38 protein-coding genes and 1 other RNA gene (1 of these 39 only partly in view) are annotated in these 51,364 nt (G+C 70.1%); 25 read left to right on the top strand and 14 right to left on the bottom strand.

Going from position 1 to position 51,364, the window contains the following annotated elements; genetic code table 11:
- Window positions 1–79 precede the first annotated feature (79 nt).
- On the bottom strand, window positions 80–1,336 hold the full coding sequence (locus tag NBY69_RS06570; RefSeq protein ID WP_250298838.1) for a hypothetical protein: 1,257 nt from the start codon (window positions 1,334–1,336) through the stop codon (window positions 80–82).
- 142 nt (window positions 1,337–1,478) lie between these two features.
- On the opposite strand from NBY69_RS06570, the gene mtnA reads away from it, so the two are divergent.
- The 7 genes from mtnA to NBY69_RS06535 all read left to right on the top strand — a co-directional run bounded on the left by mtnA (window position 1,479) and on the right by NBY69_RS06535 (window position 10,038).
- On the top strand, window positions 1,479–2,588 hold the full coding sequence (gene mtnA / locus NBY69_RS06565; RefSeq protein ID WP_250298837.1) for an S-methyl-5-thioribose-1-phosphate isomerase: 1,110 nt from the start codon (window positions 1,479–1,481) through the stop codon (window positions 2,586–2,588).
- 15 nt (window positions 2,589–2,603) lie between these two features.
- The gene (gene mtrA, locus NBY69_RS06560) at window positions 2,604–3,281 is read left to right on the top strand and encodes a two-component system response regulator MtrA (protein ID WP_005486885.1); all 678 of its coding nucleotides are present in this window, start codon (window positions 2,604–2,606) and stop codon (window positions 3,279–3,281) included.
- 1 nt (window position 3,282) lies between these two features.
- Complete coding sequence (gene mtrB, locus NBY69_RS06555; RefSeq protein WP_284347872.1) at window positions 3,283–5,310, top strand: MtrAB system histidine kinase MtrB; 2,028 nt, start codon at window positions 3,283–3,285, stop codon at window positions 5,308–5,310.
- 37 nt (window positions 5,311–5,347) lie between these two features.
- A complete protein-coding gene (locus NBY69_RS06550) occupies window positions 5,348–7,177 on the top strand; it encodes an LpqB family beta-propeller domain-containing protein (RefSeq protein WP_250298872.1) in 1,830 nt (609 codons plus the stop codon).
- A gap of 194 nt (window positions 7,178–7,371) precedes the next feature.
- Window positions 7,372–8,160, top strand: a complete 789-nt coding sequence (locus NBY69_RS06545; RefSeq protein ID WP_250298830.1) for a ComF family protein — start codon at window positions 7,372–7,374, stop codon at window positions 8,158–8,160.
- A gap of 272 nt (window positions 8,161–8,432) precedes the next feature.
- On the top strand, window positions 8,433–9,122 hold the full coding sequence (gene hpf / locus NBY69_RS06540; RefSeq protein WP_250298828.1) for a ribosome hibernation-promoting factor, HPF/YfiA family: 690 nt from the start codon (window positions 8,433–8,435) through the stop codon (window positions 9,120–9,122).
- A gap of 184 nt (window positions 9,123–9,306) precedes the next feature.
- Window positions 9,307–10,038 (top strand): response regulator transcription factor, encoded by a 732-nt coding sequence (locus tag NBY69_RS06535; RefSeq protein WP_250298822.1) that lies wholly within the window; start codon window positions 9,307–9,309, stop codon window positions 10,036–10,038.
- A gap of 108 nt (window positions 10,039–10,146) precedes the next feature.
- Here NBY69_RS06535 and NBY69_RS06530 read toward each other — a convergent pair whose 3' ends face one another.
- Window positions 10,147–11,328 carry a winged helix-turn-helix domain-containing protein gene (locus NBY69_RS06530; protein WP_250298820.1) on the bottom strand — a complete coding sequence of 394 codons (1,182 nt, stop codon included), beginning with the start codon at window positions 11,326–11,328 and terminating at the stop codon, window positions 10,147–10,149.
- A 274-nt stretch (window positions 11,329–11,602) separates the two neighbouring features.
- The gene (locus tag NBY69_RS06525) at window positions 11,603–12,178 is read right to left on the bottom strand and encodes a GNAT family N-acetyltransferase (protein WP_250298818.1); all 576 of its coding nucleotides are present in this window, start codon (window positions 12,176–12,178) and stop codon (window positions 11,603–11,605) included.
- A gap of 281 nt (window positions 12,179–12,459) precedes the next feature.
- Between NBY69_RS06525 and secA the strand changes: the two genes are divergently transcribed.
- Complete coding sequence (gene secA, locus NBY69_RS06520; RefSeq protein ID WP_250298815.1) at window positions 12,460–15,276, top strand: preprotein translocase subunit SecA; 2,817 nt, start codon at window positions 12,460–12,462, stop codon at window positions 15,274–15,276.
- A 98-nt stretch (window positions 15,277–15,374) separates the two neighbouring features.
- On the opposite strand, the gene NBY69_RS06515 is transcribed toward secA, so the two are convergent.
- Window positions 15,375–15,773 carry an Rv3235 family protein gene (locus NBY69_RS06515; protein ID WP_250298808.1) on the bottom strand — a complete coding sequence of 133 codons (399 nt, stop codon included), beginning with the start codon at window positions 15,771–15,773 and terminating at the stop codon, window positions 15,375–15,377.
- A gap of 337 nt (window positions 15,774–16,110) precedes the next feature.
- Here NBY69_RS06515 and NBY69_RS06510 point away from each other — a divergent pair, with 337 nt between their 5' ends.
- The 3 genes from NBY69_RS06510 to NBY69_RS06500 all read left to right on the top strand — a co-directional run bounded on the left by NBY69_RS06510 (window position 16,111) and on the right by NBY69_RS06500 (window position 22,739).
- Window positions 16,111–16,617, top strand: a complete 507-nt coding sequence (locus tag NBY69_RS06510) for a DUF6912 family protein (protein ID WP_250298807.1) — start codon at window positions 16,111–16,113, stop codon at window positions 16,615–16,617.
- A 70-nt stretch (window positions 16,618–16,687) separates the two neighbouring features.
- Complete coding sequence (locus tag NBY69_RS06505) at window positions 16,688–17,377, top strand: HAD family hydrolase (RefSeq protein WP_250298805.1); 690 nt, start codon at window positions 16,688–16,690, stop codon at window positions 17,375–17,377.
- A 412-nt stretch (window positions 17,378–17,789) separates the two neighbouring features.
- Entirely contained in the window at window positions 17,790–22,739 is a 4,950-nt protein-coding gene (locus NBY69_RS06500; RefSeq protein ID WP_250298803.1) for an NAD-glutamate dehydrogenase, read from the top strand.
- A 172-nt stretch (window positions 22,740–22,911) separates the two neighbouring features.
- On the opposite strand, the gene NBY69_RS06495 is transcribed toward NBY69_RS06500, so the two are convergent.
- The gene (locus NBY69_RS06495) at window positions 22,912–23,691 is read right to left on the bottom strand and encodes an ABC transporter ATP-binding protein (protein WP_250298870.1); all 780 of its coding nucleotides are present in this window, start codon (window positions 23,689–23,691) and stop codon (window positions 22,912–22,914) included.
- A gap of 79 nt (window positions 23,692–23,770) precedes the next feature.
- Window positions 23,771–24,631, bottom strand: coding sequence for an ABC transporter permease (locus NBY69_RS06490; RefSeq protein WP_250298868.1), 861 nt, complete (start codon window positions 24,629–24,631; stop codon window positions 23,771–23,773).
- Window positions 24,632–24,861: 230 nt separating this feature from the next.
- Between NBY69_RS06490 and NBY69_RS06485 the strand changes: the two genes are divergently transcribed.
- Entirely contained in the window at window positions 24,862–25,470 is a 609-nt protein-coding gene (locus NBY69_RS06485) for a TetR/AcrR family transcriptional regulator (protein WP_250298802.1), read from the top strand.
- Between the two features lie 205 nt (window positions 25,471–25,675).
- Window positions 25,676–27,667 carry a glycosyltransferase gene (locus NBY69_RS06480; protein ID WP_250298800.1) on the top strand — a complete coding sequence of 664 codons (1,992 nt, stop codon included), beginning with the start codon at window positions 25,676–25,678 and terminating at the stop codon, window positions 27,665–27,667.
- Window positions 27,668–27,851: 184 nt separating this feature from the next.
- Here NBY69_RS06480 and NBY69_RS06475 read toward each other — a convergent pair whose 3' ends face one another.
- The 5 genes from NBY69_RS06475 to NBY69_RS06455 form a co-directional block, all read right to left on the bottom strand.
- Window positions 27,852–28,649 (bottom strand): class I SAM-dependent methyltransferase, encoded by a 798-nt coding sequence (locus NBY69_RS06475; RefSeq protein ID WP_250298798.1) that lies wholly within the window; start codon window positions 28,647–28,649, stop codon window positions 27,852–27,854.
- A 345-nt stretch (window positions 28,650–28,994) separates the two neighbouring features.
- A complete protein-coding gene (locus tag NBY69_RS06470) occupies window positions 28,995–29,921 on the bottom strand; it encodes a carbohydrate ABC transporter permease (protein WP_250298797.1) in 927 nt (308 codons plus the stop codon).
- Entirely contained in the window at window positions 29,918–31,267 is a 1,350-nt protein-coding gene (locus NBY69_RS06465) for a carbohydrate ABC transporter permease (protein WP_250298795.1), read from the bottom strand. Before NBY69_RS06465 ends, NBY69_RS06470 begins: the two co-directional genes overlap by 4 nt.
- A 7-nt stretch (window positions 31,268–31,274) precedes the next feature.
- Entirely contained in the window at window positions 31,275–32,651 is a 1,377-nt protein-coding gene (locus NBY69_RS06460) for an ABC transporter substrate-binding protein (RefSeq protein ID WP_250298793.1), read from the bottom strand.
- Window positions 32,652–32,806: 155 nt separating this feature from the next.
- A complete protein-coding gene (locus NBY69_RS06455) occupies window positions 32,807–36,154 on the bottom strand; it encodes an FtsK/SpoIIIE domain-containing protein (protein WP_250298791.1) in 3,348 nt (1,115 codons plus the stop codon).
- Between the two features lie 469 nt (window positions 36,155–36,623).
- On the opposite strand from NBY69_RS06455, the gene NBY69_RS06450 reads away from it, so the two are divergent.
- The 4 genes from NBY69_RS06450 (at window position 36,624) to NBY69_RS06435 (ending at window position 42,191) form a co-directional block, all read left to right on the top strand.
- Window positions 36,624–38,267: a serine/threonine-protein kinase gene (locus NBY69_RS06450; RefSeq protein ID WP_250298785.1), complete on the top strand. Its 1,644-nt coding sequence runs from the start codon at window positions 36,624–36,626 to the stop codon at window positions 38,265–38,267.
- Between the two features lie 212 nt (window positions 38,268–38,479).
- Window positions 38,480–39,766 carry a serine/threonine-protein kinase gene (locus NBY69_RS06445; RefSeq protein WP_250298780.1) on the top strand — a complete coding sequence of 429 codons (1,287 nt, stop codon included), beginning with the start codon at window positions 38,480–38,482 and terminating at the stop codon, window positions 39,764–39,766.
- Between the two features lie 95 nt (window positions 39,767–39,861).
- Window positions 39,862–40,968 carry a peptide chain release factor 2 gene (gene prfB / locus NBY69_RS06440; protein ID WP_250298779.1) on the top strand — a complete coding sequence of 369 codons (1,107 nt, stop codon included), beginning with the start codon at window positions 39,862–39,864 and terminating at the stop codon, window positions 40,966–40,968.
- Window positions 40,969–41,291: 323 nt separating this feature from the next.
- On the top strand, window positions 41,292–42,191 hold the full coding sequence (locus NBY69_RS06435; protein WP_250298773.1) for a hypothetical protein: 900 nt from the start codon (window positions 41,292–41,294) through the stop codon (window positions 42,189–42,191).
- A 122-nt stretch (window positions 42,192–42,313) separates the two neighbouring features.
- Here NBY69_RS06435 and NBY69_RS06430 read toward each other — a convergent pair whose 3' ends face one another.
- On the bottom strand, window positions 42,314–42,508 hold the full coding sequence (locus tag NBY69_RS06430; RefSeq protein ID WP_250298771.1) for a hypothetical protein: 195 nt from the start codon (window positions 42,506–42,508) through the stop codon (window positions 42,314–42,316).
- Between the two features lie 249 nt (window positions 42,509–42,757).
- Here NBY69_RS06430 and ftsE point away from each other — a divergent pair, with 249 nt between their 5' ends.
- From ftsE to NBY69_RS06395, 7 genes are all read left to right on the top strand, one after another.
- Complete coding sequence (ftsE, locus tag NBY69_RS06425) at window positions 42,758–43,447, top strand: cell division ATP-binding protein FtsE (protein WP_250298770.1); 690 nt, start codon at window positions 42,758–42,760, stop codon at window positions 43,445–43,447.
- Window positions 43,448–43,456: 9 nt separating this feature from the next.
- Window positions 43,457–44,377 (top strand): permease-like cell division protein FtsX, encoded by a 921-nt coding sequence (gene ftsX, locus NBY69_RS06420; protein ID WP_250298769.1) that lies wholly within the window; start codon window positions 43,457–43,459, stop codon window positions 44,375–44,377.
- Window positions 44,378–44,445: 68 nt separating this feature from the next.
- Entirely contained in the window at window positions 44,446–45,615 is a 1,170-nt protein-coding gene (locus NBY69_RS06415) for a S41 family peptidase (protein ID WP_250298768.1), read from the top strand.
- Between the two features lie 18 nt (window positions 45,616–45,633).
- Window positions 45,634–46,113 (top strand): SsrA-binding protein SmpB, encoded by a 480-nt coding sequence (gene smpB / locus NBY69_RS06410; protein ID WP_250298767.1) that lies wholly within the window; start codon window positions 45,634–45,636, stop codon window positions 46,111–46,113.
- Between the two features lie 91 nt (window positions 46,114–46,204).
- Window positions 46,205–46,592, top strand: a transfer-messenger RNA (tmRNA) gene (gene ssrA, locus NBY69_RS06405).
- 162 nt (window positions 46,593–46,754) lie between these two features.
- Complete coding sequence (locus tag NBY69_RS06400) at window positions 46,755–47,408, top strand: hypothetical protein (RefSeq protein WP_250298766.1); 654 nt, start codon at window positions 46,755–46,757, stop codon at window positions 47,406–47,408.
- Window positions 47,408–48,481, top strand: a complete 1,074-nt coding sequence (locus NBY69_RS06395; protein ID WP_374211217.1) for a hypothetical protein — start codon at window positions 47,408–47,410, stop codon at window positions 48,479–48,481. The genes NBY69_RS06400 and NBY69_RS06395 overlap by 1 nt, the downstream gene beginning before the upstream one ends.
- Before the next feature lie 30 nt (window positions 48,482–48,511).
- On the opposite strand, the gene NBY69_RS06390 is transcribed toward NBY69_RS06395, so the two are convergent.
- Window positions 48,512–48,943, bottom strand: a complete 432-nt coding sequence (locus tag NBY69_RS06390) for a hypothetical protein (protein ID WP_250298765.1) — start codon at window positions 48,941–48,943, stop codon at window positions 48,512–48,514.
- 113 nt (window positions 48,944–49,056) lie between these two features.
- Window positions 49,057–50,358: an MFS transporter gene (locus NBY69_RS06385; protein ID WP_374211220.1), complete on the bottom strand. Its 1,302-nt coding sequence runs from the start codon at window positions 50,356–50,358 to the stop codon at window positions 49,057–49,059.
- A 287-nt stretch (window positions 50,359–50,645) separates the two neighbouring features.
- Here NBY69_RS06385 and NBY69_RS06380 point away from each other — a divergent pair, with 287 nt between their 5' ends.
- Window positions 50,646–51,364, top strand: partial view of a LysR family transcriptional regulator gene (locus NBY69_RS06380; RefSeq protein WP_374211216.1) — the 5' portion only. 370 nt of this gene lie beyond the right edge of the window; the window shows 719 of its 1,089 coding nt (coding positions 1–719); it begins with the start codon at window positions 50,646–50,648; its stop codon lies off the right edge, out of view.

The following is a 51,364-nucleotide window of genomic DNA, read 5'->3' as shown; positions in this document are numbered from 1 at the left end:
ACCAAAACCGTAGGGACTTCTCCCTGTTGTCCATCGGCGCCGGGGCGAACCTTGTTGTGCCCCGGCGCCGACAGGCCGATCAGTTCTGCGAAGTGTCGTAACCGGGTACACCCGCGGATCGCGCGAGGTCGATGTCGAGGGCTTCGCGGCGGATGCGCTGGTCGATGTAGAGAAGCACCGTCACGCCGGCCGAGAACGGGTAGGCGACTGCTGCGGTGATCACCCCTCCGATGCCACTGACGATCAGATAGGGCCAGCCGAACGCGGGCGAATTGCCCGAGACGAGTTCGGTGACGCTGCTGCCGTCCGCGGCCATGGCGATGGCGTTGAACGGCAGGCTGATGATGCCGGAGAGGACGGAGGTCAGTACAAGAGTGAGCAGCATGATGCCGAAGATCCGCCACCACACGCCCTTCACCAGCTTGACCGAGCGGCGGAGGGCGTCCGCGATGCTCTGTCGTTCCAGCATCAGCGCGGGTCCGGCCAGGCCGACCCAGACCCAGAGCCAGGCCATCACAGCGATCACGGCGAATGCCCCGAGGACGGTGAGCGCGGCGCCTCCCGTGCCCCCGATCAGCAGGCCGGGAAGGATGCCGACCGTCGCGACGACCGCGTAGAGGACAGGCAGCAGCAGGCTCAGTCCGACCAGACGGGGAAGCTGCGGCCTGGCCTCCCGCCAGGCCTCGGACAGCGCCACCGGGCGGCCCAGGACGGAGCGGCTGACGACGATGGCGAGTACGGCCGTGGTGAAGATCGTGCCGATCAGCGAGATCGCGTACACGGGGCCCAGGTCGAGCAGGGTCGTCCGGAGGGCGTCGATGTTCTGGCGCAGCTGCTCGGTGGGACTGGCTCCGGCGTCGATCTGGACGGGGTCGGGGAGCAGGTAGTGCTGGACGAGGATCGAACAGCCCTGGACGACCGCCGCTACGGGAACGGTCAGGCCGAACACGGCGCGCCAGTGGGCGCGCAGGGTCGACACGGCGCCGTCGAGGATCTCTCCGACGCCCAGCGGTCTGAGCGGAATGACGCCGGGCCTGGGTGCGTCGGGCTGACGTCCCCAGCCACCCTGCGGCGGACCACCCCAACTGCCGCTCTGCGGGCGGCCCCAGTTGCCGCTCTGTGATGCTCGTGCGCCCCGGCGCGGGGTCTGCTGAGGGGGGACGGACGCAGTGTCCGGCGGGCTCGGCGTGGTCCACCGGCCGGGCGGTGGCTGGTTGCTGGACCACTTCGGAGCGGTATCGCCCTGGTCGGACGGTTCGGTCGGGCGCGGAACGCCCGGATCCTGACCGTCGGAGGGGGCGGACCCGGGCGAGGCCCGACCCGGAGAGTCGTTCATGGTCGCTCCTTACACATGTCTGCCCACGAGTCGGGGCAGCAGGTTTGGCCGTCTTGGTGTCGTGCGCTGTTCGGCGACGGAGAGGGCCGCACATCCCCATCGCCGCTTCAATTGTCGGTGCCTCACGGGGCAGACTGTGCGGATGGCTGATCAGGACGCGCAAACCTCGTTGGATGCCGGACCTCCGATGATCCCTTCACTGCGTTGGGACGAGCCGCCGGAGGGGCCCGTCCTGGTACTTCTCGACCAGACCCGATTGCCGGGCGAGGAGGTCGAGCTGGTGTGCACGGACGTGCCCGCGCTGGTGCAGGCGATCCAGACGCTGGCGGTCCGGGGTGCACCGCTGTTGGGGGTTGGCGGCGGGTACGGGGTCGCGCTCGCTGCCGTACGCGGGTACGACGTCGACGAGGCCGCCGCGCTGCTGGAGGGTGCGCGGCCGACCGCGGTGAACCTCGGGTACGGGGTGCGCAGGGTGGCTCAGGTGTACCGGGCGGCCGTACGCAACGGCGCGGACGCCGAGGCCGGGGCGGCGGCGGCGCTCGCGGCGGCCAGGGACCTCCACCGGGAGGACGCCGGGGCCAGTGCGGAGATGGCGCTCCGGGGGCTGGAACTGCTCGATGAGCTGCTGCCCGGCGGTGGGCACCGGATTCTGACACACTGCAACACCGGGGCGCTGGTCTCGGCCGGCGAAGGTACGGCTTTCGCCGTGGCCCTGGCAGCACACCGTGCCGGCAGGTTGCGGCGGTTGTGGGTGGACGAGACGCGTCCCCTTCTGCAGGGGGCGCGGTTGACGGCGTACGAGGCGGCCCGCAACGGCATGGCGTACACACTGCTCACCGACAATGCGGCGGGGTCTCTTTTCGCGGCGGGTGAGGTGGACGCGGTGCTGATCGGTGCCGACCGGATCGCCGCCGACGGTTCGGTGGCGAACAAGGTGGGGAGCTACCCGCTGGCGGTGCTGGCCAAGTACCACCACGTGCCGTTCGTCGTGGTGGCTCCCACGACGACGATCGACCTGTCCACGCCGGACGGAGCGTCCATCGAGGTGGAGCAGCGGGCGGGCGGGGAGGTCATGGAATTCGGCGGGGTGCCGGTCGCGCCGCTGGGGACGCAGGCGTACAACCCTGCGTTTGATGTCACACCGCCCGAGCTCGTGACGGCCGTAGTCACGGAGGCAGGGGCGGTTTCGCCTGTCACCGCGGATGCACTCACCGCGTTGTGTGCCAGGTCACGCCAGGTAACGATTAGCTAATGGGATGATGTCAACATGAAGGGACGCGTCCTTGTCGTCGATGACGACACTGCACTTGCCGAGATGCTCGGCATTGTGCTGCGTGGTGAAGGTTTTGAGCCGTCATTTGTAGCGGACGGCGACAAGGCACTGGCTGCATTCCGTGAGGCCAAGCCGGACCTGGTACTGCTCGATCTCATGCTGCCCGGACGGGACGGCATCGAGGTCTGCAGGCTTATCAGGGCCGAGTCAGGTGTGCCGATCGTGATGCTCACGGCGAAGAGCGACACCGTCGATGTGGTGGTGGGGCTCGAATCCGGAGCCGACGACTACATTGTCAAGCCGTTCAAGCCCAAGGAACTGGTCGCCCGTATCCGGGCGAGACTGAGGAGGTCGGAGGAGCCCGCGCCGGAACAGCTGGCGATCGGTGATCTGGTCATCGATGTGGCCGGTCACTCCGTGAAGCGGGAGGGGCAGTCGATCGCCCTGACCCCGCTGGAGTTCGATCTGCTGGTCGCGCTGGCCCGTAAGCCCTGGCAGGTGTTCACCCGTGAGGTGCTGCTGGAGCAGGTGTGGGGGTACCGGCACGCGGCGGACACCAGGCTGGTCAATGTGCATGTCCAGCGGCTGCGGTCGAAGGTCGAGAAGGACCCCGAGCGCCCGGAGATCGTCGTGACCGTCCGTGGTGTCGGTTACAAGGCCGGGCCGAGCTGACATGACCCGAAGCAGTGCTGCTCCGACGCCCGGGGAGCCGGGAGCGCGCACGGAGCGGCCTGCCGGTCGGGAGGCGGACGCCTCTCCCCGGGACACCGTCCCCGCCGGTTCGTCCGGCGGGGGCCCCGGGGCGCGTTCGCGGGGGAGACTCGGCGAGCGTTTCGTACAGGGCGGCCGGCTGTTCCAGGACGGAGCGCCCGGCAGCCCCGTGCTGCGGATGGTGGCGCGTCTGGTGCGCCGTCCGCTGCTTCCCGCTGTGCGGCTGTGGCGGCGGAACATCCAGCTCAGGGTGGTGGCGGGCACGCTGCTGATGTCGCTCGCCGTGGTCCTGGTGCTGGGCGTCGTCGTCATCGGGCAGGTGCGCAACGGGCTGCTCGAAGCCAAGGAGAAGGCGGCCGTCAGCCAGGCCGCCGGTGGTTTCACCGTGGCGAAGGACAAGGCCAACGCGACCGCGGTGGTGGACAGCGAAACGGCCGACAGCGGGGCTTCCAGCAACTCCCGGCAGTGGCGTACCGACCTGGTCGCGCAGCTCGCGAGCGGCGGTCAGGGCGCGTACAACGTGATCACCCTGGCTCCCGCGTCCGAGGAAGCGGGGGCGGGCAACGGCGGGCAGCGTACGTCCGGGCAGGTGAGCCCCGACAGCGTGTCCGAGAAACTGCGCCAGGACGTCGACCAGGGGACGGCCCCGTACAAGACGTACACGGACGTCAAGTATGTCGACGGTCGTCCGCCGGAGCCGGGGCTGATCGTCGGGCAGCGGCTGGAGGACATCGACCACAAGCCGTACCAGCTCTACTACCTCTTCCCGCTCTCGCAGGAGGAGAAGACCCTCAGCCTCGTCAAGCGCACGCTGGCCACCGCGGGACTGTTCGTGGTCGTGCTGCTCGGCGCGATCGCCTGGTTCATGGTGCGGCAGGTGGTGACGCCCGTGCGGATGGCTGCCGGGATCGCCGAGCGGCTCTCCGCGGGCCGCCTGCAGGAGCGGATGAAGGTCACCGGCGAGGACGACATCGCGCGGCTGGGCGAGGCCTTCAACAAGATGGCGCAGAACCTTCAGCTGAAGATCCAGCAGTTGGAGGACCTCTCCCGGATGCAGCGGCGCTTCGTCTCCGATGTGTCGCACGAACTCCGGACGCCGCTGACGACGGTACGGATGGCCGCCGACGTCATCCATGACGCGCGCAGCGATTTCGACCCGGTGACCGCGCGCTCCGCGGAGCTGCTGGGAGACCAGCTGGACCGTTTCGAGTCGCTGCTGGCCGACCTGCTGGAGATCAGCCGTTTCGACGCGGGCGCCGCGGCGCTGGAGGCCGAACCCATCGATCTGCGCGAGACCGTGCGCCGGGTGATATCCGGTGCCGAGCCGCTCGCCGAGCGCAAGGGCAGCCGGATCCGGGTCGTCGGGGACGAGCAGCCCGTGGTCGCCGAGGTCGATGCCCGGCGGATCGAGCGGGTGATGCGCAACCTCGTCGTCAACGCGGTGGAGCACGGCGAGGGCAAGGACGTGGTGGTGCGGTTCGGTGTGGCCGGAGGCGCTGTCGCGGTGGTGGTGCGCGATTACGGGGTGGGGCTCAAGCCGGGCGAGGCGACCCGGGTGTTCAGCCGTTTCTGGCGGGCCGATCCGGCGCGCGCCCGCACCACCGGGGGTACCGGGCTCGGGCTCTCCATCGCGGTCGAGGACGCGCGGCTGCACGGGGGCTGGCTGCAGGCCTGGGGCGAGCCCGGTGGCGGTTCGCAGTTCCGGCTGACTCTGCCGCGTACGGCGGACGAGCCGTTGCGCGGCTCCCCGATACCGCTGGAGCCCGAGGACTCGCGGCGCGGACGTGCGGCGACGGAGGCCGAGGCCGCGGGGCGGCGGGTGGCCGTGCCGGTCCAGCCGGGTCCCGACCGGTCGACGCTGCCGCTGCCGGCTCGGGCGATACCGGCCGATCCGACGGCGCTGCCGGGCAGTGGCGCCCGGGTGGTGCCGCGGGTCGGTGACTCTGCAACGCACGTACCGGACCGGGAGGACACCGCCCGTGGGCGCTGATCGTGGGGGTGGGCGCCGCGGCGCCCGAGGACTGCGGATGTACGTCTGGCTGGGGTGCGGCGGGGTGCTGCTGGCCGGGTGCGCGTCCATGCCGAACAGCGGTGACATCGAAGCGGTCGATCCCTCGCAGCGCAACGATTCGCAGGTCAAGGTGTACGCGGTTCCTCCGAAGGAGGGGGCGGCGCCCGCCGAGATCGTCGACGGTTTCCTGGAGGCGATGACCAGTGACGATCTGCAGTTCGCCACGGCCAGGAAGTATCTGACGAAGGGCGCGTCCCGGAGCTGGGACCCGGGTGCGCGGACCACCGTGCTGGCCGACGGTCCCACCCGCCGGCTGAGTCCGGCGAACGACCGGGACGCGCCGGAGGGCTCTTCCACGTTCGAGCTGACCGGCACGGAAGTCGCTGTGGTCGACAAGCAGCACGCCTACCGGCCGGACAACGGGAAGTACCGGAACGCGATCCATCTGGTCCGGCAGAACGGCAAGGAGTGGCGCATCGACGATCTGCCCGCCGGTCTGCTGCTCAGCCTGTCCGACTTCCAGCGCAACTACCACTCGGTCAACAAGTACTACTTCGCCTCGGCGCCGACGTCCGGAACGCCCGGCCAGGACTGGCTGGTCGCCGACCCCGTCTATCTCCGCCAGGGGATCGACCCCGAGACGCGGATGGATCCGCTGACACAGACGGTCGCCTCGCTGCTCGACGGGCCGACCAACTGGCTTCGGCCGGTGGTGGGTTCACGCTTCCCGGCCGGTACGGCGCTGAAGAAGGGCGTCAAGACGCTGGCGCTCGACGACCGGAACGCGCTGACGGTGCCGCTCAACGACAAGGCGAAGAACGTCGGCCAGGGGCAGTGCCGGATGATGGCCGCCCAACTGCTCTTCACCCTGCGGGACACGACGTCCATGCGGGTCGATCAGGTGGAGCTGGAGCGGGCGGACGGCTCGCAGCTGTGCGTGCTCAGCGCGGATCACGCGGAGGAGTACGCGCCCGACCGCACCTCGGGGACCCCGGCCGGCGAGTACTTCGTCGATGCCAAGGGGCGGCTCGTGGAGATGCAGGTCACCGGGGGCGGCACGTCGGGGCGGACCGATCCCGAGCCGGTCCAGGGGCCGCTCGGGACGGGTGAGAAGCCGCTGAGCACCGTTGCGGTGGCGCGTGACGAGCACCGGGCGGCGGGGGTGTCCAAGGACGGAGGGACGCTGTACACGTCGTCCATCGTCTCGGGCCGCGAGGCGCCGGAACTGCTCTATTCCAGCCACGCCAAGCAGGAGAAGGACCGGCTGTCCGCGCCGAGTTGGGACGGGCGTGGAGATCTGTGGGTGGCTGATCGGGACCCGTCGCATCCGCGGTTGCTGCGGTTCGCCGGGGGATCGGGTGAGCCGCAGAACGTACCGCTCGTCGGGTTGGACGGTGCGCGCATCGAGGGCCTGCGGATGTCGTCGGACGGGGTCCGGATCGCGCTGCTGCTGTTCAAGGACGGACACACGACACTGAAGGTGGGCAGGGTGGTGCGGCACGGCACCGCCGACAATCCCACGGTCCCGGCCGTCGAGGCACTGCGCCCGGCGGCCCCGCAGATGGCCGATGTCACCGCGGTGTCCTGGGCGGGGCGCAGCCGCCTCGTGGTGGTCGGCAAGGAGGCCGGCGGGGTGCAGCAGGTGCGTTATATGCAGGCGGACGGTTCTGTTTCGAGCGTGAATCCGCTGCCGGGCGCGAATCGCATCACGGCTGTTGCCGCTTCGGACGACGACCGGCTGCCGCTGATGGCGCTCTCGGACGAGGACGGAATTGTGCGGATGCCGCCGCGCTCGAATTGGAAGACAGTGGTGACGGAAGGGAAGTCACCCGTCTATCCGGGGTAGTTGCCCTACCAGCGTAGTTGCCGGTGGGGTGTCGGGCACGTCGGTCGGATATCGGTCGGCACGTCGGCCGGCTCGTTGTCCGACATGTGTTGTCCGACGTGTTGTCCGGCGTGCTGTCCAGCTGGTGGTCCGGCCTCCGGGGTGGTTATCCACAGGGGTGGCCCGATGCCTTGTGCCTCGGCAGAGTAGTAGCCGTGCGGAACTGGTGGCGGGAAATCTCGGATCTGGTGCTGCCGGTCGCCTGCGGGGGCTGTGGCAGACCTCGGACGGCGCTCTGCGAGGAGTGCGCCGGGGCGCTGTCCGGCGGCCCGGCGCGCAGGGCGAGACCGGTCCCGGAGCCTGCGGGGCTGCCGGCGGTGTGGGGAGCGGCGGCGTACGAGGACGCGGTGCGCGCGGTGCTGCTCGCGCACAAGGAACGGGGCGCGCTGGGGCTGGCCGGGGCGCTCGGCCGGGCGCTCGCCGGGTCCGTACGGGCGGCCGTGGCCCGGAGCGCGGGTGCGGGGACGCTGCTGCTGGTGCCGGTGCCTTCGGCACGCGGCGCGGTCCGGGCCCGGGGCCATGACGCGGGCCGCAGGATCGCCTGGTCCGCATCGGCCGAGCTGCGCAGGACGGGGACTCCGGCGCGGGTCGTGGCGGCGCTCCGGCAGCGTCGGGGGGTGGCGGATCAGGCGGGGCTGGACGCCCGTCAGCGGCTGGCGAATCTGGCGGGTGCACTGGAAGTGCCTGCCGGGGGCGTACGGCTGCTGGAAGGGGGCAGGGTGGTGTTGGTGGACGATCTGATGACGACCGGGGCTTCGCTGGTGGAGGCGGCGCGGGCCGTGCGGGCGGTGGACGGCAGGGAATTCGGTGGCTGCCCGGAACCGGTCGCTGCGGCCGTTGTCGCGGTGCCACCACTCTCTTTCGAAATAAACCGGAACTGTCCGCGGACTTCCATCGTTGCAGGTAGTGAGGGAGAAAAACCACCGGAACGGGGGTACGCGTGAGTAGCGGGTGCCGATACCCGTCCCCGCGAGCTATGTTCGGTTGTGAGGAATGGCGAAAGCTGTGGCTCACTTGAATGCACGGACGTGCATACAGGCGCTTTCCGGGTTTCGCCGGTTCCGTGGAACTCGGAGATTGGTGGGGTGTGGGGATCTTCCGACGGGGGAGGAGGAGGTGAAAGTCACCAAGTCCGAGACTCCGGTGCTCGCCGGAGTCTGGTGCAAAAGGGAGCTGCTCCGCCAGTGAGCGGAGCGATCCGGGAACGGAGTTCTGCGTGGACATCGTCGTCAAGGGCCGCAAAACCGAGGTACCCGAGCGGTTCCGCAAGCACGTCGCCGAGAAGCTGAAGATTGAGAAGATCCAGAAGCTGGACGCCAAGGTGATCAGCCTTGACGTCGAGGTGTCCAAGGAGCCCAATCCGCGGCAGGCCGACCGTTCGGACCGAGTGGAAATCACGCTGCACTCCCGAGGCCCGGTGATCCGGGCGGAGGCAGCGGCAGGCGACCCGTACGCAGCGCTGGATCTGGCCACGGACAAGTTGGAGGCGCGGCTGCGCAAGCAGAACGAGAAGCGCCACAACCGCAGGGGCGCAGGGCGTATTTCAGCCGCCGAGGTCGTGGATGCCGTGCCGGAGACGGCGCAGATCGACGGCAACGGTGAGTTCATCGCCGACAAGGCGTCCCAGACGATTCCGACCACGAGGATCGGGTCGCTCGAAGTACAGGGCGACGGACCGCTGGTGGTCCGGGAGAAGACGCACGTCGCAGCAGCGATGTCACTCGACCAGGCGCTCTACGAGATGGAGTTGGTCGGGCACGACTTCTATCTGTTCGTCGACGCGGACACGAAGGAGCCCAGTGTCGTCTACCGGCGGCACGCCTACGACTACGGTGTCATTCACCTGATGACCGACCCGCTCGCCGACATGGAGGCGGCCGGCGCCGGCGGTGCGCTCGGCGGATGACTTCATGAACCGTGCGGTGCCCCTGGAAGTGCGTCCACGTACCCCGGGGGCACCGGCGTGCGGGTTCGGATCACCGTTCCGTCGTCGCGGCATGAAATCATGGCGTCACGCGCCAATCAGTGCTCTGTGAGCCGTGGTTGGCGTGGTACACGAACTTCTGGCCATGGCTTCAGGGGGAGGAACGATGGCGGACAGCTTCGGTCCGGTGCACGACGAGGATGAGGGCCCCATGGACCATGATCCGGCTTCGGGCAGGGAACCGATCAGGGTCCTGGTGGTCGACGACCACGCGCTCTTCCGGCGCGGTCTGGAGATCGTCCTCGCCGCGGAGGAGGACATCCAGGTGATCGGCGAGGCGGGTGACGGAGCGGAAGCGGTGGACAAGGCCGCCGATCTGCTGCCGGACATCGTGCTGATGGATGTACGGATGCCCAAGCGGGGTGGCATCGAGGCGTGCACGGCCATCAAGGAAGTGGCACCCAGCGCGAAGATCATCATGCTGACGATCAGCGACGAGGAGGCCGACCTCTACGACGCGATCAAGGCCGGGGCCACGGGATATCTCCTGAAGGAGATCTCGACCGACGAAGTCGCCACGGCGATCCGGGCGGTGGCGGACGGGCAGTCGCAGATCAGCCCTTCCATGGCGTCGAAACTGCTCACCGAGTTCAAGTCGATGATCCAGCGGACGGACGAGCGTCGGCTCGTACCGGCGCCGCGGCTCACCGAACGCGAGCTGGAAGTACTGAAGTTGGTGGCCACGGGGATGAACAACCGGGACATCGCCAAGGAGTTGTTCATCTCCGAGAACACTGTGAAGAACCATGTGCGCAACATCCTGGAGAAGCTCCAGCTGCACTCCCGGATGGAAGCGGTGGTGTACGCGATGCGGGAGAAGATTCTCGAAATCCGCTGAGCGGTGCCCCGGGGCAAGGTGGTCCCGCCGGTCGCCTGCCGCCTGCCGCCTGCCGCCTGCCGCCGGTCGCCTGCCGTCGGCCGCAGTCGCCGGTCGGCCGGCCGTCGGTCAGCTCGTCGGCAGGGTTTCTGCCAGGGCCTCGGCCAGTGGGGCCCGCAGCTCCGGGGCGTTCATACGCTCGACTCGCACATCCGTGCAGCCGACCCAGGCAGCCGCCTCGGCCAGGGCCTCGGCCATCGGCCGGGCCGCCTTCGCGTGGTCCAGGGAGACCTGCCGGGCCACCAGCGTGGTGCCCTCGCGCGCAGGATCGGCCCGCCCCACCAGCTTTCCGCCCGCCAGCAGCGGCATGGAGTAGTACCCGTGGATCCGCTTGGGCTTGGGGACGTACGCCTCCAGGCGGTGGGTGAAGCCGAAGATCCGTTCCGTACGGGCGCGTTCCCAGATCAGTGAGTCGAAGGGGGAGAGCAGGGTCGTACGGTGCCGGCCGCGCGGTGGGGACGACAGCGCCTCCGGGTCGGCCCAGGCAGGCTTGGACCAGCCCTGGACGCTCACGGGCACGAGCCCCGAATCCGCTACCACCGCGTCGAACTGTTCGCCCTTGAGGCGGTGGTAGTCCGCGAGGTCCGTACGGGTCCCGACGCCCAGGGACCTGCCCGCGAGGGCGACCAGCCGGCGGACGCACTCCAGGTCGTCCAGATCGTCATGGAGGAGGGCGCCGGGGATCGCGCGCTCGGCCAGGTCGTACACCCGCTTCCAGCTGCGCCGCTCGGTGCACACCACCTCGCCGTACATCAGCGCCCGCTCGACCGCGACCTTCGAGGCCGACCAGTCCCACCACTCGCCGCCGTTCTTCGCGCCTCCCAGCTCGGTGGCGGTCAGGGGGCCCTCCGCGCGCAGCTGCTCGATCACGGTCTCGTAGGCGGTCTCGGGGAGTTCGTGGTTCCAGTGCGGGCGGTCGCGGTACGCGCGGCGGCGGAAGGCGAAGTGCGGCCACTCCTCGACGGGCAGGATGCAGGCCGCGTGCGACCAGTACTCGAAGGAGTGGCCCCCGGTCCAGTACGCGTCGTCGACGGTTCTGCGGCCCACGGCGCCCAGCCGGGCGTACGGAATCAGCTCGTGCGAGCGGGCCAGCACGGAGATGGTGTCCAGCTGTACCGCGCCGAGGTGGCGCAGTACTCCGCGCACCCCGCCCCGCCGGTCGGGAGCGCCCAGGAATCCCTGGGCGCGCAGTGCGATCCGTCGGGCTTCGTCGGCGGAGAGTTCGACGGCTGGGGGCGGCACGGGAGTCATGCACGGAACGATAGGCCGCGGCACTGACAGCCGGACCGGGCCGTCGGATGTCCGGGGCGGTCCGGGGCGGTCCGGGGCGGGGTGGTGCGGCGCGGAAGGGACGGCGTCGGACCGGCCGGAGCCCGACACCGGAGCCCGACGGCCGTGGTCCGACGGCCGTGGTCCGACGGCCGGGGCACGATGCCTGGGCCCGAGGTCCGACGGCCGTGGTCCGAAGTCCACCACCGTCGGGCCGCGGGCCACGGAGTCCACGCCCGACCTCGCGCCCCGGATCTCAGGCTCGCGCGGGCAGGTACGCGTGCTCGGCGGAGAGCCCCAGGTCGGAGGGGAGCAGGGCGCCTACCCAGGCGTCCCTGCGGGTGCCCTTGTTCAGCAGGTCCGAGCGCAGTACGCCCTCGACCTGGAATCCGGCCTTCTCCGCCACGGCCCGCGAGCCCACGTTGCCGACCTCGGCCCGCCACTCCAGGCGTTCGACGCCCAGAGCGCTCAGCGTGTGGTGCGCCAGTACGGACACCGCCTCCGCCGTGTATCCCTGGCCCCGGTGTTCCTTCGCCGTCCAGAATCCGATCTCCCACGTATGAGAGGGCCCGCGCTGGAAGACGGAGATCGCACCTATCAGCGGGCCGCCCTCGCGCGGCTGTACCGCGAAGGCCAGGTTGGTGCCCGACTCCCAGCCGGTCGGGACGATGGTGCCGACGAAGTTCTCCGCGTCCTTGCGCGCGTACGGCGAGGGCACGATCGTCCAGCGCTGGATGTCGGGGTCCTGGCAGGACCGGAACACACTCTCGGCGTCGGTGGGGGTGAAAGGGCGCAGCAGCAGGCGCTCGGATGTCAGAGTGAAGGGCTCCATCGCTGGATTCTCCGCTCCGGGCCGGACCGGGCGCCATGCCTTTTTGAGGTTCTCCCGGCACCTTCCGGACGCCCCGACCGTTGTCCTGAGCGGCAGGCCTCCCGGCGCGGCGGGGTCCTCGCTTACGATGGCCGTTGCTCTACCCCGGTTTGCCGCGTGAAAGTAAGCCGGGCTCCCTGGTCGGCCTTGTTTCTCCGGCCGGGGTCCGGGGGTAGCACCCCGGGAGGTTCAGCCCATGAACTCGACCGCGCCAGGCCCGACCGGCAAGGAGACCAACCCCCGTGTCCGTCTTCAACAAGCTCATGCGTGCAGGCGAAGGAAAGATCCTGCGCAAGCTGCACCGCATTGCGGACCAGGTCAACTCCATCGAAGAGGATTTCGTCAACCTCTCCGACGCCGAGCTGCGGGCCCTCACTGACGAGTACAAGCAGCGGTACGCCGACGGTGAAAGCCTCGACGACCTGCTTCCCGAGGCGTTCGCGACGGTCCGCGAGGCCGCCAAGCGTGTCCTCGGCCAGCGCCACTACGACGTCCAGATGCTGGGCGGCGCCGCCCTGCACCTCGGCTATGTCGCCGAGATGAAGACCGGTGAGGGCAAGACCCTCGTCGGCACGCTCCCCGCCTATCTGAACGCGCTGTCCGGCAAGGGCGTCCACCTGATCACGGTGAACGACTACCTGGCCGAGCGTGACTCCGAGATGATGGGCAGGGTCCACAAGTTCCTGGGGCTCGAAGTCGGCTGCATCATCGCCAACATGACCCCGGCGCAGCGCCGTGAGCAGTACGCCTGCGACATCACGTACGGGACGAACAACGAATTCGGCTTCGACTACCTCCGCGACAACATGGCGTGGTCCCAGGACGAGCTCGTCCAGCGCGGCCACAACTACGCCATCGTCGACGAGGTCGACTCGATCCTGGTCGACGAGGCCCGTACGCCGTTGATCATCTCCGGCCCCGCCGATCAGGCCACCAAGTGGTACGGCGACTTCGCCAAGCTCGTCACGCGTCTGACGAAGGGCGAGGCGGGCAACCAGCTCAAGGGCATCGAGGAGACCGGCGACTACGAGGTCGACGAGAAGAAGCGCACGGTCGCCATCCACGAGCCCGGTGTCGCCAAGGTCGAGGACTGGCTGGGCATCGACAACCTCTACGAGTCGGTGAACACCCCGCTCGTCGGTTACCTCAACAACGCCATCAAGGCCAAGGAGCTCTTCAAGAACGACAAGGACTACGTCGTCATCGACGGCGAAGTCATGATCGTCGACGAGCACACCGGCCGTATCCTCGCGGGCCGCCGTTACAACGAGGGCATGCACCAGGCGATCGAGGCGAAGGAAGGGGTGGACATCAAGGACGAGAACCAGACGCTCGCGACGATCACCCTGCAGAACTTCTTCCGCCTCTACGGCAAGCTCTCCGGCATGACCGGTACGGCCATGACCGAGGCCGCCGAGTTCCACCAGATCTACAAGCTCGGTGTCGTCCCGATCCCGACGAACAAGCCGATGGTCCGCATGGACCAGTCCGACCTGATCTACCGCACCGAGGTCGCCAAGTTCGACGCGGTCGTCGAGGACATCGCCGAGAAGCACGAGAAGGGCCAGCCGATCCTGGTCGGCACCACCTCGGTCGAGAAGTCCGAGTACCTCTCGCAGCAGCTGTCCAAGCGCGGGGTGCAGCACGAGGTGCTCAACGCCAAGCAGCACGACCGTGAGGCGCCGATCATCGCCCAGGCCGGCCGCAAGGGTGCCGTCACCGTCGCCACGAACATGGCCGGCCGTGGTACGGACATCAAGCTCGGCGGCAACCCGGACGACCTCGCCGAGGCGGAGCTGCGCCAGCGCGGCCTCGATCCGGACGAGAACGTCGAGGAGTGGGCCGCCGCGCTGCCCGCCGCGCTGGAGAACGCCGAGCGGGCGGTCAAGGCCGAGCACGACGAGGTCAAGGACCTCGGCGGGCTGTACGTGCTGGGTACCGAGCGGCACGAGTCGCGCCGTATCGACAACCAGCTGCGTGGTCGTTCCGGACGCCAGGGTGACCCGGGCGAGTCCCGTTTCTACCTCTCGCTCGGTGACGACCTGATGCGGCTGTTCAAGGCGCAGATGGTCGAGCGCGTGATGGCGATGGCCAACGTGCCCGACAACGTACCGATCGAGAACAAGATGGTGACGCGTGCCATCGCGTCCGCCCAGTCGCAGGTCGAGCAGCAGAACTTCGAGACGCGTAAGAACGTCCTGAAGTACGACGAGGTGCTCAACCGCCAGCGTGAGGTCATCTACGGCGAGCGCCGCCGGGTCCTGGAGGGCGAGGACCTGCACGAGCAGGTGCAGCACTTCATGGACGACACCATCGACGCGTACATCCAGGCGGAGACCGTCGAGGGCTTCGCCGAGGAGTGGGACCTGGACCGGCTCTGGAACGCGTTCAAGCAGCTCTACCCGGTGAAGGTCACCGTCGAGGAGCTGGAGGACGCGGCGGGCGACCGCGCGGGCATCACCGCCGAGTTCATCGGCGAGTCGATCAAGGACGACATCCACGACCAGTACGCGGGCCGTGAGGAGCAGCTCGGCTCCGACATCATGCGTGAGCTGGAGCGGCGCGTGGTGCTGTCGGTGCTGGACCGCAAGTGGCGTGAGCACCTCTACGAGATGGACTATCTCCAGGAGGGCATCGGCCTGCGTGCCATGGCGCAGAAGGACCCGCTGGTCGAGTACCAGCGCGAGGGCTTCGACATGTTCAACGCCATGATGGAGGGCATCAAGGAGGAGTCCGTCGGCTATCTGTTCAACCTGGAGGTCCAGGTCGAGCAGCAGGTCGAGGAGGTCCCGGTCCAGGACGAGGCCGAGAAGACCTCTCTGGACAAGCAGGACGCCGTGCCCGCGGGTGCGCGTCCGGAGATCCGGGCCAAGGGCCTGGAGGCCCCTCAGCGGCCCGACAGGCTGCACTTCTCGGCTCCCACGGTGGACGGTGAGGGCGGTGTCGTCGAGGGCGACTTTGAGAGCGAGGACGGAGCGTCCCGCTCGGAGGCGGACGGTATGACGCGTGCCGAGCGCCGGAAGGCGCAGAAGGGCGGCGGTCGCCGCCGCAAGAAGTAGCGCCGCGGCGAGACGTATCGCCCGCAGCAAGCCGTACGAGCCGGGGCCGGAACCTCAGAGTCTGTGGGGTTCCGGCCCCGGCTGTCTCCGCGGGCGGTTCATACGCAGGCCCGCTCGCCGCCCAGCTCCACCGCGGCGCACCGCCAGCGCAGGTCGGCGCCCTGTTCCAGGCGGAACGCCATCGCCTGTACGTGCTCGCCCGACCCGATGCGGGCGAACGCCTCGATGACGCCGGGTGCGGGGACGAACTCGCCGCAGTGGCGTACGACGGGCCTGAGGCCCGGTGCCCGCAGAGGCGTTCCCGGGGCCAGCAGCACCAGCTGTTCGTACGCCTCGCCGATGGTGTGGCCGAGCATCCAGTGCACCGGCCGCTGCCCGCTGAGCACCGCGAGGAGCCGTTCGGCGAACCAGTAGTGCGGCTTGAGCCGCCGCCGCTGGAGTGGGGTGGTGCGCGGGCCGTGCTGGTCGTGCCTGCCTGCGGGCCTGGTCCGGTTCATGAAGTGAGCGCCCCGTTCTGCTGTGCCCGGTGTTTATACCGGGCAGTAACTTCTGCTGGGTTTCTTCTACGGGCATACGGAAGCCGGGGCAAGGCGGGCACCGCCGCCCTGCCCCTGGCACCGAACATCACCTATCCGGGTGGCCGGCCCGTGCCAGAGAGGGGCTCGGGCGGGTGCCGGTCATCCTGGGGTGGACGCCTGCGGGGCCTCTCCAGTCACCACGATGGGGGACTCGGTACGTATCCTGGGTGCCTTCACCCGGGCTCCGTGCCCGGCTCCTCACCTGGGCCCGACCGGTTCGCGCCGGGTGCCCGTACGACGACGAAAGCGGCCGGCCATGCGTGTGTACGTCCCACTGACCCTCCCCGGTCTCGCAGCGGCGCACGCGGCGGGCGAGCTGGGCCCCGGCCCGCTGACCGCCTATGCCGTCACCCCCGGCCTGCGGGAGTGGTACGTCTCCGACGACATCGAGGAACTGGAGTACGCCGCGCTGAACCGCGCCGCGTCCGCCTCGCTGCGGCTGCTCGCCGGGGCGCCGGACATCGCCCGCCGCCGGATCGTCGTCGCCGTCGACGTGCCGGACCAGGACGCGGTCGCGGACCCCGACCGCGGGCTGGAGGCGGGCGCGCTGGGTGAGGTGCGGATCGCTTCCGCGGTGCCGCTGTCCAAGGCGGCGGCCGTCCATGCCGACGCCGACGACGCCGAGGCCGATGTCGCCGCGGCGGCTGCCGCGCTGGGAGCGGCGGACCACGGGGACGACGACGCCCAGTTCACGGTGGACGGCGCCGACGACCACGAACTGCTCTGGTTCGGGGTGCAGGAGATCCCCGGCCTGATCGGCTGAGCGGCCCGTTGTCAGACCCTGCGCGTACCGTTCTGGATGGGACGTGGGAACGAACGGGGGGACCGACGCAATGACGACACACGAGGGCACGGGTCCGGGCGCCGGCACCGGCACGCACATCGTCTGGGACTGGAACGGCACGCTGTTCCACGACATCGACGCCGTGATCCGGGCGACGAACGCCTCGTTCGCGGAGATCGGCCTGCCGCCGATCACGCTGGAGCGCTACCGCGAGCTGTACTGCGTGCCGGTACCGCGCTTCTACGAGCGGCTGATGGGCCGACCGCCGACGGACGCCGAGTGGACCGTCATGGACGAGGCGTTCCACCGGCACTACTGGGCGCTGGCGGAGAGCGCCGGTCTCGCCGCGGGCGCGGAGCAACTGCTCACCGACTGGCAGGCATCGGGGCTCACCCAGTCCCTGTGTTCGCTGGCGCCGCACGAGCATCTGATACCGATCGTGCGGACCCACGGCATCGAGCGGCACTTCCTGCGCGTGGACGGAAGGACCGGCCCGTCGAGTGCGGGCAAGGCGGAGCACATGGTGCGCCACCTCGCCGCGCTGGAAGGGGTCAGTCCCGGACGCACCGTGGTCATCGGGGACGCGGTCGACGACGCGGTGGCAGCCGCGCACGCCGGGGCGCGGGCCGTGCTCTACACCGGGGGTTCGCACAGCCGGGCCAGTCTGGAGACCGCCGGGGTGCCGGTCGTCGACTCGCTGGCGGCTGCCGTGAGAGCAGCGCGGGAGTGGGCGCTGTAAGGCGGTCGCAGGGGCTTCCCCCCGGGGGATTTCCCGGGGGCTTCGGCGGGGGTTTCGCCGGACGGTGGACGGCCGTGCACGCACTTGTCCAAAGTGTCGAAGTGTGACTCCTGGACTTGTACGGATACGGCTCGTGACGCTCACCGGTCCGGGGGAGATAGCCTGGTGCCGTGATCAGCGCGATATCTCGCGGGGGCATCGACGCCTCCGCCCCGCGCCCGGAGCACTACGGTGTCCGGGCTATCGCTGGCACCCCTGACCCGGACAGGCCTCCGAAATTGGCCAATAACGTCCCGGGTATCTCATCGCGGCATAACGTCGACTCCGACCGGATACCTCGCGTCGTGGTCGTGGCGTTGTGCTGCTTCTTTCACCTACGTCACGCAACGGCGCGCGACAGGAGCCAGAGGACATGCAGACCAAGCTGGACGAAGCCAAGGCCGAACTGCTCGCACGGGCAGCCCTGGTAGCTGAGAACGGCCCGGCCGGAGGGCAACTTCCGAGCGGGTCCACGAGCGGCGGGAGTCCGGACCGGGACCGCGTCCTTGCCTACCTCCAGCGCTATTACCTGCACACCGCTCCGGAGGACCTGGACAACCGCGATCCCGAGGATGTCTTCGGCGCGGCGCTCTCGCACTACCGGCTCGCCGAGAAGCGCCCGCAGGGCACCGCGAACGTCAAGGTGCACACCCCGACCGTCGAGGAGAACGGCTGGACCTGCAGCCACTCGGTCGTCGAGGTCGTCACCGACGACATGCCCTTCCTCGTCGACTCGGTCACCAACGAGCTGACGCGTCAGGGCCGCGGCATCCACGTCGTGATCCACCCGCAGGTCGTCGTACGCCGTGACCTCACCGGCCAGCTCATCGAGGTGCTCGGCAAGGACGAGAGCGGCGAGGGCCTGCACGACGCCCTCGTCGAGTCCTGGATCCACGTCGAGATCGACCGCGAGACCGACCGCGCCGATCTGAAGCAGATCACCGCCGACCTCCTCCGGGTGCTCTCCGACGTACGGGAGACCGTCGAGGACTGGGAGAAGATGCGCGACTCCGCGCTGCGCATCGCCGACGAGCTGCCTGCCGAGCCCCAGGCCGGTGACCTGTCCGAGCGTGAGCTGGAGGAGGCCCGCGAGCTGCTGCGCTGGCTCGCCGCCGACCACTTCACCTTCCTCGGCTACCGCGAGTACCAGCTGACGGACGACGACTCGCTGACCGCGGTGCCCGGCACCGGCCTCGGTATCCTGCGCTCCGACCCGCACCGCAGCGTCGACGAGGAGCACCCGGTCTCGCCGTCGTTCAGCCGGCTGACCGCCGACGCCCGCGCCAAGGCCCGTGAGCACAAGCTCCTGGTGCTCACCAAGGCCAACAGCCGCTCCACGGTCCACCGCCCGAGCTACCTCGACTACGTCGGCGTGAAGAAGTTCGACGAGAAGGGGAATGTCGTCGGTGAGCGGCGCTTCCTCGGGCTGTTCTCGTCCGCCGCGTACACCGAGTCCGTCCGCCGGGTACCCGTCATCCGCCGCAAGGTCGCCGAGGTCCTCGAAGGCGCGGGCTTCACGCCCAACAGCCATGACGGCCGGGACCTGCTGCAGATCCTGGAGACGTACCCGCGCGACGAGCTCTTCCAGACGCCGGTCGACCAGCTGCGCTCCATCGTCACCAGCGTGCTCTACCTCCAGGAGCGGCGGCGGCTGCGGCTCTACCTGCGCCAGGACGAGTACGGCCGCTACTACTCCGCGCTCATCTACCTGCCGCGCGACCGCTACACCACGGCGGTACGACTGCGCCTGATCGACATCCTCAAGGAAGAACTCGGCGGTACCAGCGTCGACTTCACCGCCCGCAACACCGAGTCGATCCTCTCCCGGCTGCACTTCGTGGTCCGGGTACCGGCGGGCACCGAGCTGACCGAGCTCACCGACGCCGACACGGACCGCATCGAGGCCCGGCTGGTGGAGGCCGCCCGCTCCTGGGCCGACGGTTTCGGCGAGGCGCTGACCGCCGAGTGCGGTGAGGAGCGCGCCGCCGCGCTGCTGCGCCGCTACGGGCAGTCCTTCCCCGAGGGCTACAAGGCCGACCACTCGCCGCGCGCCGCGGTCGCGGACCTGGGCCGCCTCGAACAGCTCGGAACGGGCGGCAAGGACTTCGCCCTCTCGCTGTACGAGCCGGTGGGCGCGGCCCCCGGCGAGCGTCGCTTCAAGATCTACCGGACCGGTTCGCAGGTCTCCCTCTCCGCCGTGCTCCCGGTGCTCCAGCGCCTGGGCGTCGAGGTCACCGACGAGCGCCCGTACGAGCTCCGCTGCTCGGACGGTACACACGCGTGGATCTACGACTTCGGACTGCGGCTGCCGCAGGTCGCCGGCGGCACCGGTGACCACCTCGGTGACGACGCCCGGGAGCGGGTCCAGGACGCGTTCGCCGCGACGTGGACGGGCGAGGCCGAGAACGACGGCTTCAACGCCCTGGTGCTGGGCGCCGGGCTGACCTGGCGGCAGGCCATGGTGCTGCGCGCGTACGCGAAGTACCTGCGGCAGGCCGGATCGACCTTCAGCCAGGACTACATGGAGGACACCCTCCGCAACAACGTCCACACCACCCGGCTGCTCGTCTCGCTCTTCGAGGCGCGGATGTCGCCGGGCCGCCAGCGGGCCGGTACCGAGCTGACCGACGGGCTGCTCGAAGAGCTCGACGGCGCCCTGGACCAGGTGGCGAGCCTCGACGAGGACCGGATCCTGCGGTCCTTCCTGACCGTCATCAAGGCCACGCTCAGGACCAACTTCTTCCAGGAGGCGGAGCCGGGCCAGCAGCACTCCTACGTCTCGATGAAGTTCGACCCGCAGGCCATCCCGGATCTCCCCGCGCCCCGCCCGGCGTTCGAGATCTGGGTGTACTCGCCGCGCGTCGAGGGCGTGCACCTGCGCTTCGGCAAGGTCGCCCGAGGCGGTCTGCGCTGGTCCGACCGGCGTGAGGACTTCCGCACGGAGGTGCTCGGCCTGGTCAAGGCGCAGATGGTCAAGAACACCGTGATCGTGCCGGTCGGCGCGAAGGGCGGCTTCGTCGCCAAGCAGCTGCCCGACCCGTCCGTGGACCGGGACGCCTGGATGGCCGAGGGCATCGCGGCGTACAAGACCTTCATCTCCGCGCTGCTCGACATCACGGACAACCTGGTGGCCGGCGAGGTCGTGCCGCCCGCCGGTGTCGTACGGCACGACGAGGACGACACCTACCTCGTCGTCGCGGCCGACAAGGGCACCGCGACCTTCTCCGACATCGCCAACGCGGTCGCCGAGTCGTACAACTTCTGGCTCGGGGACGCCTTCGCGTCGGGCGGCTCCGCGGGCTACGACCACAAGGGCATGGGCATCACGGCCCGCGGCGCCTGGGAGTCCGTCAAGCGGCACTTCCGGGAGCTCGGCCACGACACCCAGACCCAGGACTTCACCACGGTCGGCGTCGGCGACATGTCCGGTGACGTCTTCGGCAACGGCATGCTGCTCTCCGAGCACATCCGCCTGGTCGCCGCCTTCGACCACCGGCACATCTTCATCGACCCGACGCCGGACGCCGCCACCTCGTACGCGGAGCGGCGCAGGCTGTTCGACCTGCCGCGTTCCTCGTGGGCGGACTACGACACCGGACTGCTCTCGCCGGGCGGTGGCGTCCACCCCCGCAGCGCCAAGTCGATCCCGCTGAACGCGCACGTCCGCGAGGCGCTCGGGATCGAGTCGGGCGTGGCCAAGATGACCCCGGCCGACCTGATGCAGGCGATCCTCAAGGCCCCCGTGGACCTGGTGTGGAACGGCGGCATCGGCACCTACGTGAAGTCCTCCGCCGAGTCCAACGCGGACGTCGGCGACAAGGCGAACGACGCCATCCGCGTCAACGGCGAGGACCTGCGGGCCAAGGTCGTCGGTGAGGGCGGCAACCTGGGCCTGACCCAGCTCGGCCGCATCGAGTACGCCAGGTCGGGCGGCGACGGCTCCGGCGGCAAGATCAACACCGACGCGATCGACAACAGCGCGGGCGTGGACACCTCCGACCACGAGGTGAACATCAAGATCCTGCTCAACGGGCTGGTCACCGAGGGCGATCTGACCGTCAAGCAGCGGAACCAGATCCTGGCCTCGATGACCGACGAGGTCGGTGTCCTGGTGCTGCGCAACAACTACGCGCAGAACACCGCCCTCGCCAACGCCGTGGCCCAGGCCCCGTCGCTGCTCCACGCCCACCAGCGCTTCATGCGCAGGCTGGGCCGCGACGGGCACCTGAACAGGGCGCTGGAGTTCCTGCCGACCGACCGCCAGGTCCGTGAACTCCTCAACGGCGGGAAGGGGCTGAGCCAGCCCGAGCTGGCCGTGCTCCTCGCGTACACCAAGATCACCGCCGCCCAGGAGCTGATCTCCACCGATCTGCCGGACGACCCGTACCTGCAGAAGCTGGTGCACGCCTACTTCCCGAAGCAGCTGAGCGAGCGCTACTACGAGGCGATCGAAGGGCACGCGCTGCGGCGCGAGATCATCACCACGGTCCTCGTCAACGACACGGTGAACACCGGTGGTTCGACCTTCCTGCACCGGCTGCGGGAGGAGACCGGGGCCTCGATCGAGGAGATCGTGCGGGCACAGGCAGCGGCCCGGGAGATCTTCGGCCTGGCCGAGGTCTGGGACGCCGTCGAGGCGCTGGACAACAAGGTCGCGGCCGGCATCCAGACCAGGATCAGGCTCCACTCGCGCCGTCTCGTCGAGCGCGGCGCGCGCTGGCTGCTGGGCAACCGCCCGCAGCCGCTGGACCTGAGCGAGACCATCGCCTTCTTCACCGAGGGCGTGGCGAAGGTCTGGGCCGACCTGCCGAAGATGCTCAAGGGCGCCGACCAGGAGTGGTACCAGGGCATCCTGGACGAGCTGACGGCCGAGGGCGTGCCGGAGGAACTGGCCCGCCGGGTCGCCGGGTTCTCCTCCGTCTTCCCGGCGCTGGACATCGTGGCCATCGCGGACCGTACGGACAAGGACCCGATGGCGGTCGCCGAGGTGTACTACGACCTCGGGAACCGGCTGGCGATCACCCAGCTGATGGACCGGATCATCGAGCTGCCGCGGGCCGACCGCTGGCAGTCCATGGCCCGCGCCTCCATCCGCGAGGACCTGTACGCGGCGCACGCCGGGCTCACCCTGGACGTGCTGTCCGTGGGGGACGGCGCATCGACTCCCGAGCAGCGGTTCAAGGCCTGGGAGGAGAAGAACGCCTCGATCCTGGGCCGTTCGCGCACCACGCTCGACGAGATCCAGTCCTCGGACGCCTTCGACCTGGCGAACCTGTCGGTCGCGATGCGGACGATGCGCTCGCTGCTGCGTACGCACATCTGACGCCCGATGCGGGCGTCCGGGACGTACGCGGCGCAACTGCGGCGTAGGTACCCGTGACACGAGAACCGCGGCCCCGGCCCACCTGGTCAGTACAGGCGGGCCGGGGCCGCGGCGTTTCCGGGCGGGCAACGCGGCTCAGGTCCGCGGCTGTCCGCGGACCTGACACGGGCAGCTACTTCTTGGTGGTGAACTCCTCGTACGCGGCGACGACTTCCTCCGCCGGACCGTCCATCCGCATGGTGCCGGACTCCAGCCAGATGGCCCGCTCGCAGGTCTCGATGATCGACTTGTTGCTGTGGCTGACCAGGAAGACCGTGCCCGCCTGGGCCCGCAGTTCGGCGATGCGCTCCTGGCTGCGGCGCTGGAACTTGGCGTCCCCGGTGGACAGCGCCTCGTCGATCATCAGTACGTCGTGGGTCTTCGCCGCCGCGATGGAGAACCGCAGCCGCGCGCCCATGCCCGACGAGTAGGTCCGCATCGGCAGCGAGATGAAGTCGCCCTTCTCGTTGATGCCGGAGAAGTCGACGATGTCCTGGTAGCGCTCGCGCACCTCTTCGCGGGTCATGCCCATCGCGAGGCCGCCGAGGATGACATTGCGCTCGCCGGTCAGATCGCTCATCAGGGCCGCGTTGACGCCGAGCAGGGACGGCTGCCCCTGGGTGAAGACCTTGCCACTGGCGGTCGGCAGCAGCCCCGCGACGGCCTTCAACAGGGTCGACTTGCCCGAGCCGTTGGAGCCGATCAGGCCGATCGCCTCGCCCTTGTACGCGACGAAGCTGACGCCCTTGACGGCATGGACCTCGCGGACGCCGGGGCGGGGCTTGCGGCTGACGATCCGGTTGAGCGCGGAGGTCGCACTGCCCTTGCCCGCTCCGGTGCCGTAGATCTTGTAGACGATGTGGACGTCGTCGGCGACGACCGTCGGGGTCCGGTCCGGCACCGGGGCGCTCAGAGGGTTCGCCGACTGCGCCGCGCTCGTGCCGGTCACGGGGGTTGCGGGGGTCACGGGGGTCACGGGGTTCGTGAGGGTCTCAGCCACGTCCGTACTGCTCCTCTGCCTTCCAGAAGTAGATGAAGCCGCCCACGCCCGCGACGACCGCCCAGCCGATGGCGAGGGGCCAGACGTGCGGGGGGAGCTGGTTCGCCTTGTAGCTGTCGACGAGCGCGAAGCGCATCAGGTCGATGTAGACGGCGGCCGGGTTCGCCTGGAGCGCCAGCAGCACGACGTGCGGCAGGTTGTCGTGGGACAGGACCTTCTTGATGCTCCACATCACGCCCGAGACGTACATCCAGGTGCGCAGGATGAACGGCATCAGCTGCGAGACGTCCGGGGTCTTGGCGGCGAGCCTGGCCATGACCATCGAGAGCCCGGTGTTGAACATCGCCTGGAGCACCAGCGCGGGGATCGCGAGCAGCCAGCTGACCTTCGGGTACTCGCCGAAGCAGACCAGGATGACGATGAGCGCGCCCATCGAGAAGAGCAGTTGCTGGAGCTGCTGCACGGCGTACGCGATGGGTAGCGACGCCCGCGGGAAGTGCAGGGCCCGCACCAGGCCCAGGCTGCCGCTGATCGCGCGGGTGCCCGTCTGGATCGAGTTGCTGGTGAACGTCCAGATGAAGACGCCGGTCACCAGGAACGGGATGAAGTCGGGGACACCGTGGCTGGTGCCGAGCAGGACACCGAAGATGAAGTAGTAGACCGCCGCGTTCAGCAGCGGCGTCATGATCTGCCAGACCTGGCCCAGCTTCGCCTGGCTGTACTGCGCGGTCAGCCGGGCGGTGGCGAACGCCGTGATGAAGTGCCTGCGGCTCCAGGTCTGCCGGATGTACGCGAACAGCGAGGGGCGGGCGCCGCTGATGGTCAGACCGTGTGCGGCGGCCAGCGCGGCCAGGTCCTGCGAGGACGGCCGCGAGGGGACCTTCCGGGCCGTCGCCTCCGTGGCGGACGTGGCCGGGGCTGTGGGGCTCACAACATTCGCTTTCGACGGAGGGGAGGGGAAAGGAAAGGGGGCGAAGCGACAGTAGCGTCGCAACGGTTCCGTATCGTCGTTACGCCGAGGTTAGGACCGCCCGACGTCGAAACGCAACCGTTCCGTCGCGACGAATAGGTAAACTTCTCCCCATGGCAGCCCCGAACCCCCGTGCCCCCCGCCGAGCCCCGGCCGGGGCCGCAGTGCTCCGTGAGGACGTGACGGAGGCGATTCGCGCCGCCGTTTTCGAGGAACTGGCATCGGTCGGGTACGCGCGGATGTCGATCGAGGCCATCGCCCGCCGGGCGGGCGTCGGCAAGACGGCGGTCTACCGCCGCTGGAAGTCCAAGCTCTGCCTGGTGCTCGATCTGGTCACGGCGTTCGCCGCGCAGGGCTTGCCCGCGCCCGCGACCGGTTCGCTGTACGGGGACGTGCGCGCGCTGCTGGCCGTGGCGGCGACCGCGCTGCGCCACCCCGTCGCCTCGCAGGTCATCCCGGATCTGCTGGTCGAGGCCGCGCGCCAGCCGGAGATCGCGGACGCGATCAAGGCGGCGCTGCTGGACAACCAGAAGGGGGTCGCGGCGGCGGTGGTCCGCGACGCGGTGCTCCGCGGTGAACTCCCCGAGGGCACCGACCCCGCGAAGGCGCTGGAGCTGATCGTCGGGCCGCTGTACTGGCGGCTCGCGGTGGTCAGGGACGGGCTGCCGAAGGGCTATCTGGACGGGCTCGCGACGGCTGCGGTGGCGGCGCTCAAGGCCTGATTCGCGGGGCCGGATGGCCGGATTTCGTATGTTCCGTGAGGACCCTGTGTCCGTCCGGAGAAGCTCTCAGCTGCGCGGGGTCCGACCGGAACCAATTCCGTACATGGCTGGTTAGGCGGATGAGCTAAATGTCCGTATCGCTAGTAGTGTGCCTGCGGCAGCGAGAGATCGGTCGCGCAGGACAGCGGGAAACGAGTGCATCAGCATGTCGATCAAAGTCAGCGTGATCATCCCGGTCTACAACCCGGGCCCCTACATCGAGGACTGCATCGAGTCGCTGCTCCGTCAGAGCCTGCCCGATGACGCGTACGAAGCGATCTTTGTCAACGACGGTTCCACCGACGGCACTCCGGCGAGGCTGGACTCGCTCGCCGCCGAGCACCCGAACATGCACGTGATCCACCAGGAGAACTCCGGCTGGTCGGGCAAGCCCCGCAACGTGGGGATCGCCGCCGCCCAGGGCGAGTTCGTGATGTTCGTCGACAACGACGACTGGCTGGGTGACGAGGCGCTGGAGCGGATGTACACCTACGGTGTCGAGAACGACGCCGATGTCGTCGTGGGCAAGATGGCGGGTCGCGGGCGGCCGGTCCCGAGAGAGCTGTTCCGGGTCAACAGGCCGCGCGCCACCCTGCGTAACTCCCCGCTGATCGACAGCCTCACCCCGCACAAGATGTTCCGCAGGTCCTTCATGGACGAGACGGGCCTGCGCTTCCTCGAAGGGCGCCGCCGTCTGGAGGACCATGTCTTCGTCGCCGAGGCGTTCCTGGCCGCCAAGAGCGTCGCGGTGCTCAGCGACTACGTCTGCTACTACCACGTCAAGCGGGACGACGCCTCCAACGCGGGCTTCCGGCGCATCGAGCCGGTGGGCTACTTCGGCAATCTGCGCGAGGCCCTGGACGTCGTCGAGAAGTACACCGAGCCGGGGCCGTTCCGGGACCAGTTGTACCGCCGCTGGTTCCGCAACGAGATGATCGACCGGATGCGTGGCGCCCGGCTGCTGGCCACGCCGGACGACGGCTACCGGCAGGACATGTTCCGCGAGATGCACAAGGTCGCCGTCGAGCGGTTCGGCCCCGGGGTGACGAAGGGCATGCTGCCCACCCAGCAGATCGTCGGCGCGCTCATCAAGGCGGACCGCTACGCGGACGTCGAGAAGTTCGCCCGCTGGGAAAAGGGCATCCGCGCGCACGCCGAACTCACCGAACTCGGCTGGGACGACGACGAGTTGAAGCTCGCCTTCACCGCCGGGACGCGGTCGGGGGAGGAGCCGGTCCACTTCGTGAAGAAGGGCGGCGAGGAGTTGCTCGCCCTGCCCGAGGGCCTGGACACCCCAGATGCCGTCGGCGTGGTGGCGCTGGCGGACATCGGCCGGGCGAAGGCGGAGCTGGTGGTGCGGGAGCGCGTCAGCGCGGCCGAGTTCTACCAGCCCGTCGAGTTCACCGCGGAACGCGTGGACGGCCCGGGGCCCGACGAGTTCCGGCTGGTCCTGCGGGGGACGGCGACGATCGCCCCCGGGACGGCTGCGGGCGGCGCACCGCTCGCCGACGGCATCTGGGACGTCTGGGTACGGGTGCAGCAGAGCGGGTGGAAGAACGAGGTCAGGCTCGGATCCGTCCGGTCCGAGCGGGCCACGGCCGGACGCAGGGCGGGCCTGGTGGGCGAGTCCGCCCGGCTGGTGGTGCCGTACTGGACCGTGCCGCACGGCAACCTCGCGCTCGACGCGGGGGGCCGGAAGTCCGACCGGCTCACCAAGGACTTCCGGCGGCTCGACGTGCACGACGTCGTGGTCATGCCGGAACCGCTGCTGATCGAGACGCTGCTGCCGGTGCACTCCGAAGGTGTGAACGGCGCGCCCGCCGTGCTCCACCTCACCGGCAGGACGGGCTCCCGGGAGACCGTACGGACAGCGGCCACGCTCACCACGTCCAAGGGGCGTGCGGGTACGGTCCTGTGCGCGGAGCGGCCCGAGCGCCAACTCCCCGCGGATGCCTGGGACATGGCCGTGACCCTCGGCGCGGAGGACGGCCCGCGTACGCCCCTGCCGCTGATGCTCGTCACGACGGCGGCCGGCGCGATGACGGTGCGCCGCTCGGGCGAGGGGCTGATGCCGAAGCGGGTACGGCTGGTGCGCAGGCTTCGGGCGAGCGTGGTGGGGCGGGCGGTTCGGAAGGTTCGGCGGATGGCCGCGCGTTAGGGACGGGAGCGCTGCGTCTGCCGGGGGTACGGAGGGTTCGCCGCGCCCCCGGCGGACGCGCTCCGGGGCGGCATCCGGGACTCCTGGTATCCGCGCCGGGCGTCATCCATGCCAGTTGTCATCCGCGCCGGTTGCCATCCGCGCCGGTCTTCATCCGCGCCGGGCGTCATCCGGGCGGGTCCGCTCAGAAGCCGCGCAGCCTCGCGAGTTCCCTGCGTACCGTCCGGAGAGTGGCCGCGCGGTTGCGGTGGCGGGCCAGCGCGGGCCAGATGCCCGAGCCGAGCAGCGCCGCCGGGTCGACCGCCTCGACCCGTTCGAGCAGCGCCTCCGGGACCTTCTGCGGGTCGGGGGTGACCCACTCCTGCACGATCGCGTCGTAGTGGTCCTTCAGTACCGTGCTGCCGGGATCGGCGCCGATGACCACGAAGACGCCGGTCGGCTGGGTGTCGACCTGGACGGTGATGAGATCCGGCCGGTGCCGGGCAATCACCGGGATGAACTTGTAGACGTCCCCGGTCCACGGGCCGGAGGGGGCGACCCGGTCCCGTACGGCCTCCGCGGGGTTGCGCGGCAGCATGTCGTCGAGGACGATCACGCTCGACCAGCCGCTGAACCGCTCGGTGTTGGTGAAGTCGCGCAGCACGTACTCGAAGAGGTGCATGCCGTCGATGAACGCCAGGTCGACCTGGTTGGTGCCGGTGTACGCCCCCAGCAGCGGACGGCCGCGGCGGGCGTTGCGCAGCGGGTTGCGACCGCTCATCAGATGGCCCATGGGCTGTCGGGTGGCGAAGAACGCGTCGCTGGTCGCCTTCACCAGCTGGAGGTCGCAGTGCAGGCGGGTCCGCACCTTGGGGGCGGGGTCGACCGCGATGCTCGGGACGCGGGACAGGGCGAGACTCCGGCCGTCGTTGGTCCCGATCTCCAGGTAGGTGCGCGGCTTCAGGACCGCGTGCAGCTGCTGGAGAAACTCGTGCCTGTGCATGGGGGGCTCTCTCGGGTGGGGGGATGGCGGACCGTGCTCAGAAGGCCATGCCCGGGATAACGAAAGCGGGTATACGCGGTTGCGCCGGAGCGCGCCCGAGTCCCCTGAACCACATTTTCGAGGCAGGAGGTTGACGGCCCGGCCAGCCGGTCCTCCCGGCCACCCGGTTCTCCCCGCCGCCCGGTCCTCCCGGCCGCCCGGCCCCACGCCGCCCGGTCCTCCCCGCCGCCCGGACCACCCGCCCGGCCCACCCGCCCGGACCGTGCGTACATACAGAAGCGGGACCCGGCCACCGAATCCGGCAGCCGGGCCCCGCTCGACACGAGTCCGTACGGTTCGTACGGGTTACTTGACCGCGCCCGCCATCACACCGCTCACGAACTGCCGCTGGAACGCGAAGAACACGGCCAGCGGGATCACCATCGACACGAAGGCGCCGGGCGCCAGTACGTCGATGTTGTTGCCGAACTGCCTGACCTGCTGCTGGAGCGCCACGGTGATCGGCGGGTGCTTGGAGTCCGCGAAGATCAGCGCGACCAGCATGTCGTTCCACACCCAGAGGAACTGGAAGATCCCCAGCGAGGCGATGGCCGGGCCGCCGAGCGGCATGACGACCCGGGTGAAGAGCCTGATCTCTCCGGCCCCGTCGAGCCGGGCCGCTTCGAGGAGTTCCCTCGGGATCTCCGCGAAGAAGTTCCGCAGCAGGAAGATCGCGAAGGGCAGCCCGAAGGCCACATGGAAGAGCACCACACCGGCCGTGGTCTCGAAGAGGCCGATCTCGCCGAAGAGTTTCGAGACCGGGATCAGCGCCACCTGGACCGGCACGACCAGCAGGCCGACCACGATCAGGAACCACCAGTCGCGGCCGGGGAAGTCCATCCAGGCGAAGGCGTACGCGGCCAGCGAGCCGATCACCACCACCAGGACGGTCGCCGGGACCGTGATCATGACCGTGCTCAGCAGCGAGTCGGTGATGACCTTGTTGTCGAGGATCTTGGCGTAGTTGTCGAAGGTGAGCTGGGAGGGGGCAGTGAAGATCTTCCACCAGCCGGACGCGGCGATGTCGGACGAGCCGCGCAGCGAGGAGAGCAGCAGGCCGATCGTCGGCATCAGCCAGAACAGGCCGACCAGGACGAGGAAGACCCGCATCACACTGCCGCCCGCGCGTGCCGCGATCCGGGCGGCCAGCGGCTCCTTCGGCTTCGCCGCCGCGCGCGGCAGCGCCTCGGGGGCGGGCCTCTCGGGCGCGGGCACCTGGGCTTCGGCGGTCATCGGCGCCCCTCCTTCCGCATCCTGCGGATGTTGACGAGCATGATCGGGACGACCAGCAGCAGCAGAAGTACGGAGATCGCGCTGCCGGTGCCCAGATCCGCGTCCGTGCCGAACGAGGAGCGGTAGAGCTGGAGGGCCAGCACATTCGCATCGGCCTGGGAGGAGCCCGGCGCGATGATGAAGACCAGGTCGAAGATCTTCAGCACATTGATCATCAGGGTGACCATCACCACCGCGAGGACCGGGCCGAGCAGCGGGATGGTGATCCTGCGGAAGACCTGCCACTCGTTGGCGCCGTCCACCCGTGCCTGTTCGAGGAGTTCGCGCGGCAGCCCGGCGAGTCCGGCCGCGATCAGGACCATCGCGAACCCGGCCCACATCCAGACGTAACTGCCGATGATGGACGGGGTGACCAGGGCCGGGCCGAGCCAGTTGACGCCGTTGTACGGCTCACGGAAGTTGGAGTCCGGCAGCCGCAGCAGCGCTCCGTCCGCCTTCGCGGGCAGGGTGAAGGTGCCGTCGGCCGCGGCCTTGGCGCTCGCCACCACCTTGCCGTCCTTCACGGCCTCGATCGTGACGCCCTTGAGCCCCAGCTCCTCGGGGTCGATGACGTCGGGCTTGCCGCCGCCACCCAGGGTGAAGTCCAGCCAGGCGGTGCCGGTCACCGAACCAGCCGCGGCCTTCGGCTGCCCGGCGGGCTTCGCCGACGACGGCATCTTCGTCGGCAGGATGCCGACCAGGGGCAGGTGGACGGGGGTGCCCGCGTGCACCGGCTGCTTGGTGACGTACGAACCGCCGCCGCCCGCCTTCAGCGGCGCCACCGGCAGGGGGTGCGCCCCCGGGTAGCCCGCCGACTCGGCGAAGGTGTCGTGCACCCCGACCCAGACGGCGTTGGCCACGCCGCGCGCCGGGTCCTGCTCGTACACCAGCCGGAAGATGATGCCCGCCGCGAGCATCGAGATGGCCATCGGCATGAAGACGATCAGCTTGAACGCCGTTCCCCAACGCACCCGTTCGGTGAGGACGGCGAAGATCAGGCCCAGCACGGTGGCCACGGTCGGTGCCACCACGACCCAGATCGCGGTGTTCTTGATCGCGGTGCGGATCGAGTCGTCGCTGAAGAGGGTCTTGTAGTTGTCGATGCCGATGAAACTGGAGCCTGCCTGGTCGAAGAAGGACCGGTAGACCGAGTACCCGATCGGGTAGACCACGAGCGCGCCGAGCAGGACCAGCGCGGGCAGCAGGAAGCCGACCGCCAGGACTTTACGTGTGCCTGTCACGCTCTTGCGCGGCTTTCCGGCGGGGGGCGCCCCGTCGAGGGCGCCCCCCGCGACAGCGGAGGTCATCGCGTCGTCAGTTCTTGTAGGCCTTGGCCGCGTCGGACTCCAGCTTCTGCTGCGTCCCCGCGATGTCCTTCGGGTTCTTCAGGAAGTCCTGGAGGTCCTTCCACTCGCCCTTGCCCGGCGTGCCGCCGAACGACTGCGGCGCCTGGTCGGACATGTCGAACCGGATGTCGTCGCCCGCGGCGATCAGCGCCTTGGCGATCGTGCGCTGCACGTCGTTCGGGTACGCCGCCGGGTCCAGGCCCTTGTTCGGCGAGACGAAGCCGCCCGCCTGTGCCCAGATCTTCGCCGCGTCGGTGGACGCCAGCCAGGTCATCAGCGCCTGCGCGCCCTTGGAGTCCTTCAGGATGACGGCCGCGTCGCCGCCGGTCACCACCGGGGACTTGGCGCCCACCGCGGGGAACGGGAACACCTTCGCGTCGGTGCCCACCTTCGCCTTGGTCTGCGCGATGTTGGTCTGCGCGAAGTCGCCCTCGAAGACCATCGCCCCCTTGGGCTGGTCACCGCCGGTGAAGGTCTGGGTGACGGACGCCGGGAACTCGGTCTGGAGCGCGCCGGTCGCACCGCCCGCGATGAGCGACGGCTTACCGAAGAGCTGCGCGAGCGTGGTCAGCGCGGTCTTGACGGACGGGTCCGTCCACTTGATCTTGTGCTGGGCGAGCTGGTCGTACTTCTCCGGGCCCGCCTGCGAGAGGTAGACGTTCTCGAACCAGTCGGTGAGCGTCCAGCCGTCCGCGCCGCCGACCGACACCGGGGTGACTCCCGAGGCCGACACCGTCTCGGCGGTCTTCAGGAAGTCCGCCCAGGTCTTGGGCTCGCTCGCGCCCGCGTTCTGCAGGGCCTTGGCGTTGTACCAGACCAGGGACTTGTTGGCGGCCTTGAAGTACACGCCGTACTGCTTGCCGTCGACCGCGCCGAGGTCCTTCCAGACCTTCGAGTAGTTCTTGTCCAGCTGGGCCTGGGCGTCGGGGCCGACCGGCTTGGCCCACTTCTTCGCCACGGCCTGCGTGATCGCCCCGACCTGCGGCATCATCGCGACGTCCGGCGGCGCGCCACCGGCGATCTTCGTGCCGAGGAAGTTGACGATCGGGTCCTGGGCGGGCACGAAGGTGACCGACGCCCCGGTGCGCTTCTCGAACTCCTTCAGGACCTTGATGAAGTTCGCCTGCTCGGGGCCGGTCCAGACCGCTGCCACTTCGAGCTTCGTACCGTTGAGCTCGGGCAGCGTCACGCTCGACGCCGACGCACTGCTCTTCCCTGAAGCCTTGTCTCCCCCGTCGCTCTTCTTGCTGTCGCTTCCGCATCCCGCGGCAAGGACCAGTGAGCCGGCTGCGACGACCGCCAGAACGGTCCTGCGTGAACGTAGAGCTGTGCCTGTTGTGCGCATCTGTGCCCCGACCTCTCCCATGCGCGTGCATTCGGCGCGCCCATGACATCGGCGACGCCGTTGTCCCGTGCGCACAGTCCTACGCCGGGCACTCCGGCGCCGCAATACCACTCCTGAAGTCAACAGTCCGATCGTGATGGGCCTGTGACGTTACGTCAGACATTCAGGGAGGGTACGGACACCGCGTCCACCGACCTCGCGGCCCGGTCCAGGGCGCTGGCCAGCAACGCCAAGTCCGTTGGCCCGTTTCCGAGTTCACGCACCGGGCGGCGGGCCGGAGGGTCGCCCATCCGCTCCCATTCGAGCGGCACGACGGTGGGCCGGAGCGTCGCCGTACGGGGAATGCGACCGGTCACCCGGCCGCCCTGGAACGGGGTCACCCCGGAGTCGGGGCGCCCGAGGCGGCCCCTCCCCGGCGACGGCGCGTCCGGGGCGGGGGAGAGCGGCGGGGGATCGAGGACCACCCGCAGCCGGCTGATCCGTGCCAGGTCCGTGTCGGCCGTACGGTCCGGGCGGGCCGACGCGGCGATCAGGTGGACGCCGAGGCGCTCACCGTCCCTGGCCACCGCCTCCAGGGCCCGGACCACCGAGCCCGCGGCGGGGCGCCCCGGGCTGCCCAGCGCCGGTGCCACCAGCGCGTCGAAGTCGTCGACGACCACGACCAGCCGGGGCAGCGGGGTGGGCCCGGGGACCGCGGCGGCGGTACGGGCCCCGGCCGGGCGCAGCCGCAGGGTGCCGCTGGCGGGCGATTCGAGGTCGCCGCGCTGCTCGGCGGGGCTGGGGGGCCGTTGCCCGACCACCCGGGCCGCGCCCTCGTGGCTGCGCTGCCACTCGGTGAAGTCGCCCTGTCCCAACAGCCCGGCGCGGCGCTTCAGTTCGGCGCCGAGGGCCTGGGCGAAGTCCCGCATCCTGACCGGGTCCGACGCCACCAGATAGGTCGAGGTGTGCGGCAGCTCCGTACAGGCCCGGAGGCCGTCACCGCGGTCACCGCCCGCGCCGTCGACCAGGATCAGCCCGAGCCGGTCGGGGCGGGCCGCGGCGGCCAGCGAGGCGGCGGCGGCCCGCAGCAGCTCCGTCCGGCCGCTGCCGGTCGGCCCTTCTATCAGGAGGTGCGGGCCCTCGGTGGCCAGATCGACGGTGACCGGGCCGCGCGGTCCCGCGCCGAGCACCGCGGTCGCCTCCGCGTCCGACGCCCACCGGGCCATCAGCGAAGCCGGGGTGGCGCGGGCCAGGCCCAGCTCGTCCAACAACCGTGCCGTCGGGGGCAGTTCGGCGGCCAGGCGGGCTGGGCTGGCGGAGGCGGTGGCCTCCGCGCGCAGCGGAGCCAGTGCCCGGCCGAACCGCTCGGCCCAGGCCGCCGAGACCGCGTCGACCACGGCGAACGTGCCGTGGTCCGCGGGGCGGCCCTCCCTGCCGTACGCCGGGTGGACGCCGCGCGCCGTACGCAGCAGCCGCAGCGCGGTCGCCACATCGCCGCTCAGCAGGGCCGCCGCCCCGCACTCACGGAACGCGAGCGAGGCCGCGCAGGCCATCTCGTAGGTCGTTTCGAGCGGGGAGGCGGGGGAGGCCGGCGGGGTCTCGGCCAGGCAGAGCACATGGACCCCGCAGGCGGCGCCCGCCGAGGCCAGTCGTGCGGTGGTCTCCCGCAGGGCGGCGGAGCCGGGGTCGCCGTCGACGATCACCACGGTGTGGGGTCCTTCGTACCGGTCGGCGGCGGCCGACACGGCCCCCGCCTCGGCGGACGCCCAGCCGGTGCCCAGCGGGCCGTCGTCCAGCCTGCGCACCAGTTCGGCGGTGCGGGCCGTGGCCTGGTCCCGGTCGTACGCCAGCAGCAGCCGGCAGTCCTGGCCGTGCGTGGGCCGCACGTGCGGCAGCCAGCCGAGCCAGCCCCAGTCGGCCCGGCGCGCTTCGAGCGGGCGCGCCCGGTCCGTGCTGATCAGCACGATCTCCAGGTCGGCGGGGGAGTGCAGCGCGGCGAGCTGGGCCACGGCCGAGCGGGCCAGTCCGGCCAGCCGGGCGCGGGGACCCGCGAGCCCCAGCGAACCCGCCTCGCGCAGCGAGACGGTCACCGGCACGGCGGGCACCACACCCGTGCCGTCGGGCGTGGCCCGGTCGGCGGTGCCGAGCCGGACGACGAGCTCTTCGCGGTGGCCGGGGGCGCGCTCCCAGAGACGGGGCCCGGGGCCGAGCGCGGTCAGCAGCAGCGAGGCCGGGTCGGGCCAGGTGTCCGCACCGGGCACCCCGGCCGAGGAGTCCGCGGCGGCGCGGGACGGCCCGGCCGCCGGGGCCGCCATGCCCTCGTGCGCCGCGTCGGGCCGTCCGCCCGCCAGACGTCTCGCCCAGGCCCCTATCCCGCCGCGCCTGCGCGCGGCCTCGGCGTCGCCGCCTCCCTCACCGGCGGCCTCGTCGGAGGGACGGCCGGTCCGGTCCTGCTCGGGCAGCCGCGTGCCGCGCGGCGGGGTGCCCTGGCGGCCACGGGCGGCGAAGCCCGCGTCCTGGGCGTAGGCCGCCGCCGCTTCGTCGTAGAGATTGCTGTACGGGTCGCGGACCGGTACGGAACCGGCCGCGCTGACCCGCCGGGAGCTGGGCCGTGCGCCGGAGGCGCCGCCCTGCACCGGTATGTACCCCTCGCCGGGTCCGTCGTGCCCGGGGTGACCGCCGGGGCTTCCGAGCCCGTACGCGGTGCCGGTGCCGTGACCGGTGGCCTGGGCGGGTACGGAGCCGTGGGAACCCCGGGCCGCGCTGTCGTGGGCCGGTGCCGGTCCGGGCCGGGCGCCGCCCGGCCCGCTTCCGGTACGCCCGCCGCCCGGACCGCTTCCGGTACTGCGCCCGCCGTCCGCGCCGTCACGGGCCACCCGCAGGTGACCTTCGCCGTCCGGCACCGCCGACAGCGGGCCGCTGCCCGTGCCGCTGCTGTTCCCAGGAGTGATCCGCAGCGCCGATTCGCCGACCCGGAGCAGGGACCCGGGTGTCATACGGACCGGGCGGTCACCCACGCCCGAGCCGTCCAGGGTCGTGCCGTTCGTCGAGCCCAGATCGGCGACCGTCACCCGGCCGTCCTCCGCGACCGTCACCGCGCAGTGCAGCCGCGAGACGTCCGGGTCGTCCAGCGGGACGTCCGCCTCGCCGGAGCGGCCGATCCTGATCTGCCCGCCGTGCAGCAGATGGACACCGCCCGCGTCGGGCCCCGCGACCACATGGAGCTGGGTGGCGGACGGGTCGCCCGCGTCGTCGGCGCCGGGGACCTGGAGCGAGAGCACCGCCCCGTCCACCAGCGGCGGCTCGCCCAGCGGGCAGCGCTGCAGGTCCAGGCGCTGCCCGCCCGCGTACAGCACCACGGCGTTGGAGCCGGGCCCTTCCGGGCCTGCCACGGCCGTGGCCAGGCCGGAGGCGACAGTGGCCAGCGCCGCCCCGGCGGGGGCGGTGACGAGCACGTCGCAGGAGCGCGTCCCGGACGCGGATCGGCCGCTGCGCGGCGCGAGGACGGTCAGCCGGATCTGCATAGCCGTCAGCGGTCCCTTCTGCGGAGGGTGCCTGGCAGGAGCCGCCCTGTGATCTCCCCCACCCGGCAGGTCTGCACGGATCACGGGGCTCCCGCCCCCACAAAGCCGTGCTGGAGGCATCCTCGCACCTGCCACTGACAACACGCCCGGCGGTCGCCGCTAAGTGATCTTGAATGGTCGGCTCTGGACCTAAAAATGCCTGCTTGGGATCGCGCCTGACCTATGAGGCAGCGTCTTGCGGCAACCAACGTCGTTCTCTTCGCGTCTTCCTTTCGAACACCACCGGAACCTGACCGGAGGACCGTCGGCCGGCGCCCCGCCGGGCGGCACCGCGGCCTGCCGGTTCGGTCCCGCCGGATCGGTCCCGGCCCGGCGAAGATCGGCCGGACAGGCTCTAGAGTGGGGCGGACATCCGGGCCGGGGGGCCGATGGACCAGGCAAGGGACGACGATCACAGGGAGCGCATGACGTGCGGCCCGTAGGCAGCAAGTACCTGCTCGAAGAGCCGCTCGGCCGTGGCGCCACGGGCACCGTCTGGCGGGCCAGCCAGCGGGAGACCGCAGGCGCCGAGGCGGCCGTGCAGGGTCAGCCGGGCGAGACCGTCGCGATCAAGGTCCTCAAGGAGGAGCTGGCGAGCGACCCGGACGTGGTGATGCGCTTCCTGCGCGAGCGTTCGGTCCTGCTGCGCCTCACGCACCCGAACATCGTGCGGACCCGTGACCTGGTCGTCGAGGGCGATCTGCTCGCCCTCGTCATGGACCTGATCGACGGCCCGGACCTGCACCGGTACCTCAGGGACAACGGCCCGTTCAGCCCGGTGGCCGCCGCGCTGCTCACCGCGCAGATCGCCGACGCGCTCGCCGCCAGCCACGCCGACGGCGTCGTGCACCGCGACCTGAAGCCCGCGAACGTCCTGGTGAAGCAGGACGCCGATGGCCAGATGCACCCCATGCTCACCGACTTCGGCATCGCGCGCCTCGCGGACTCCCCGGGCCTCACCCGGACCCACGAGTTCGTCGGCACGCCCGCCTACGTCGCCCCCGAGTCCGCCGAGGGCCGCCCGCAGACCTCCGCGGTCGACATCTACGGTGCGGGCATCCTGCTGTACGAACTGGTCACCGGGCAGCCGCCGTTCGCGGGCGGCACCGCCCTCGAAGTGCTCCAGCAGCACCTCAACGCGGAGCCCCGCAGGCCCACCACCGTGCCCGAGGCGCTCTGGACGGTCATAGAGCGCTGCCTGAGCAAGGACCCGGACCGCCGCCCGAGCGCCGAGAGCCTGGCCCGCGGGCTGCGTACGGTCGCCGAGGGCGTCGGCGTCCACGCCACCCCCGCGCAGGTCGCCGCCGCGCTCGGGGTGGGCGCGCTGCTCGCGCCCGACCCGGCACCCGCCGAGGTGCCCGAGACGCCCGGGGCCGCCGACCCGACCCAGGTCCTGCCGAGCAACGCGGGCTCGTACGACCCCGCCGCGCGCACCAGCGTGCTGCCCAGCACCGGCGCGGCCGACCCGACCGCGGTCCTGCCGCCGGTGCCGCCGGGGCAGGCCCCCGGCGATCGGTCGCCGGACCGGCCCGAGCAGCCGCACCCCTGGCAGAGCCAGCTGAGCGCGGCCCGCGACCGCAACGAGCAGACCCAGGTGCAGTACCTGGGTCCGGACCAGGACCCGCTGCGCCACCGCCCGCAGCGCCAGCCGCAGCAGCCGCCCCAGCGCCGTCAGCCGCCACCGCAGCAGCAGTACGCGCCGCAGCAGCCCCAGGGGTACGCGCAGCCGCCGCAGCAGCAGTACGCGCCCCAGCAGCAGTACGCCCCGCAGCCGCAGCAGCGTCCCCAACAGCGCCCGCAGCAACAGCAGTACGCGCCCCCGCAGCAGCCCCAGGCGCCCGCCCCGCGCGAGCCCCGTGAGCCGCGGCGGCGCAGCGCGAACCCGGTGCGGATCCCTGGCCTCGGCTGCCTCAAGGGCTGCTTCGTGATCGTGCTCGTCCTTTTCGTGGGCTCCTGGCTGGTCTGGGAACTGACGCCGCTGCAGGGCTGGATCGGCTCCTCCAAGAGCTTCTTCTCGGAGATCTCCTCCGGCTTCAACTCGGTCAAGGACTTCGTCAACAAGGTCACCGGCTGAGAAGTCACCTGCTGACCCCGCGGTAAGTTCCGTCGGGAGCACCCACTCTGTAAACATGTCGACTTCTGCGGGGCGAAATACCCCCGTAGAAGTGAGGGTTGGCGCCATCCGGGGCACTGAACACCCCGATGCCCGCGTATTTTGAGAGCGGGTAGCCGGGGGGCCGGGGGCTGCCCCGGACAGGCACAGCGCCAGCCGCTGAGGGAGCAGTCTTGGCACGGAAGATCGGCAGCCGGTACACCGCCCACCAGATCCTGGGGCGGGGGAGCGCCGGCACGGTGTGGCTGGGCGAGGGACCCTCGGGGCCCGTCGCCGTCAAGCTGTTGCGCGAGGACCTCGCCGCCGACCAGGAACTCGTCGGCCGCTTCGTCCAGGAGCGCACGGCCCTGCTCGGCCTCGACCACCCGCACGTCGTCGCCGTGCGCGACCTCGTGGTGGACGGCAACGACCTCGCCCTGGTCATGGACCTGGTCCGCGGCACGGACCTGCGCACCCGGCTGGACCGTGAGCGCCGCCTCAGCCCCGAGGCCGCCGTGGCGATCGTCGCGGACATCGCGGACGGCCTCGCCGCCGCGCACTCCGCGGGCGTCGTGCACCGGGACGTCAAACCCGAGAACATCCTGCTGGACATGCAGGGCCCGCTCGGCCCCGGCGGCTCCCACCCGGCGCTGCTCACGGACTTCGGTGTCGCCAAGCTGATCGACGCCCCGCGCCGCGCGCTCCCCGCGGGCCCTTCGGGGCCCGGCCGCCCCCAGGCGTCGAAGATCATCGGCACCCCCGACTACCTCGCCCCGGAGATCATCGAGGGCCTGCCGCCGCGCGCGTCCGTGGACATCTACGCCCTGGCGACCGTGCTGTACGAACTCCTCGCGGGCTTCACCCCCTTCGGCGGCGGCCACCCCGGCGCGATCCTGCGCCGCCATGTCACGGAGACGGTCGTCCCGCTCCCCGGCATCCCGGACGACCTCTGGCAGCTGCTGGTCCAGTGCCTGGCCAAGGCCCCCGCGTCCCGGCTGCGGGCGTCGGAGCTGGGCGAGCGGCTGCGCGAGCAGCTTCCGCACCTCGCGGGGATCCCCCCGCTGGACGTCGACGAGCCGGGCGAACCGGAGCCCGAGGAGCAGCCGTACGAGGAGACGTCGTACGAACCGGCCGCGCCCGCCGAGACCCGCCGCCGCGGCGCCGTCCCGCTGGTCCCCGGCTCCACCCCGGACTCGAACCGCGACACCCACACGAGCATGCGCGTCCCCGCCCCCGACGAGCTGGCGGGCGGCCCCCTGGGCACTGCCCGCGCCCCTCGCTCGGCCGGCGAGCGCAAGCCGGGCTCGGCCCGCCACCGTTCCACCGCGGAGGCGGTCCGCAGGCGCCGTATCAAGCTGGGCGTGACCGCGCTCGTCGTGGCGGCGGCCGTCGGCATAGGCGGCTGGCTGGCGACGTCCTCGGGCGACGACGGCGGAGGCACCCCGCAGGACAACGGGCGGTCGGCGCCCGCGCAGCCTTAGCGCCGGAGCCGGAGCCGGAGCCCGGGGGCCCGCACGAGGGGCCCCGGGGCCGAGGGCAGGGGACTGCTGATGCTCCAAGCCGTTACGCTGGTGAGGTGGCAGTCGTCGATGTATCCGAAGAGCTGAAGTCCCTCTCCTCGACCATGGGGTCGATCGAGGCCGTCCTGGACCTCGACAAGCTGAGGGCCGATATCGCCGTGCTTGAGGAGCAGGCCGCGGCGCCGTCCCTGTGGGACGACCCGGAAGAGGCCCAGAAGATCACCAGCAAGCTCTCCCACTTGCAGGCCGAGGTCCGCAAGGCGGGGACGCTGCGGGGGCGCATCGACGACCTGAGCGTGCTCTTCGAGCTCGCCGAGGCCGAGGACGACGCCGACACCCTCGCCGAGGCCGAGTCGGAGCTCGCGGCGGTCCGCAAGGCGCTGGACGAGATGGAGGTCCGCACCCTCCTCTCCGGTGAGTACGACGCCCGTGAGGCGCTCGTCAACATCCGCGCCGAGGCCGGCGGGGTCGACGCCGCGGACTTCGCCGAGCAGCTCCAGCGCATGTACCTGCGCTGGGCCGAGCGCCACAACTACGGCACCGAGGTCTACGAGACGTCGTACGCGGAAGAGGCCGGCATCAAGTCGACCACCTTCGTCGTGAAGGTGCCGTACGCGTACGGCACGCTCTCCGTCGAGCAGGGCACCCACCGGCTGGTCCGCATCTCACCGTTCGACAACCAGGGCCGCCGCCAGACGTCCTTCGCGGGTGTCGAGGTGCTCCCGGTCGTCGAGAAGACGGACCACATCGAGATCGACGAGACCGAGCTGCGCGTGGACGTCTACCGCGCCTCGGGCCCCGGTGGCCAGGGCGTCAACACGACCGACTCGGCGGTGCGGCTGACGCACATCCCGACCGGCATCGTCGTCTCCTGCCAGAACGAGCGCTCGCAGATCCAGAACAAGGCCAGTGCCATGAACGTCCTCCAGGCGAAGCTCCTCGAACGCCGCCGCCAGGAGGAGAAGGAGCTGATGGACTCCCTCAAGGGCGACGGCGGCAACTCCTGGGGCAACCAGATGCGTTCGTACGTCCTGCACCCGTACCAGATGGTCAAGGACCTCCGTACGGAGTACGAGGTCGGCAACCCGCAGGCGGTGCTCGACGGTGAGATCGACGGTTTCCTGGAGGCCGGAATTCGCTGGCGCAAGCAGCAGGAGAAGTAGCAACGCTTTCCTTTGCTGTTCCCGCACCGTTCAACAGTGATTTATCGACACGGTCAGCAGTGACGCAACCGGAGAACTCCCGTCCCAGCGGCGGTAGTTCCCCGGTTGCGTCACAGTCGTATTCCCGTACGCCGGGCAAGTCATCGCATTTCCGGCATCGCGCCCGCAACGACCTTGACGCGGTTCTTAAAACTGGGAAAAGTGACACGCGGCATGCGTATTTCCCGGGGCGCGTGCGATCGGGGGGACGGACATACACCCCTACGGCCTGCCTGCCCCGTGCGCTGCACCATTGACGATGAGCTACTGGGGGTAGCAGCCAGATGACCAAGAAGACGCGGATTCGCGTAGCGCGCATAGCTGCAGGCGCAGTGATCGCCGCAGGCGCCTCGCTGACCGCCGCGGGCGCCGCACAGGCCGCCGGTATCAATGTTCACGTTGCGGGTCTCAACGCCTCGATCCAGTCCGGCGAGGAAAGCGGCGGCACCACCGACCCGATCGGTGGCGTCGACAACGGCGGTACGTCGGAGGGTACTTCGACGGGTACGTCGGAGGGCACGTCCACCGGTACGTCCGAGGGCACGTCCACCGGCACCTCGGAGGGCACCTCCACGGGTACGTCGGAGGGCACGTCCACCGGTACCTCGGAGGGCACCTCCACGGGTACGTCGACGGGCACGTCCTCGGGCTCCGAGGGCACGTCGACGGGCACGTCGACCGGCACCTCGACGGGCACGTCCTCGGGCTCCGAGGGCACGTCCACCGGTACGTCCTCCGGTACGTCCGAGGGCACGTCCACCGGCACCTCGACGGGCACGTCCTCGGGTACCTCGACGGGCACGTCCTCGGGCTCCGAGGGCACGTCCACCGGTACGTCCTCCGGTACGTCCTCTGGTACGTCCGAGGGCAGCTCGACCGGCAGCACCTCGGGTTCGTCCCAGGGTACGACCGGCGGCGACCACAGCGGCACCTCCGGCTCGACGTCGGGCAACGGCGGTTCCACGAACGGTGGTTCGACGACCGGCGGTTCCCCCGTCACCGGCACCGAGCCCGACGCTGTCGGCTCCCAGCCGGTCGAGCAGGGCAAGCCCAAGCAGGAGCTCGCCGAGACGGGTGCGGGCGAGACCACGTTCCTGATCCTCGGTGCCGCGACGATGATCGCCGGTGGCATCGGCTTCCGCATGCTCCCGCGTCTCGCGGGCCGCGGCGGCAACCTCGCCTGAGGTTCAGCACGTACGCGGTGAGGGCCCCGGGTTCCGATCGGAACCCGGGGCCCTCACTCATGTCCCGGCAGAGCCCACGGGCGGCCTTGGGGCGGCCTTCGTGGGGTCCGCGGACGGTCCGGTCAGACGGTCTGCTGCGCCAGCAGTGCCAGCGCCGCCACCAGCAGTATCAGCAAGGTGATCAACGCCACCGGGCTGAGGCCGCCGAAGGAGCCCGACTCCTGCTGGAGCCGCTCGCGGCTGGCACGGCAGACCCGGCAGCGGCCCTCGCTGACGGGAGACGCGCAGTTCGCGCACACCAGTCGGTCGTAGGTCATGCGCATTCCTCCTCCCGCGCGGCGGAACCGCTTCACGCGCTGTCACCCGGGACAACGCCCGGGGAAACTCAACTGTTCCCTCTTCTACTGTGCCAGTTCACACGCGATTCGGCGCGCCCCGCCGGATTCCGCCCGGTCCGTACCCCTGCATATCGCGGACATACCACGCATCGACGGACGCTGCCTGCGGGCGCACATCCGCTTCGCGTAAGGTCACGCTCACCTATTCCCGGCCGACGTGGTGCACTCGTGATCCGATTCGACAACGTCTCCAAGACCTATCCCAAGCAGAACCGCCCCGCGCTGCGGGATGTCTCCCTTGAGATCGAGAAGGGGGAGTTCGTCTTCCTGGTGGGCTCTTCCGGTTCCGGTAAGTCGACCTTCCTGCGGCTCGTTCTCCGTGAGGAGCGCACCAGCCACGGCATGGTGCACGTCCTGGGCAAGGACCTCGCGCGCCTGTCGAACTGGAAGGTGCCGCAGATGCGCCGCCAGCTCGGCACCGTCTTCCAGGACTTCCGCCTGCTGCCCAACAAGACCGTCGCGCAGAACGTGGCGTTCGCGCAGGAGGTCATCGGCAAGCCCCGCGGTGAGATCCGCAAGGCCGTTCCCCAGGTGCTCGACCTGGTCGGCCTCGGGGGCAAGGAGGACCGGATGCCCGGTGAGCTCTCCGGTGGTGAGCAGCAGCGCGTGGCCATCGCGCGGGCCTTCGTCAACCGCCCCATGCTGCTGATCGCGGACGAGCCGACCGGCAACCTCGACCCGCAGACCTCCGTCGGCATCATGAAGCTGCTGGACCGGATCAACCGCACCGGTACCACCGTGGTGATGGCCACCCACGACCAGCAGATCGTCGACCAGATGCGCAAGCGCGTCATTGAACTAGAGAAGGGCCGTCTCGTGCGCGACCAGTCGCGCGGCGTCTACGGCTACCAGCACTGAAAGGACGCCATGCGCGCCCAGTTCGTCCTGTCGGAGATCGGCGTGGGTCTCCGCCGCAATCTCACGATGACCTTCGCGGTCATCGTCTCCGTCGCCCTGTCCCTGGCCCTGTTCGGCGGTTCGCTGCTCATGCGCGACCAGGTGAACACGATGAAGGGCTACTGGTACGACAAGGTCAACGTCTCGATCTTCCTCTGCTCCAAGGGTGACGCGGAATCCACTCCCAAGTGCGCCAAGGGAGCCGTCACCGAGGAGCAGAAGAATTCGATCGAGGCCGATCTGAAGAAGATGGACAACCTCGTCGAGACCGTGACCTACGAGTCGGCGGACGAGGCGTACAAGCACTACCAGCAGGAGTTCAAGGGCGCCCCGATGACGGGGTCCATCACGCCCGACCAGCTCCAGTCGTCGCTCCGCGTCAAGCTCAAGGACCCGACGAAGTACAAGGTGATCGCGACGGCGTTCGCCGGCCGGGACGGCGTCATGACCGTCCAGGACCAGCGCGGCATCCTGGAGAACCTCTTCGCGCTGCTCAACGGCATGAACGTGGCTGCCCTCTTCGTGATGGCGCTGATGCTGATCATCGCGCTGATGCTGATCGTGAACACCGTCCGCGTCTCGGCGTTCAGCCGCAGACGGGAGACCGGGATCATGCGCCTGGTGGGCGCGTCCAGCTTCTACATCCAGATGCCGTTCATCATGGAGGCCGCGTTCGCGGGGCTGCTGGGCGGACTTGTCGCCTGCGGCATGCTGCTCGTCGGCCGCTACTTCCTGATCGACCACGGTCTCGCGCTGCACGAGAAGCTGAACCTGATCGACTTCATCGGCTGGGACGCCGTCCTGTCCAAGTTGCCGCTGGTGCTCGCAATCGGGCTGCTGATGCCCGCCCTTGCTGCTCTCTTCGCTCTGCGCAAGTACCTGAAGGTGTGAAACTCGCCCTGTGCGCCGTCAGGTGAACGAGCCCTGCGGCGCACGGGGGTTGCCCTACAGTGGGCGCCATGTCAGGCCCGGATTACTGTTCCTCGCCCCGCAGCGTTCGCCGCGGGGCGGTTCTGACTTTGGTCTTCGTGAGCGTGCTCGCCACGGCCTCGGCCACCAACTCCCTGCCGGGCGAGGCGAGGACGCCGAGACCCACCCGTACGCGTGACGCCGCCGACACCGTCGACCGCGGCGAACTCGTCAGGGCCGCGTCGGAGGCCGAGGCCGCCGGCGAGTCCGGCACGAAGGCGGCCGAGGAGGTCGTCAGCCACAGCGGGGACCGCTGGGGCGCGGTGTACGACCGTTCCGAGTACCAGGAGTTCGAGGACTCCCTGGACGGCGAGTACACCGGCGTCGGCCTGTGGGCCCGGCGCAGCCGCGACGGACACATCGAGATCGAACGGGTCCGCCCCGGCGGCCCGGCGGCCCGTGCAGGCCTCAGGGCGGGCGACGTGTTCCGTACGATCGACGGCCGCCAGGTCGGCACCAACCCGGTCACCGACGTCGTCACCCGGCTGCGTGGCGGCGACGGTGCGTCCACGCCGGGTACGCCGGTGGTCGTCGGGGTGCGGCGCGGTCCCACGACCGTGACGCGGACCCTGCGCCGGGCCCGGCTGACCACCGAGGCCGTCACCGTCGGACAGCTGGCCGACCGGGCGACGATGATCAAGGTCACCGCCTTCACCAGGGGCTCGGGCGAGCGGGTGCAGAAGGCCGTCAGCGCCGCGCCCGCCCACGGCGGCTTACTCCTGGACCTCCGCGGCAACAGCGGCGGCCTGGTCACCGAGGCCACCGCCGCGGCCTCGGCCCTGCTGGACGGCGGGCTGGTCGCCACGTACGACGTGCACGGCGCCCAGCGGGCGGTGTACGCGCACCGGGGCGGGGACACCGACAGGCCCCTCGTCGTCCTGATCGACGGCGGCACGATGAGCGCGGCCGAGCTGCTCACCGGCGCGCTCCAGGACCGTGGCCGGGCCGTCACCGTCGGCTCACGGACCTTCGGCAAGGGCTCGGTGCAGATGCCGAGCGCGCTGCCGGGCGGCGCCGTGGCGGAGCTGACCGTCGGCCACTACCGCACGCCGGCAGGGCGCAGCGTCGACGGCCGGGGGATCACCCCCGACGTGACAGCGGGCAAACGGGCCGAAGCGACGGCCGAGACAGTATTGAGTGGCCTCGGGGGAGGGGCTTAGTGCGAAAATGGTCGCACTATGGCTAAGGAAACAGGGCGAAAGATGATCGCCCAGCACAAAAAGGCACGGCACGACTACCTCATCCTCGACACCTACGAGTGCGGAATGGTGCTGACGGGGACCGAGGTGAAGTCGCTGCGGATGGGGCGGGCGTCCCTGGTGGACGGCTTCGTGCAGATCGAGGGCCACGAGGCATGGCTGTACAACGTGCACGTGCCCGAGTACACGCAGGGGACGTGGACCAACCACAGCGCCCGCAGGAAGCGGAAGCTGCTCATGCACCGCGCGGAGATCACCAAGCTGGAGTCCAAGACCCAGGAGTCCGGCCTGACGATCGTGCCGCTGGCGCTGTACTTCAAGGACGGCCGGGCGAAGGTCGAGATCGCGCTGGCGAAGGGCAAGAAGGAGTACGACAAGCGGCAGACCCTGCGCGAGAAGCAGGACCGGCGGGAGACGGACCGCGCGGTGTCGGCGGTCCGGCGCAAGCAGCGGGGCTGACCCGCGGGAATACAGTGGCACCGTCGCGGGTTGGTCACGTACGATGGCACTGCACCCTTCGGGGCGCGGTATCACCTTGAAAAATCAACATGGGGATGATCGGTTTCGACAGCGGCTGTCGAAGCAGGTGAAGCGAGCCGAGGAAGCGGCAATGATCTCGTAAACCATATGTCGCAAACAATAATCGCCAACTCTAAGAGCGATTCCCAGTCCTTCGCCCTCGCTGCCTAATAACAGTGACTGAAGGACCCTGAATGGGTGTCAGCCCGGGGAAGTTCCCGACCCGGATCCTGGCATAATCTAGGGAACTAAACCGCCGGTCCCGGTCACGGGGTCCGGTGGGAAATCAAACAGTGACTGAGCCCGTCGGAGACTTGTTCGCGAGATCTCCGGGGCCGAGAAAATCGTAGCGAACTGCGCTCGGAGAAGCCCTGGTTCTGCACCGTTGGACGCGGGTTCGATTCCCGCCATCTCCACCACCCCATGTAACCGTCGGCCCGTCGTTCATACGACGGGCCGACGGTTTTTGTGCGCCTGGACCCGGTCGGGGCTTTCAGGCTGCCCTGGTGTCACCCCGTGATCACGGATAGCGTTGGCCGGTCTGTGCCACCACCCCACGATCAACATCGGGAGTATCCAGAGTGAACCGCTCCACCTGGCTCGTGACGGCCGCGATCACGGCGTCCACCGCCGTCCTTCTGACCGCCTGCGGCTCCTCCGGCGGAGGCGACAGCTCGGCCTCGGACAAGATCAAGGGGGCGGACGGCAGCAGCGGGAAGGCTTCGGCGAGTGCGTCTGCTTCGGCCGCGCCCGGTGGGGTAAAGCGGCCGCAGGTCGCGTTCCCGAAGGATTTCCAGACCAACTTCGAGGGCTGGACCAACAGTGACCCGAAGCTTCAGGCGATCATGAATGACGGGGCGGAGCAGCTGAAGTCGGAGTACGCGGCGATCATCGACGCACAGCCTGATTCCGGCGGGGTGGCGTTCTACAACTCGGGCGGGTCGCTGGCGTCTGCCAAGAAGTGGATCAAGAGCTTCGTCGATGACGACAACAGCCTGATCGGGAAGGTCAGGATCTTCTCGCCGCAGGTGCACATCAACGATACGGGCTCAGGGGTGCTCTTCTACTGCGTGGACGAACGGCAGGCGTCCACGAAGAATCGCAAGACCAGCAAGGTCACACGCACCCCGGACAAGGCCGATTCGGTGCTCCTGTACCAGACCAGGCTGGACAAGAATTCCCAGGGAGTCTGGCAGACCGTTTCGCTGGAGACCGTTCCCGGGGCGTGCAGCTGATGCGAACCATAGCGATGCTGTGCACCTGTCTCACTGTTTCGGCGCTCGCTCTCGTCTCTACTTCAGGTGTGGCCTACGCGTTCGGGGACGATGACCAGCATCAGAACACCAAGCCCAACGGCCCTCACGGAGGCACCTCGGGCAACACCCTGATGGCCTCAGCCGGTGCCACCAGCATCAAGGTCACGCAGGTCTCCGGCGGCGCCCCCGGTAAGTCGCCCAAGCCCCTCACCGCGGTGGACCCCAACTGGAAGCCGCCCGCCTGCTGGTACGAACCGGTCGCGACCCCTGAGGAGTTGAAGGCCGGGGTGGAGCGGCTGAAGAAGGGCGGGCCTCTGGTGCCCGTCACTCCGACGGTCAGCTGGGGTGAGGAGCTGATGGTCAACAATTACGAGAAGGGCCAGTCCTCGAACCCTGACGAGACGAGCTACAAGAACTACAACATCGGCAAGGACGGGAAGTTCTGGCGCGGGGTCATCAACCAGGATGTGGCGCACGATCCCTGGGCCTACGACTGCGAGCGGAACCTGTTCTGGCAGGACGCCAACACGCTCCCCGACGACCCGCACGCCCCGACCCCCGATGTCCTCGCGGCCTACGCCTACGACAGGATCAACGTCCCTGAAACCAAGGTTCAGTTGAAGCCCCAGGCCAAGTCCACCGTCAATCTGCCCACCTGGGTGTGGCTGGACCGGGCGAAGTTCCAGGACGTCAAGGTGCGCGCCGAGCTGCCGGGTACCGGAGTGTGGGCGGAGACCACAGCGAAGCCGGTCGCTCTGCATCTGGAGCCGGGTACCACGGACGCGGAGACGTACCCCGCGTCGGGCGACTGCGGGATCAACGGTGACGGCAGCATCGGCGCCCCGTACAAGAAGGGTGATTCGGCCAGGACTCCGCCCTGTGGTGTCACCTACCTGCGGGCGACCGACGGCGCGCCGTACCGGCTGAAGGCGTCGGTGACGTGGCGGATCTCCTGGGAGGGGTCCGGCGGCACCAAGGGGGATCTCCCGGACGGGACCTTCGAGGCCACTCAGAACCTGAACGTCCAGGAGATCCAGTCGGTCAACCGCTGACCCGCAAGCCCCTGGGGGCCGCCCTGTGGCCTATGCCAAGGTCGAGGAGGGCTGGTAGCCGGTCAGCATGCCGAGGAGCTGGTCCATTTCCTTGCGCCAGATGCGGTGCACGTTCATCTTGACCGGCTTGGCGCTGTTCGGGAGCTGGAGGCGGAACGAGCTCCACAGGCTGCCGCGCCTGATGTCGCTGACCGCGCGCATGGCCTCGGCCGGCGGCAGGGCGTGCACGATCTCCTGCGGGCGGTTGCTCATGCGGCTGGCCTTGTGGATCAGTACGGCCTGGTCGGTCACCGTCACGAAGTAATACGTGAGGAACGACTGGCCTATGATCCCCAGCATGCTCATCAGCATCGGGTTCGGGCCCGCGATGGCCTGGATGGACACATGTGTGCGGTCGCCCGGATTGGCTTGAGCGATAGCCGCGTTGATCTGCTCTTGGATGGTCGCCTTGCGTACGGCCATGAGGCCCTCCCCTGTAGTGATGAACGATGCAGGGTACCGGGCCCGGCCGTAGCCCTTCCAGGCAGGGGGCTCAAGGCCTTTTCCGGACTTTCGGGCCGGTGGTGTTTCCGGGTTCATCCCCGCCGGGAACGGTGAGTTGCCGCGCACAGCAGCAGGGCGAGGGCGGCGGCCGAGGTGGGCACGGCGTAGCCGGAGACGGCGCCCGTATGTTCCACGACCCAGCCCGCGGTGGCCGAGCCCGCGGCGATGCCGCCGAGGATCGCGGTCACGGCGAGTGTCATGCCTTCGTTCAACTGCCCTGCCGGGGTGAGGCGTTGGACCAGCGTCATGCCGGTGACCATGGTCGGTGCGGTGGCCGCGCCCGCGAACAGGAGTGAGCCCGCGAGGACGAGCAATGAGCCGGTGGCCCAGGCCGCGACGAGGGGGCCCGTCATCAGTACGGTCATGGCGGCCAGGCAGCAGAGCAGGCGCCGTTGCACGTTCCGCGCCGGGCGCACCGCCCCGTACAGCAGTCCCGCAGCGCCGGAACCCGCCGCCTGGAGTGCGAGTACGACGCCCGAGGCCGAGCGGTGTCCGTGGGCGTCGGCGAAGGCGATCGTGGTGACCTCCATGGCGCCGAACACCGCACCGGTGGCGAGGAAGACCGCGAGCAGTGCGGGGAAGCCGGGGTGGCGGACCGGTGAGCGGGTCCTGGTGGTCCGGGGCGTGGCGGGCGGTTCGGTGGCGCGCTGGGCGGCGAAGACCAGGACGCCGGTGACGAGCAGGAACGCCCCGACCAGCGTCCCGGCCTCGGGGAAGAGCGCCGAGCAGAGGAAGGCCGCCACCACCGGGCCGAGCATGAAGCAGAGCTCGTCGGCGGCCTGTTCGAAGGAGTTGACCGTGTGCAGGGCGGCCGGGTCGTCGCGGTGCAGATGAGCCCAGCGGGCCCGGGACATCCCGCCGGTGTTGGGGGTGGTCGCGGTGGCCGCGTAGGCGGCGAAGAGCGTCCAGTCCGGTGCGTCGAAGTGCACGCACAGCAGCAGCGCGAGAGAGCCGAGAGCCGCGGTGAGCGCCGCGGGTACGGCGATCCTGCTCTGGCCGTACCGGTCGATGAGCCGGGCCGTCCAGGGGCCGACGAGCGCCGTGGCGGCCAGCCCGGTGGCGGTGACGGCGCCGGCGAGGGCGTACGAGCCGCGCGCCCCGGCGATCATGATCACGGCGCTGACGCCGAACATCCCGCTGGGCAGCCGGGCGACGAGGTTGCCCGCGGTGAAGGCGCGGGCGCCGGGGGTGGTGAGAAGGCGGCGGTAGGGGGTGAGGACCTGTCCGGTCGGTCTTGTCGGATCAGTCCGGGGCGTCTGGCGCGGTGCATCGCAAGGCGCCGAAGGGTCCGCAGGGTGGTTTCCTGTGGGCGTTTCGGCAACGCGGCGAGGAATGGGGTCTCCCCTGTTCGAGCGGAGCCGAGAACTTGGGGAAGTGCCAGGCGTTCCGGACCCGGCAAAGATCGGCTGGACAGGTCCTGGGGGGTTGGCGGTGGTGCCGGTGCCGGACGTGGTGCCGGTGCTGGGCGGGTCGGTGGTGGGCGGCGGGACGGTGGTGGTGGCGGGCGTGGGTATCCCCGAGCGGGACTCGTGCGGCATGGCCCCAGCCTGGCTGCGCCGCCGTCACGGGGTCCAACACTTGTTCCGGGGCGATTGACGCGGCTGCGTTGTAAGTTCACCGGATGCCCCCGCCCCACGATCCCCCGCCCCACGATCCCCCGCCTCGTGGTCCCCGGCCTCATGACTCCTGGTCCCGTGATTCCCGGCCCCGTGATTCCCGGGCGCACGACCCTCGGCACCTGGACCCCCGTCTGCTGCGGGCCTTCGTGGCTGTCGCCGAGGATCTGCACTTCACCCGTGCCGCCGCCCGTCTCTACGTCGCGCAGCAGTCGTTGAGCCGGGACATCCGACGGGTGGAGCGGGAACTGGGGGCCGAGTTGTTCGTACGGACCACCCGCCAGGTCTCGCTCACGGCCGACGGCGTGCGGCTGCTGCCGTACGCCCGGCGCGTGCTCGCGGCGTACGACGAGCTGGCGGTGGCCTGGGCGCGCGACGACCGCCCGCTCCTCTTCGACGTCGGCGCCCCGGTCAGCACCGCCCACCGCCTGCTTCGGCGGGCCCGGGAGAGCGCGCCCGACGTCGAGTTCGTGGCCCGGTTCCACAGCGGACTCACGGGCGCGGCGGCGGAGATCGCGGCAGGCCGACTCGACGTCTCGGCCGGGCGGGTCGCCGGGCTGCCGCCCGAACTGCTCGACGTACTCGACCACCGGCCGGTCCGGTTCGAGCGCATAGCGGTCCTGCTGCCCGGCGATCACCGGCTCGCGGCCCTGGAGGAGGTACCGCTGGCCGCGCTGGCGGGGGAGAGCCTCTACGCGGCGGCGGGAAACCCGGCCACGGCCGA

It is taken from the genome of Streptomyces sp. A 4/2, from assembly GCF_940670765.1.
GTDB lineage: Bacteria > Actinomycetota > Actinomycetes > Streptomycetales > Streptomycetaceae > Streptomyces.
Note: the sequence above shows the minus strand (reverse complement) of the source record. Positions and strands in the feature narration are given on the sequence as shown.

Excerpts from the sequence above, each read along its gene's own strand:
- NBY69_RS06510 (WP_250298807.1), top strand. The coding sequence starts at position 16,111 with ATGCGTGTGTACGTCCCACTGACCCTCCCCGGTCTCGCAGCGGCGCAC.
- NBY69_RS06470 (WP_250298797.1), bottom strand. The coding sequence starts at position 29,921 with ATGACCGCCGAAGCCCAGGTGCCCGCGCCCGAGAGGCCCGCCCCCGAG.
- NBY69_RS06415 (WP_250298768.1), top strand. The coding sequence starts at position 44,446 with ATGTCAGGCCCGGATTACTGTTCCTCGCCCCGCAGCGTTCGCCGCGGG.
- mtrA (WP_005486885.1), top strand. The coding sequence starts at position 2,604 with ATGAAGGGACGCGTCCTTGTCGTCGATGACGACACTGCACTTGCCGAG.
- NBY69_RS06500 (WP_250298803.1), top strand. The coding sequence starts at position 17,790 with ATGCAGACCAAGCTGGACGAAGCCAAGGCCGAACTGCTCGCACGGGCA.
- NBY69_RS06485 (WP_250298802.1), top strand. The coding sequence starts at position 24,862 with ATGGCAGCCCCGAACCCCCGTGCCCCCCGCCGAGCCCCGGCCGGGGCC.
- NBY69_RS06535 (WP_250298822.1), top strand. The coding sequence starts at position 9,307 with ATGGCGGACAGCTTCGGTCCGGTGCACGACGAGGATGAGGGCCCCATG.
- mtnA (WP_250298837.1), top strand. The coding sequence starts at position 1,479 with ATGGCTGATCAGGACGCGCAAACCTCGTTGGATGCCGGACCTCCGATG.
- NBY69_RS06465 (WP_250298795.1), bottom strand. The coding sequence starts at position 31,267 with ATGACCTCCGCTGTCGCGGGGGGCGCCCTCGACGGGGCGCCCCCCGCC.
- NBY69_RS06455 (WP_250298791.1), bottom strand. The coding sequence starts at position 36,154 with ATGCAGATCCGGCTGACCGTCCTCGCGCCGCGCAGCGGCCGATCCGCG.
- NBY69_RS06505 (WP_250298805.1), top strand. The coding sequence starts at position 16,688 with ATGACGACACACGAGGGCACGGGTCCGGGCGCCGGCACCGGCACGCAC.
- NBY69_RS06570 (WP_250298838.1), bottom strand. The coding sequence starts at position 1,336 with ATGAACGACTCTCCGGGTCGGGCCTCGCCCGGGTCCGCCCCCTCCGAC.
- NBY69_RS06435 (WP_250298773.1), top strand. The coding sequence starts at position 41,292 with ATGACCAAGAAGACGCGGATTCGCGTAGCGCGCATAGCTGCAGGCGCA.
- NBY69_RS06475 (WP_250298798.1), bottom strand. The coding sequence starts at position 28,649 with ATGCACAGGCACGAGTTTCTCCAGCAGCTGCACGCGGTCCTGAAGCCG.
- NBY69_RS06430 (WP_250298771.1), bottom strand. The coding sequence starts at position 42,508 with ATGACCTACGACCGACTGGTGTGCGCGAACTGCGCGTCTCCCGTCAGC.
- mtrB (WP_284347872.1), top strand. The coding sequence starts at position 3,283 with ATGACCCGAAGCAGTGCTGCTCCGACGCCCGGGGAGCCGGGAGCGCGC.
- NBY69_RS06460 (WP_250298793.1), bottom strand. The coding sequence starts at position 32,651 with ATGCGCACAACAGGCACAGCTCTACGTTCACGCAGGACCGTTCTGGCG.
- NBY69_RS06530 (WP_250298820.1), bottom strand. The coding sequence starts at position 11,328 with ATGACTCCCGTGCCGCCCCCAGCCGTCGAACTCTCCGCCGACGAAGCC.
- NBY69_RS06480 (WP_250298800.1), top strand. The coding sequence starts at position 25,676 with ATGTCGATCAAAGTCAGCGTGATCATCCCGGTCTACAACCCGGGCCCC.
- NBY69_RS06390 (WP_250298765.1), bottom strand. The coding sequence starts at position 48,943 with ATGGCCGTACGCAAGGCGACCATCCAAGAGCAGATCAACGCGGCTATC.
- NBY69_RS06525 (WP_250298818.1), bottom strand. The coding sequence starts at position 12,178 with ATGGAGCCCTTCACTCTGACATCCGAGCGCCTGCTGCTGCGCCCTTTC.
- NBY69_RS06550 (WP_250298872.1), top strand. The coding sequence starts at position 5,348 with ATGTACGTCTGGCTGGGGTGCGGCGGGGTGCTGCTGGCCGGGTGCGCG.
- NBY69_RS06515 (WP_250298808.1), bottom strand. The coding sequence starts at position 15,773 with ATGAACCGGACCAGGCCCGCAGGCAGGCACGACCAGCACGGCCCGCGC.
- NBY69_RS06395 (WP_374211217.1), top strand. The coding sequence starts at position 47,408 with ATGCGAACCATAGCGATGCTGTGCACCTGTCTCACTGTTTCGGCGCTC.
- ftsX (WP_250298769.1), top strand. The coding sequence starts at position 43,457 with ATGCGCGCCCAGTTCGTCCTGTCGGAGATCGGCGTGGGTCTCCGCCGC.
- smpB (WP_250298767.1), top strand. The coding sequence starts at position 45,634 with ATGGCTAAGGAAACAGGGCGAAAGATGATCGCCCAGCACAAAAAGGCA.